The following is a 55,034-nucleotide window of genomic DNA, read 5'->3' on the forward strand; positions in this document are numbered from 1 at the left end:
TCCAACGTCGTTTCGCCATGGGCAGCCATCCGCTCGCGGATCCAATCACCATGAGCCAAAAGCTTTGTACCACCAGGCGGGTGTCCCTGCTTGGCGGCGGTCAGGGAACCGCATGACCGATGCAGGATCATCATGTTGTTGACGAACCGGGGCGAAACCCGGAAATGCCGAGCGGCTTCGCGGTTGCTGTGCCCCTCATTCACAAACGCAACGACACGCTCTCGCAACTCGATCGGATGCGGCTTGCCCATGGTGCATCTCCTTCCATGGGATAAGTGAATCATACTTTAAGCCAAACGGGAATCCTGAATCAGGTTGGCTGCGACATGCTTTAGTGCCCCGCATCCTCCGCGCCCTCGGCGAGCAGGCCGAAGACGAAATCCGCGAAGGACCGCCAGCATTCCACCCGGAACGTATCCTCCTCGGTGCGCAGGAGCACGATCTCGGCCTTGCCGAACAGCGTGCGCGAGCAGGCGCCGACGGGGAAGGCTTCGAGCGACAGGTCCTGCGGGCAGCCCGTGGAGATCGTGGTCCCGGCGCCGGGACCGGAGACGATGACCGCGACGTTGCGGTGCGAGACGTCGGTCGCGGAATGCGCGACGCCCACGTCCTTCAGCGCCGCCATCAGGTCGGCGCCGCTTTCGTCGATGACCAGCCATTCGTCGGGCCCGAGCCAGAGCGCGGCGCGGCCGCCCTTGCGGCCGGAGGTCTTCGGCGCGTCAGGAACGGTCACCCCGAGCGCCGACGACAGGGCCGAAAGCGATTCCGCCGGCGCGCGCAGCGCCACGCGCGTCGCGTTGGGCGCCGCCGTCAGCCTGACGCTGGCCGAGCCGCCCTGCTTATTTGCGAGAACGGATGTGCGAACTGCCGTATCAGCCATTGATGCGGCCTCCTTCCTTGTCAAAGAACACCATGTCCGTCACCTCGACAGCGATCGTCTTGTCCGGCATCGGCACGTAGAGCGTCTCGCCCATGCGGCTGCGACCACCGGCAACGAGCGCGAACGCGATCGACTTTCCGAGGTTTTCCGACCAGTAGGACGAGGTGACGTGGCCAAGCATCGTCATCGGCTTCGGCTCGTTCGGGTTGGCGACGATCTGCGCGCCTTCCTCGAGCACCAGCGTCGGATCCTTGGTGACGAGGCCGACCAACTGCTTGCGGCCTTCCTTGACGAGATCCAGGCGCTTCAGGCCGCGAATGCCGACGAAGTCGGTCTTCTTCTTCGATACCGCCCAGTTGAGGCCGGCATCATCGGGCGTCACGGTGCCATCCGTGTCCTGGCCGACGATGATGTAGCCCTTCTCGGCGCGCAGGACGTGCATCGTCTCGGTGCCGTAGACGCAGGCGCCGAGCGGCTCGGCGTTGGCCCAGACGGCTTCCAGAACCGACTGGCCGTAATCGGCCGGCACGTTGATTTCGAAGCCGGTTTCGCCGGTGAACGACACGCGGAAGAGGCGCGCCGGAACGCCCATGACCGTGCACTCGGCAACGCTCATATGCGGGAAGGCCTCGTTGGAGATATCGACGCCATCAACCAGCGGCGCGATGATCTCGCGCGCCTTCGGACCCTGCACGGCGATAACAGCCCACTGCTCGGTCACCGAGGTCAGCCACACCTTCAGATGCGGGAACTCGGTCTGCAGATAGTCTTCCATGTGGTTCAATACGCGCGGCGCGCCGCCCGTCGTCGTCGTCACGTGGAAGCGATCGGCGGCCAGACGCCCGACGACACCGTCGTCATAGACGAAGCCGTCGTCGCGGGTCATGATGCCGTAGCGGCACTTGCCGGGCTTCAGCGTATCCCAGGCGTTGGTGTACATCAGGTTCATGAACTCGGCGGCATCGGGGCCGACGACCTCGATCTTGCCGAGCGTCGAGGCATCGAACACGCCGGCCACATCGCGCGCCGTCTTGCATTCGCGCGAGACCGCCTGGTGCATGGTTTCGCCGGCGCGCGGGTAGAACCAAGCGCGCTTCCAGTTGCCGACATCCTCGAACACCGCGCCCTGGGCTTCTTCCCACTGGTGCAGCGGCGTCTTGCGCGTCGGGTCGAACAGCTCGCCACGCGAATGCGCGATCAGCGTGCCGTAGGTCACCGGCGTATAGGGCGCGCGGAAGGTGGTGAGCCCGACCTGCGGGATCTCCTTGCCCAGCATCTCGGCGGCGATCGCCAGACCGTGCATGTTGGAGAGCTTGCCCTGGTCCGACGCCATGCCGTTTGTCGTGAAGCGCTTGATATGCTCGATCGAGTGCATCCCCTCGCGCACGGCAAGGCGGATATCCTTGGCGCAGACGTCGTGCTGGAAATCGATGAACGCCTTGGCGCTGGTCTCCGGACCTGCCCCTTCGGCCGCACCGATCATGCCGCCGGTCCACTGATGCGCCTGCTCGGACGAAATGCTGATCTTGCCGGTGGGCGCCTTGCCGGCGGCCTGCGCCATCAGCTCGCCCGCTGCCAGCGATTCCTCGATCGTGCGCTGCAGGTCGTCGGTGCCGTTGCAGGCGCCGACGGAGAGGCAATCCTGGGCATAGGTGCCGGGCAGGAAGCGCTGCGTTTCCGGCTCGAACTTCACCTTCCCGCGCGACTGCGAGAACAGGTGCACCGAAGGCGTCCATCCGGCCGAGACCAGCAGCGCGTCGACCGCGATCTTGCGCGGCGAGCCACCGCCGTTGCGGGCGACGGTCATCGATGCGATGCGCAGCTTGCCCGAGGTGTTGACGACCGACTGGCCGGTGAGAACGTCGATACCCAGCGAACGGGCCTCGGCCAGAACATCGGCGCCCGGCGTCTGCCTGGTATCCACGATCGCCGCGATCTCGACGCCGGCGCGCTTCAGGTCGAAGGCTGCCTCGTAGGCCGAGTCGTGCGCCGTATAGACGCCGACCTTCTGGCCGACGGCAACGCCGTACTGGTTGAGATACATGCGCGCGGCCGATGCCAGCATGATGCCCGGACGGTCGTTGTTCGGGAACACCATGTGGCGTTCGATGGCGCCATTGGCGAGGATCACGCGCTTGGCGCGCAGCTGCCACAGACGCTCGCGCGGCAGATGGCGGCTCGGGTTGGCGATATGGTCGGTCACGCGCTCGGCGAGACCGACGAAATTGTGGTTGTAATAGCCGAAAGCGGTGGTGCGGGTCAGAACCTGCACATTGTCCATCGCCTTCAGGCTGGCGACCGTCTTCTGCGCCCACTCGTAGCCGGAAAGGCCATCGATCTTGACGCCGCTGTCATAGCGCAGCGCGCCGCCGACCTCGGCCTGCTCGTCGCAGAGGATGACCTTGGCGCCGGTCTGCGCCGCGGCGAGTGCCGCCGAAAGACCAGCCACGCCGGCGCCGACGACGAGCACGTCGCAATGCGCGTAACGGCCGGCATAGTGATCCGGATCGGCTTCCTTCGGCGCGACGCCGAGGCCGGCCGCGCGGCGAATGATCGGCTCGTAGAGGCTCTTCCAGGCAGCCTTCGGCCACATGAAGGTCTTGTAGTAGAAGCCGGCCGCGAAGAACGGCGACAGCAGGTTGTTGATGCCGCCGATATCGAATGAAAGCGACGGGAAGCGGTTCTGCGATTCGACGATCATGCCGTCGAACACTTCCTGCACCGTGGCGCGCACGTTCGGCTGCTTGCGGGCGGCATCGCGCGACACGTCGATCAGCGCGTTCGGCTCCTCGGCGCCGGCCGACAGAATCCCGCGCGGGCGGTGATACTTGAACGAGCGGCCGACCAGATGGATGTTGTTGGCAATGAGAGCCGAGGCGACGGTGTCACCCTCGAGCGCGGTATAGGTCTTGCCGTCGAAGGTGAAGCGCGCGGTCTTGGCGGGCGTCAGGCGGCCCTTGCCTGATATGCGGTTCGCAGCACTCATTTCGCTTCTCCTTCGAGCTGCTCATAGGTCTCGACGGGAGCATGGGGCGCGGCGGCGGCACCGATATCGGGCTTCGGCTCGCCGGCCTTGTACGTCATGATGAACTTGTCGCTGATCGTGTCGCGCGCCGCGTTGAAGAAGCGGCCGCATCCGTGCTGGTGGCGCCAGCGTTCGAAGATCAGCCCCTTCGGGTTGTCGCGCAGGAAGAAATACTCCTCGAACTGTTCGTCGGAGATTTCGGCGATATTGGTCGGGCGGGCGATATGCGCGTCGCCGGCGCCGCGGAATTCGAGCTCGGAGCGCTCTTCCTGACAGTATGGGCAATAGATAAGAAGCATGATGTCCTCGTGTCAGTGCGCGACGGCTGCGGCGGCGGCTTCGTCGATCAGACGGCCGGTGCGGAAGCGGTCCAGCGTCAGGCCGGCATTGAACTTGTGCGCCTCGTCGCGGGCGATGAGGTGCGCGAAGAGATTGGCCGAGCCCGGCGTCGCCTTGAAGCCGCCGGTGCCCCAGCCGCAGTTGACGTAGAGCCCCGGAACCGGCGTCTTCGACTGGATGGCCGAACGATCCGGCGTGTTGTCGACGATACCGCCCCACTGGCGCATCATCTTGACGCGGCGGAACATCGGGAAGAGCTCGCAGATGGCATCGAGCGTATGCGTGATGATCTGCAGGCCACCGGTCTGGCTGTAGGAATTGTACTGGTCGGTGCCGGCGCCGATGACGAGCTCACCCTTGTCGGACTGCGAGATATAGGCATGCACCGTGTTGGACATGACCACGCAGGGGAAGATCGGCTTCAAGGGCTCGGAGACAAGCGCCTGCAGCGGGCTCGATTGCAGCGGCACGCGCACATCGGCCATCTTCATGATCGTGGTCGTGTGGCCGGCGGCCGAAACGCCCACCTTCTTGGCGCCGATGAAGCCGCGCGATGTCTCGACACCGGTGACGCGCCCGTCGGGGCCGCGGCGGATGCCGGTCACTTCGCAGTTCTGGATGATGTGGACGCCGCGATCGGACGCCGCGCGCGCATAGCCCCAGGCAACCGCATCGTGACGCGCCGTGCCGCCGCGACGCTGGAGCGCGGCACCATTGATCGGATAGCGGGCGCTGGCGGAGATATCGAGCGGCGGACAATAAGCCTTGGCCTGCTCCGGCGTCAGCCATTCATTGTCGATGCCGTAGAGACGGTTGGCATGGATATGGCGCTTGAAGGACTGCTGGTCGTGCACATTGTGCGACAGCATCATCACGCCGCGCGGCGAATACATGACATTGTAGTTGAGATCCTGCGAGAGGTTCTCCCAGAGCTTCATCGAATGCTCGTAGATGTGCATGCTCTCTTCATAGAGATAGTTCGAGCGGATGATGGTGGTGTTGCGGCCGGTATTGCCGCCGCCGAGCCAGCCCTTTTCGAGCACCGCGACATTGGTGATGCCGTGCTCCTTGGCCAGATAATAGGCCGCGCCCAGGCCGTGCCCGCCGCCACCGATGATGATGACGTCGTATTCGGCGCGCGGTTCCGGCGAAGTCCACTGCTTGTCCCAGCCCTTGTGCCCTCTGAGAGCCTCACGTGCCACGGCAAAAACCGAATATCTGCGCATCCGCCTTGATCTCCTTGCGGGGAAAATCCCCTGTCGCTGGCCATACAAATCGCAAATCCAAAAGCGGCACAACGTTTCTTTTGCGACGCCGACACGCTTTTGTTTTGACACGGCGCAAGATTGCTTGGGATGCGGCGGAAAATAAGGCGAAGACCGCCCTTGCGATGCCCGCCGGACGTCATATATCGCCCAGACTGGCGATGTCGCAGATTGCAATCGCCGCCCCCTCGCCTAGCTTTCCCATGAAGTCACGCGCCGCCACCGTGCGGCAATGGCGAGAAAGGGAGGCAAGGCATGTGCCGGAATATCAAACCCCTGTTCAATTTCGACCCGCCGGCAACGGATGCGGAAATCCATGATGCGGCGCTGCAGTTCGTGCGCAAGCTGAGCGGCACAAACAAACCGTCGAAGCGCAACGAGCAAGCCTTCGAGGCCGCCGTCGCGTCGATCGCGGCCTGCTCCCGCGAACTGATCGACACGCTGGAGACCTCGCAGCCGCCCCGTGACCGCGAGGAGGTCGCCGCCAGGGCGCGCGCGAAATCGGCGCTTCGGTTCGCATCGTAAGGGAGTTCGCGCGCATGACCGTCAGACGCATGGACAATGTCGGCATCGTCGTCGACGACCTCGACGAGACGATCGATTTCTTTACGGAACTCGGCCTCGAACTCGAGGGCCGGACGACCGTCGAGGGAGAATGGGCCGGACGCATCACCGGGCTCGGCGACCAGCACGTCGAGATCGCCATGATGCGCACGCCCGATGGCCACAGCCGCCTCGAACTTTCCCGCTTCATCTCCCCTGAAATCGTCGCCGACCACCGCGACGCCCCGGTCAACGCGCTGGGCTATCTGCGCGTCATGTTCGCGGTGGAGGATATAGACGACACGCTCGAACGGCTCTTCAAACGCGGCGCCAGCCTCGAAGGCGAGCTGGTGCAATACAAGGATGCCTATCGGCTCTGCTATATCAGAGGCCCCGGAGGGCTGCTGATCGGCCTTGCGCAGGAACTGGATTAGGCGCGCCCATCGTCTCAATTCGTCAGCCGGCTCGTCGACTTGGTCGCGGCCTCGCCGATCGAGCTGAAGGCCGATGTCAGCGCGTCCATCGTATTCGGTTCGTAGTAGTTGCTGTCGGAAGAGGCGCAGAATTTCAGCAGCGCCTGACCCTTGTCCGGCGCCATGAAGGCCACCGTGTAGATCTTGATGCCGGCCGCCTTGGCGTTGGAGCATTCGTCGCGCACCGACTGGTCGAGCTTGCTCACCCAACTGCTGGTATCGCCCGTCATGTCGCCGTCGGTCATGAGCACGATGATGCGGTCCGAACTGGTGTTGAGCTTCTTCGCCTGCTCGACGCTTTCCGTGTCGGTGCCGTAGAGGTTCTTGGCGATGTTGGCATTCGCCGTTTTCATCGCGGCCGTCGCGTCGGTGCCGTTGTTTGCCGCGATGACGATGTTCTTCACGTGGTCGCGGGCGTTCGTCGTGCCCCAGGCCATCGGCGACTGCCCCTTGATGCTGCTGGTATAGGAAATCGCGCCGCTGCGGACATAGCGCGTGTTCGGATCATACTTGTCGAGCGAATCGAACAGCTTGGCCGCGGCGATCTTCAGCGCGTCGATCTTGCTGTAATAGGCCGGCTGCGTGCCGATGCAGATGCCGAGCAGATAGATCGCGCATTTCGTACCGTTCTGCGTGGTCGTATCTCCGGCCATGGAGCTGGACGCGTCGAGCACCAGCTCGATCGAGATGCCGTTCTTCGTCGTCCCCGAGCCGCTTGTGGTCTTGCTGGCGGCCGCGACCGTCATCGTATTGCCGGCGATCAGAGCGCTGAGCGGCGTCAGCGTCACCGGCATCGAGGAAACCACGTTCACCACGAAACTCTTGCCGGACGAGGTGGTCGTGGTCGTGATCGACACCGTGGCCGCCTTCTTCGCGGCGGCCGCGGCCGTGCTGCCCGCTATGCCCGCGATCTGGCCGGACAGGAAGTCGAGCCCCAGCGCCTTGCCGGATGTCTCGTCGGCCACCCCGTTGGCAAGCGCCGTCGAGACGGCAAGGGCCGACGCATCCGTCGCCTCCTGCAACTGGCGCTGCGACAAGGAGAGGTTTGCGGTATCGACCGCCAGCCCGGCGACGCCGACCAGGATAGGCAGCACCAGCGCGGTGGTGATGCCGAAGTTTCCATCCCGGCGCCCAAGAAGACGCTTTATGTCCTGAACGTACAGCATGCCTGAAAACGGGCAGGCGGCGCGAAAGTGCCATCGGACGTTGAATCGCGCTTAACCGGAGGTAAGCCGATCGAGGCGTCCGGGTCATTTTAGAACAATGGAATGGATTGCGGCGGCCGTGGACAGGCCGGATAGCGGCCCGCTCCCGATAGGCATGGCCTGGCGAATGCCGGGAGGAACGACGCGATCAGGCCCGCGACGCGGTCTTCGGCGTTGCCCGCTTCTTCTTGGCGGGCTCGACCTCAGGCGGGGCTTCGGCAGCGCGCTGCAGGCGGAGAGCCTTGAGCTTCTCCGTCTTCAATTCGCGAGCCTGGGCCTCGGCTGAAATGATCGCCCTGGCCGTCGTGTCGGTCACGACAGCCTTGTCGCGAGACGAGAGCTTGGCCTGATTGAAGATTTCATTGTCTGAAGTCATCTGCGCTCTCTATCTCTTCGTTGGGCCGGCTCTTAGCGAGCCGGACGCACGGCCTTCTTCGGCGCGGGCAGCAGGCCTTCGCGCTGAAGCTTCTTGCGGGTCAGCTTGCGCTGGCGGCGAACGGCTTCGGCCTTTTCGCGCACGCGCTTTTCCGACGGCTTTTCATAGGCGCTGCGCGCCTTGAATTCGCGGAAGAGACCTTCGCGCTGCATCTTCTTCTTCAGGACGCGGAGCGCCTGGTCGACATTGTTATCCCTGACGAGAACCTGCAAATTATATTCCTTTCCTGCGGCAACGGATTGCCGGTTGTTGACGAGCCGAAAGCTGTTTCCCGCCCTTGGCGCCATGGGTGAGGCCGGGATGACTTGAGCGGCAATCGTCGCGGTTTCGTGTCTGGCATCGAGGATGCCGGCTAAGTGGTGTCGAAAACGCCTGCGCGATTTCGCGATCGCCTGAGCGACCCTGATATCGAGACCCAGGGCCCCGAAACGGACTGAACTGCTACGCCCGGGATCGAGATCCCGAGGCGGCCGGCAAAAAGCCGATCCTCGCAGCGATACCGAAGATCACTTCCAATGCGAGGCATTTCCCGGCAGTTGCGTGCCGGATATGATCGATTTTGAGAGGAGATCTGACGGAGCCCGATAGGCTCTTTGACAAAGGTCACAAGCAATGGTCGATGGTTGGATTATAGTGCAAAAGGCGGCCGATGCAAGGAACGAACCCGAATTAGCCGCGACACCCTGGCTTTACGGGGCTTCAGGCTGCCTGACGGCGCGCCATGAGGGTGAAAATACCTTTTGCGCGGATACGAGCCTGGATTGCAGGGTTTTTTCGGCTGAAACCCGCTGATCCATATGGACTTCGCCCAAGCGATCTGCTATCCCGCACACCAATCGCGAGGCGCTGCCGCGCGGAATGAACATTTTTTGCCTCTGCCATCGGGATGATCAGGGGCATCAACCGAACCAAAGGAACGTGATTCTCGTGCAGGTACTCGTCCGCGACAACAATGTTGACCAGGCTCTCCGCGCTCTCAAGAAGAAGATGCAGCGCGAAGGTATTTTCCGCGAAATGAAGATGCGCGACTACTACGAGAAGCCTTCGGAAAAGCGCGCCCGCGAAAAGGCCGAAGCTGTTCGTCGCGTTCGCAAGCTGGCACGCAAGCGTCTTCAGCGCGAAAGCGGCGTTGCTCCTTCGCGCGGAGCTTCTTCCGCACGCTAAGGCGTTCCGTCGTTATTTCGACGTTTTCAGATGCATGTTGGCGGGGGCGATCTGGTCGCCACCGCCTTTTTTGTTTGCTGCTTCGCCCGCCCGTCTGAGATTGGCCGGCGGTAATGGGGAAAACGAGCCCGCATGGCTGATACGATGTTGAACACCCGACCCTTGCGTTCGTCGAAGAAAATGATCGCCCTGCCCGTGATGGCGGTGGTTTCGGTCCTTGCCCTCGCCGGCTGCAACACGAACAGCACCTCCGATGCCGTCATCCGCATCGACAAGGCTCAGGGCTCGCAGGAAAACATCGCATCGCTGACCTCCGTCATCAACGCAAATCCGCGTGACCCAGAGGGCTACAACGTTCGCGGCTCCGCCTATGGTCGCGGCGGCGATTTCCGCGCGGCGTTGAACGACTTCAACACCGCCTTGCAGATCAACCCGAAATTCTACCAGGCCTACGCCAACCGCGCCCTCGTCTACCGCAACATGGGCCAGCAGCAGCAGGCGATCCAGGATTACAATTCGGCGCTCCAGATCAACCCGAATTACGACGTGGCCCTGATCGGCCGCGGCAACGTCTACCGCACCGCCGGCCAGGACGACGCCGCCTTCAACGATTTCAACAAGGCGATCCAGAACGGCACCACCGACGGCCGCGCCTATCACAATCGCGGCCTGATCTTCCAGAAGCGCAACCAGCAGGACAAGGCGATCGAGGATTTCTCCAGGGCGATCTCGCTGTCGCCGAACTCGCCGGAGCCCTACAACGGTCGCGGCATCTCCTACATCGCCACCAATGACGACGACAACGCCTTCGCCGACTTCAACCACGCGATCGAGCTGAACGGCAATCTCGCCGAGAGCTGGGCCAACCAGGCGCTGGTCTACGAGCGCAAGGGCGACAAGCAGAAGGCGGCGCGATCCTATCGCCAAGCCATCAACCTCGACCCGAAATATCAGCCGGCCAAGGATGGTCTCGCCCGCGTCAGCGGCGCCTGATCCACCAAACGGCGGGAGCGATCCTATGCTCGCTCCCTTCCGGCCGCGCGGCGTCAGCTGACGTCGCAAAGGACGATTTCCGACAAATGGCCGCGGGCATGCTTTAGTGTGTTGCAAGCGATCCCCCCTGCCCCTAACATGCGACGGGTTCGATAGCAGGCTATCGGGAGCGTGATGGCGCGTTGAGGGCGGATGTCGTGGTTGAAGTCTGTGCTGTTACCTGTTGGAAACCCGCGCCCGCGGCTGCCGGCCTACCCTTCGAGCGGTGCCCGTGCCGATGAAGCGTAGCTTTCGTTTTTTCCCCAAGGCCTCGATCGGCACCTACCTGATCGCGATGGCGGTGGCCGTGGCGCTGCCGATCTTCGCGCTGGTGGCGCTGCTGCTCGGCCAGCTGGAAGACAGCCAGCGTTCGATCCTGAAGCGCGAGACCGCGCAGGACGCCACCGCCCTTGCCCGCACCGTCGATCGCCAGCTGCAGGACATGGCGACGACGCTGCGATTGCTGGCAACCTCGCCCGAGCTCGAGACCGGCGATTTCGAGGCCTTCCACAATCGTACCGAAACGGCGATGCGCGCCAATACCCTGTATGTGCTCGCAACCGACAAGACCGGCCAGCTCCTGTTGAACACCCGTGTCGACTACGGCACCCCGCTCGGCAAGGTGGCGAACCTGCCATCCGTAGAGGCGGTCATGCGATCCGGCCGCATCGAGGCCTCCGACGTCTTCATGGGCCGCACCAGCGGCGAATGGGTCTACAACGTCGCCATGCCTGTCGATGTCGGCAAGGTCGCGGCGCTGATCATCACCCAGAACGCCAGGGATCTCGCCAGGCTGGTCTCCACCGAGGGCCTGTCGGCCGATTGGTCGGCGGCGATCCTCGACCAGAGCGGCCAGGTGGTCGCCTCGGCCGGCGCCACCAGTCTCGATTTCGGCAAGCCTTTCGACCCCCGCATCCTTCCGTCGCTGATCAATTCCAGCGGCGTCTACGAGGACCGCGTCGTCATGCCGAACGCTCTCCTCGGTTATGCGCAGATCCCCGGCTGGTCGTGGAAGGCCGTGGTCTGGGGGCCGGTCGCCACCGCCCAGGCCTCGATCCTCACGACATGGCGCTTCCTGATCATCGGCGGCATCGCGCTGTTTCTGGTCGCCATCCTCGGCGCCTATGTCGTCGCCCGGCAGGTTCGCTCCACCATCCGCGCCATCGCCGACATGGCCAACCGCATGGGCGAAGGCCATATCGTCTCGCCGATCGAAACCAGCGTGATCGAGGCCAACCGCGTCGCCGTGGCGCTCTCCAACGCTTCCTTCGACCGCAGCCAGACGGAAGACCGGCTGCATTTCGTCATGAACGAACTCGTCCACCGCACCAAGAACCTGCTTGCGCTCGCCCAGGCGATGATGCGCCAGATCGCCCGGCAGGCTGGATCGGTGGAGGAATACCAGGCCGCTGTCGCCGATCGCCTGGAAGGACTGGCGCGTTCGATCCAGCTTCTGACCAGCGAGCAATGGGCAGGCGCGTCGCTACGCCGCGTCATCGACATCCACCTCGAAGCCTTCCCGCACGCCCTGCAGCAGATCGAGGTGACCGGTACCGATTTCATGCTGAAGCCGGAGGCCGTGCAGAACCTCGGCCTCACCTTGCATGAACTCGCCACCAATTCGATCAAGTACGGCGCGCTCTCGGTCCCTCAGGGCCGCGTCAGGCTCTACTGGCAGAGCATTCAGGAAAACGACCACACCGAGGAGATGCTGCGCGTCGTCTGGGACGAGCGAGACGGCCCGCCGGTGACCGCCCCGGAGCGCTCCGGCTTCGGCACGACCGTGATCAAGAACCACGCCGCCGCCGCCTTCAGCGGCAGCGTCCATGTCGACTTCCGGCCGGAAGGCCTGCGCTGGGAACTGACGGCGCCACGCCGCGTCCTTCAACGCGACTGAGGCCCTCGCCCGCCTGAGTAACAGGCACGAACGAAAACCGGGCGGCCATCCACCCGGCTCCATCATGTCGAACTATCGTGAAAAGTCGCCGGTCGCCGCTTAGCGCAGCAGCACGAGGCCGGCGATGAAGACGATCAGCATCACCACGATGCCGCCGAGCAGGCCCGCGCCGGCGAAGAAGCCGGCGGTCATGCCGAGCAGGAGCGCGACGAGGAACAGCGTGCCGAACTTCGCGGCCGCCAGGAACATGCTGTAGGTCTGCTCGTGCGCCGGATAGTCCATCGGCGCGCCGACTTCGGCGGGTCCGCTATTGTGCTCGGCCATGATTGTCATCTCCCTGAAACCCCGGCCGGCATCATGATGCGGCCACATGACTTTCTCGTTCGCGCGCTCCCATGCGCGAACGTCCCGTTAGAGAAATTGCACAAAGCCCACGAAAGCGCAATGCATGAGAATGCCGCGGGCGGGCGGCTTTCCCATGCATCGTGCTGGATTGTTCAGAGCGGCAGATCGGTACCGAACTGGCCCTCGGGCACGAAGCGCGCCGTCGGAATGATCGTCAGCGGCGGCAGCGTGTCGTTGGGGTTGCGCGAGAACATCATGCGCTGTTCGCTGGCGCTGGAGATGAAGAAGGGATAGCGCGTCAACAGCTTGCGCCCGACCTCGATGACATTGGTCGCCATCAGCGTCATGTCGATCCCGTAATTCTTCGCCAGCTGGCCGGGCACGATGGTGTCGGCGTAGAAGACGCGCTTGTAGAACGCGGCATGCGGCGGCCGGCAGAACTGCAGCACCCGGCTGGCGCGGAAATAGGCCGCGGCGACGATCGACGGACGCAGCGTGAGATAGGGGATCCAGGAGAGATCGGCGGTCATTTCCGGGTCGGCGGCGAAGCGTGCAGGATCGATCAGCGTCAGGCCGGCATCGAGCATCGCGTCCATTGCCCAGGGAAAGGCGCCGCCCGATTGGCTGAGCCGATGGTCGGGTGTCACATAATGGATCCGGACCGTGCTGACCATTTCCCCATAATAGTACAGGCCGAAAACATAGGCGTGGCTGTCGAAATCGCTGTCGTCGAGCAGCCCCTTGGGAGCCAGCGCCAGCACGTCGTGCGCCTTGTAGGCCTTGTAGCGCAGGCGTTCCACCTGTGCCAGGTCCTCGTTGCTTTCAACGCGGCGGTATTCGACATTATCGAGAACTTCAAGAATCTTGCGGCTGAAATCACTTGCGTTGGAATGTGATCCTGACATTGTGCCCGTCCGTTCGTTAACGGGTTATTAATCATCCGAACACGAGCCGAAACGCAAGATTTTAACGTAAATTTAATCGTATTTAAGTTGTTAAGGTTAATGCGCCGCAATCATCGCGCAACGGTGGAAGCCAGCGGTTGCGATGGCGGCGACATCAGCGATGATCAGAAGTGGAAAAGCTCAGGCGACGTTGTTGCGCCGGCGCGGCAACGGCGTGCGGCGGCCGATCGCCTCCTGCAGCAGCGCGACGTTCTGCGCTGGCACCGGCGGCGAGAAGACGTAGCCCTGGACGAGATCGGTCGCCCGGTACTTGTTGAGCAGCGCCAGCTGCTCGGCGGTTTCCACGCCTTCGGTGACGATCTTGAGCCCGAGCTCGCGGGCAAGATTGACCGTGCCGCGCAGAAGCTTCAGCCGGCGGCCGTCCTCCACGATGTTGCGCAGGAAGGAGCGGTCGATCTTGATGATGTCGAGCGGCAGCGTATCCAGATAGCTCAGGCTGGAGAAGCCGGTGCCGAAATCGTCGATGGCGATGGTGATGCCGCTGTTGCGCAGCTCCGCCAGGATGGCGCGCACCGCCGCCGGCTCGTCGATGAGGCAGCTTTCGGTGATTTCCAGATGCAGCCGCGCGGGGCTCAGCCCGGAGTTTTTCAGCGCTTCCGAAACCACGGCGAGAATGTCGTTGTCGCGCAGGTCGCGCGCCGAAAGGTTCACGGAGACCGCGATGTGATCCGGCCAGGTCATGCAGTCCACGCAGGCCTTCATCAGGATGAAGCGCGTGATGTCGGAGATGATGCCCATGTCCTCGGCAAGACGGATGAACACATCCGGCGGGATGGCCCCCTTCTCCGGGTGCACCCAGCGCGCCAGCGCCTCGGCGCATTCGATGCGCGATCCGTCCGCCTTGAACATCGGCTGATAGGCGATGTTGAGACCGTTGGAGGCCACCGCCTCACGCAGGTCGGCCTTCAGCTTCTGCTTTTCGATATAGCGTCCGTCCATCTCGCGTTCGAAGCCGGAAATGCCGCCGCGCTCCTTGGACTTGCTCTCGAACAGCGCGAGATCCGCCTTGATGCTCCATTCGTCCATCGCGAAGGCATCGCTTTCGAGGATGGCGAAGCCGGCCGAGAGCGACACCAGGAAGGTGACGTCGTCGGCCTCGTAATTGCCCTGGATTTCGGCGTGAACGCGGCGGATCTCGGCGTCCATCGCTTCCGCGTCCTTGGCGTGCGGGAAGAACAGGATGAACTGGTCGCCCATCAGGCGGCCGACGATCGCCTTGCGCGAGCGCTCCTCGATGCGGTTGGCGATGGCGCAGAGCAGCCGGTCACCGGTGATGTGGCCGCGCATGTCGTTGACATGCTTGAACTCGTCGATATCGAGCACCATGAAGCCGAGCGGGCCACGCTTGCGCGGATGGCGGTTCAGGTAATCCTGCACGAGGTGGCTGAAATATTCGCGGTTCGGCAGGCCCGTCAGCGCGTCGTAGCGCACCATGTGCAGGATCTTCTGCTCGGCCTTCACGCGGCTCGACACGTCCTCGAAGATCAGCACGGCGCCGCCATCGGCGCGGCGGCTGGCGGAGAATTCGAGCGACAGGTCCTCGGGGAAATGGATGAGCATGCGCGACAGCTTGCCCTCCGCGACATGTGTCATCTGCCGCAGGATGAGTTCCGGCTGCGAGGAATCCATGAAATTGTAGCGCGCCCCGTAGCGCAGGACGGCGCCGAGATCGCGGTCCTTCAACCGCTCCGGCGCCCCGATCTTCAGCAGTTCGCAGGCCTTGCGGTTCACCACCTGGATGCGGTTTTCCGCGTCCACCATGACAAGCCCGTGCGGCATGTTGTTCAGCGCCGTGTCGAACCGGTCGGCGATAGAGGTGATCTCGCGCCGCGCGATGACGTTCTCGTAGAGGAACTCGCGCACGCCGTTGGCCATCGCCCGGGTGGTCAGCCAGAAGGGAATGAGGAAGACGGACAGGATGCCGCGATAGAAATCCATCGCCATCAGGCTGCAGATGATCATCGGCAGGCAGCAGGAGAAGGTCTGCAGGTCGACGGCCATGCGCGAACCGTAGTTGCGCCCGACCACCGAAACCATGGTCGCCATCGTCACCGAGATGCTGGCGAGCTCGGAGAAGCTGTCGTGCAGCATGAAGATCGCATAGCCGCTGCAGATGCCGAGCAAAGTCGTCGTGCAGGCGGCGCCCGCCACCAGTATCCGCTCCCAGCGCTCGATGTCGGCACGCGACATCGTGTCCTTGTCGACACGGTCGAACTGGCGGAAGGTGATCATGCGGGCGCAGAAGACGAGGAAGAAGCCGCCGGCCAGCCAGAGGTAGACGCTGGAGCCGGTCTTGAATGCAATGGCCAGGCAGGTCGCCATGTGAACGATGACGCCGGCGAGCAACGTCATGCGGTTTCCCGAGAGGGAACTCACAAACGAGAGATATACATCCGTAGGGACCCTGCTCGGGCTATCTGGCTTCATCCAATATTTTCCCTGTACCGCAGCACCCTACCGCCAACCCTTTAAAAATTGATTTCTGGTCACCCGCACATTTGGTTGATTTTTCTACAATCCTGGGGAGAGTAGAGCTGAAAAATTGCTGTTTTTGCAGCCTTACGGGGATGTTTCACAATAAGGCGGTCCACCTAGAGGTTGTCGCGACCCGCACCGGCAAGCGCAGCTGGCGGTTCGCCGTCTATATAAGACTATAATCCAACATCGGGGCTTTCCGCTTTCAATTCCCATGCCCCTGATCTACGAATCGGGGCGGGAGAACATGGGATAAAACCCGTGAAATAGGAGGGGGAAGGCATGCCGGTTTTTCTAGCCGTCAGCCGGCTGATCGATGCTGTCAGCCAGTTCATGGGCAAGCTGTCCGAATACATGGTGCTGCTCTGCTGTCTCATCAGCGCCGCCAACGCGCTGATCCGCTACACCTTCAACTACAGCTCCAACGGCTGGCTCGAGATCCAGTGGTATCTCTTCGCCTTCGTCGTGGTTCTCGGCGCCGCCCACACGCTGCGCATGAACGAGCATGTCCGCGTCGACCTGATCTACGGCTCGGTGTCGGACCGGGCGCGTCTGTGGATCGATACGATCGGGCTGATCGTCTTCCTGCTCCCGGCCTGCATCTTCCTCACCTGGCTGTGCTGGCCCTTCTTCTGGCTCTCCTACATGCAGAACGAGGTCTCCTCCAACGCCGGCGGGCTGATCCGCTGGCCGGTCAAGCTCATCCTGGTGGCGGGCTTCGGCCTTCTGACGCTGCAGGGCTTCTCCGAGCTGATCAAGCGCATCGCCGCGCTGACGGGTCACCTCGTCGTCGAGACCAAGTACGAAAAGCCGCTGCAGTAACCGCGACCGGGAGGAAAGCCTTTGTTCGATTTCGGCATCATTCCGCCGGCCATGTTCGTGGGCATGGTCCTGTTCATGCTCTACGGTTTCCCGGTCGCCTTCTCGCTCGCCGCCGTCGGCCTGTTCTTCGGCATCATCGGCATCGCCACCGGGCATTTCAGCGAGGCCTTCCTGCAGGCGCTCCCCCTGCGCTTCTTCGGCATCGTCTCCAACGACCTCCTGCTCGCCATCCCCTTCTTCACCTTCATGGGCGCCATATTGGAGCGCTGCGGCCTGGCGGAGGATCTGCTCGAGGGCATGGGCAAGCTCTTCGGCCGCGTGCCCGGCGGCCTTGCCTACGCGGTCATCCTCGTCGGCGCGGTGCTTGGCGCCATCACGGGCACGGTCGCCGCCTCGGTCATCACCATGGGCGTCATCTCGCTGCCGATCATGCTGCGCTACGGCTATAGCCCGAGGCTCGCCACCGGCGTCATCGCCGCATCGGGCACCATCACGCAGGTCATCCCTCCCTCGCTCGTCCTCGTCGTTCTCGCCGACCAGCTCGGCAAGTCGGTGGGCGACATGTATCTCGGCGCCATCGGCCCCTCGATCCTGCAGGTTTCGATCTTCATGATCTACATCCTGATCCTGTCGATCGTGAAACCCGCCTCCGTGCCGCCTCTGCCACGGGAGGTGCGCGGCGATTTCACCTGGGCGCTGCTCTTCAAGGTGCTGTCGGGCATGGTGCCCTCGATCGTACTGATCTTCCTCGTCCTCGGCACCATCTTCATGGGGCTCGCGACCCCCACCGAGGCCGGCGCGCTCGGCGTCGTCGGCGCCATGGTGCTTGCCGCCATGCACCGCCGCCTGACCTGGCCGCTGATGCAGGAGGCGATGCGCTCCACCATGCACATCACGTCGATGGTGGTGATGATCCTGATCGGCTCGACCTGCTTCAGCCTCGTCTTCCAGGGCATGGATGGCTCGCGCTGGATCGAGCACATGCTGTCGGGCATCCCCGGAGGACCGGTGGGCTTCCTGATCTTCGTCAACATCTTCATCTTCGTGCTGGCCTTCTTCCTCGATTTCTTCGAGATCGCCTTTATCGTCATCCCGATGCTCGCCCCTGTCGCCTCCGCGCTCGGCATCGACCTGATCTGGTTCGGCGTGCTGATCTGCGTCAACATGCAGACCAGCTTCATGCACCCGCCCTTCGGCTTCGCGCTCTTCTATCTGCGCTCGATCGCCGACCGCGGCGTCAAGACCTCGGACATCTACATGGGCGCCCTGCCCTGGGTCGGCATGCAACTCATCCTCGTCGCCATCGTGATCTTCTGGCCGCAATCGGTGACCTATTGGCTGAAGAAGGGGCCGGAGGTGGATCTGAACACGATCAAGATCGAGGTCCCCGGCTTTGGCGGCAACGGGCTTGGCCTGCCGCCGATGGGCACCCCACCCGGAATGCCCGGCCTGTCGCTGCCGCCGATGAACGGCTTGCCCGGACAACCGCCGGCACAGGTGAAACCCGCGCAATAAAAGAAGTCCCCTCCCCAACCCCTCCCCACAAGGGGGAGGGGCTAACCCGGGCTCAACGTCTCAGTACGACAGGGCGAGAGGGCGCAACACGTTAAGCCCCTCCCCCTTGTGGGGAGGGGTTGGGGCGGGGTCTTTTCAGGAACTCGAGCTCAGATCTTCCCGGCCCGCTGCTGGATCATCATGAACGTGTCGAACGTATATTCCGACAGCTGCATCCACAGATACGCGTCGCGCTTGAACGCCGTCTGATCCTCGTAGATCTTCTTGAAGTAGGGATTGGACGCCGAAATCTCGCCGTAGATGCCGATCGAGGCCTGGAAGCAGGCTTCCATGATCTCCTGGCTGAAGGGCCGAAGCGTCGCGCCCTCGGAGACCAGCTGCTTGAGCGCCGGCGGGTTCTTCATGTCGTACTTCGCCATCATGTTGGTATTGGCGAAGGCGCAGGCATCGGTCAGCGCCGCCTGGTAGTGCTTGGGCAGGCTGTTCCACTTTTCCAGGTTGAAGAAGGCATGCACCGTCGGGCCACCCTCCCACCAGCCGGGATAGTAGTAATACTTCGCGACCTTGTGCAGGCCGAGCTTCAGGTCGTCATAGGGACCGACGAATTCCGAAGCGTCGATCGTGCCCTTTTCGAGAGCCGGATAGATGTCGCCGCCGGCAATCTGCTGCGGGATGACGCCGAGCTTGCTGATCACCTGGCCGGCGAGCCCGGCGATGCGCATCTTCACGCCCTTGAGATCGTCCAGCGTATTGATTTCCTTGCGGAACCAGCCGCCCATCTGGGCGCCGGTATTGCCCGCCGGCAGGCCGTAAATGCCCTGCGTGGCATAGAATTCGTTCATCAGCGTGTTGCCGTTGCCCTCGTAGAACCAGGCATTGGTCAGGCGCCCGTTGAGGCCGAAGGGAATGGCGGTGCCGATCGCGTAGGTCGGGTCCTTGCCGACGAAATAATAGGAGCAGGTATGCGCCGCTTCCACCGTTCCGGCGCTGACCGCATCGGCCGCCTGCAGGCCGGGAATGATCTCACCGGCGGCGAATGGCTGGATGGTGAAGTTGCCGTTGGTGGATGCTGCCAGATGCTTGGAAATATCGTCGGCAGCGCCATAGATCGTGTCCAGGCTCTTTGGAAACGACGAGGTCATGCGCCAGGCGATCTTGGGATTTTCCTGGGCGATCGCGGGCGCCGCCAGAGCCGAGGCGGCAACGGCGCCGACGCCCGCTGTTCCTGCCTTCTTGAAGAATGAACGACGATCCATCAAAAACCTCCCATGGTTGGTTCTGCGAGGCCAAACTCTCCCCACCCGCAGCACGACGGGAAGCTAAGCATGCGGACGCAGGCGATTCAAGCGCCGGCTCATTAGTCTTTGGGATCACGACACCAATATGGCGAGTGGCGCATTTCGATCGGAATCAGCGACTTAGTCGGACGATAGACGCCCACCCCGCCACCCTGCCGCAATTTCGCCGGACGTATCGCGCAATCCTGCTTTCCGGAAACCCTGCCTTTCTGGGAGCCCCGCCTTTTTAGGAAACGTTGACTTCCGCCCCGTTCTGGTTTCTCAAATGAGCGACACAGGATCGTCCTCAGGATAGACAATGACCAAGCCCATCGTCGCCGTTCCCGCCGATATCCGCAGCTTTGACGGCGCCACCTGGCATGCCGTGCAGCACCAATATGTCCGCGCCGCGCTGAACGCGTCAGGGGTGATGGCCTTCATCATCCCGGCCTTCGAGGAAGGCTACGACATCGACGCCATTCTCGATCGCGTCGACGGCGTCCTGGTCTCGGGCTCGGCGAGCAATGTCCACCCGGCGCGCTACGGCAAGGAGGCGACCGACGCCGACGGCCCCTTCGACCCTGCCCGCGACGCCACCTCGCTGCCGCTCATCCGCCGCGCCATCGACCGCGCCATTCCGCTGCTCGCCATCTGCCGCGGCATCCAGGAATTGAACGTCGCGCTCGGCGGCACGCTGGCGAGCGAAATCCAGGACCAGCCCGGCATCTGGGACCACCGCAAGCCCGCTGACGTCGACCGCGACGGCATGTACGCCATCCGCCAGAATGTCATGGTCCGCGAGGGCACCTGCATCGCAGGCATCGTCGGCTCCGGCGAGATCAAGGTGAACTCGCTGCACCGCCAGGCGATCGCCGAAACCGCCCCCCGCCTTGCCGTGGAAGCCGTGGCCGAGGACGGCACGGTCGAGGCCGTCTCCGTCATCGACGCCAGGGCTTTTGCCGTCGGCGTGCAATGGCATCCCGAATACTGGGCCGAAACCGACAAGCCCTCCAACCAGCTCTTCACCGCCTTCGGCGACGCCGTCCGCGACTACGCGGCGGCCAAGCTGCCTGTGACGGCCGCGAAGGTGGTGGCGTAAGGCGAGGAAAGCGCCGCCGCCGACCCATCATCCCTTGACGGGCGTCTCCGCCACCGGCGTCAACGGCTTGCGCGCGTCAAACCACCCAACCAGATTGTCGACCACCAGATCGGCCATGGCGTTGCGTGTTGGCACCGAGCCGGAGGCGAGATGTGGCAGGAGGACGGCGTTGGGCAGCGCCATCAGGGCGGACGGCACGTTCGGTTCGTCGTAGAAGACGTCGAGACCGGCGGCGCCCAGCGCGCCCGAGGACAGTGCCTCGACGAGCGCATCCTCGTCGACCGTCCAGCCACGCCCGACATTGACGAACACGCCATCCGGCCCGAGCGCCTTCAAGATACCGGCGTTGACGGTCTTGTGCGTCTGCGGCGTCTTCGGAACAATCGATATCATCGTGTCGACGGCGTCCGCCAGGCCCTCCAGCGTCGGATAGTAGTCATAGGGCAGCGCGTCGTTGCGCGTGCGGGTGTGATAGCTGATCTTCACCTTGAACGGCTCCAGCCGCTTGGCGATTTCCTGTCCGATGCGGCCAAGGCCGTAGAAGCCGACATGGCGGCCCTTCAGCGAAAACCGCGACAGCGGATAGTTCTGCCCCGGCTTCCAGTTGCCGGCCCGCAGCCAGTTTTCGGCGCGCGGAAACTCGCGGATGGTGTTGATGAGCAGCCCGATCGCCGTATCGGCCACTTCGTCGTTGAGGACATCGGGCGTGTTCGTGACGACAACGCCCCTGGTGGCGGCATGCCTGGCGTCGACATTGTCGTAGCCGACGCCGAAGCTCGAGATCAGTTCCAGATTGGGCAGCGCGTCGATATCGGCCGCCGCGAAGGTGCCGGAGACGGCGACGCCGCGAATGCGGCTGGCGGTCGCCGCATCGAGCGAGCCGGCGTCCGCCTCGATGACCTCGAAACCATCCTTCAGGCGCGCCAGAACGCGCTCGTGCATTTTCCCCGGAACGAGAACAGCGGTACGGGACATTGCTTTTCCTCTTCGATTGTCGCGCGCCCTTGATGAAGCGGGATAAAGGGCGGGGATTATGACCGGGGCCGGAAGGGGCTGGTCGATTGGCGGATGCGCATCTCGGGCTTGATGAGATGGATGCCGTCGGGTTCGTGGCTGCCGGAGAGGCGATCGAGCAGCGCGCGCGCGGCGAGCCTTCCGACTTCGGCCTGGCCGTTCCACACGGTGGTCAGCGCCGGCATCGAAATCGACGCCTCCTCGAGATCGTCGTAGCCGGTCACGGAAATATCGGCGCCTGGCACCAGGCCGGCGCGGGCGATGCCGTTCATCAGGCCGATGGCGACGAGGTCGTTCCAGCAGACGGCCGCCGTCGGCTTCTGCGGCAGCGACAGGAAGTGCACCGCCGCCTCGAAGCCGCCCTGCATCGAGCGGGGGCCGGGAATGCGCAGGCCGGGATCGACCTCGATCTCCGCCTTGCGCAGCGCGTTGACATAGCCCTGGTAGCGGTCGCGGCCGGTGGACGTCTGGTCGGTGCCGCCGATCATCGCGATCGAGCGGTGGCCGAGGCCGATCAGATGGTTGGTGGCAAGCGAAATACCGTAGCTGTCGTCGCCGCGATAGGTCGGCAGATCCGACCCCTCCATCGAGCGGGCGACCAGAATGGCCGGCATGCCGTTATCCTCGGCAAGCTGCATGTCCTCCGGCGGCGTGCCGATCGCCGGCGACATGATGACCCCATCGCCGCCGAGCTGCAGCAGCGTCTCGATGAAGGTGCGCTGCTTTTCGACCGAATCGTAGTGGTTGGACAGAATGAAGGTCTGTCGGCTGCGGTCGAGCTCGCTTTCGATCGCCTTCAGGATTTCCCCGTAGAACGGGTTCATGATGTCGTGCACGACGACGCCGATGATGCCCGAGCGCGAGGTGCGCAGGCTGGCCGCGCGGCGATTGTAGATATAGCCGAGCGCGCGCGCCTGTTCCTTGATCTTGTCGCGGGTGGCGCCGGCGACCAGGGGGCTGTCACGAAGTGCCAGCGATACGGTTGCGGTGGAAATGCCGAGCGTTTCGGCGATCGTCGAAAGCTTGATCTTCTGCGCCACTATGCCTCCCGGTTCGCGCGGAAAGACGAAGACGCGCGACGATTACATGCGCCCGACCGACGATGGGTCGAGCGTCCTTAAAATATTTAATTAAAAGATTAAACCGGATCGGGCAATTTCTAATTTCACGAAACCGTCAGATTTCATCGGGCTCGTCGAGGACGATGGCGTCCGCCTGCAGATTGCCGTCGATCGCTTTGAGAAGCCGCACCAGATTGCGGATTTCCTTCTCGGAGAAATCGAGCGTCGCCAGCCGATCGCAGGCCGACGAGGCCTGCTCGATGGCATCGACGCTGCCGCGGCCGAGATCGGTGAGGTAGACCTTGGTCAGGCGCGCGTCGTCGGCATCGGCCTTGCGCTCGAGAAAGCCCTGCGCCTCCATGCGGCCGATGGTGCGCGTCATGGTCGGCGCCTTGACGCCGAGCTTTTGCGCCAGCGCGCCCGCCGTCATGCCGTCGGTTTCGGCAAGCGACGTGATGACGCCATCCTGCCCGGCATAAAGCCCGCTCTCCAGAAGGTTGCGGGACAGAACGGTGCGCATCGACCGGGCGGCCTGCGTCAAAGCCGGCGAAAGATCGACCACCGTATACTCGGTCTGGTCCTTCTTCTTCGACTTCTGCTTCTTGCCGTCCTTGTGCTTCTTACCCATCGCCGTCCCTTTGATCTTGCCGCTCCCCGCGCCCGTTTGAGGTCGGAGGGGACGGCAACAGTTTCGTTTGGCGCCTAAGCCTTCCCCCAAATCCATTTTGATTTAAAGGCTTATGCATTAAGCATTGAGATCGTTGCGCTATGACATTGCGCATGATCTCGTCATAAACAAGAGGCCTTAGCCGGATGAACGCGCAAGCGACCGAGTTCGACGACAGCGATCCGCAATTTTCTCGCGCAGGACGCGATCGGCACATCGTCGTTCTGCCGCTTGGCGCCCACGAGCAGCACGGCCCCCACCTTCCATTCGAGACCGACACGCTGATCGCCGATGGCATCGTTAGCAGGCTCAAGGACGCGCTTCCCGAAAGTCTCGATGTCACCTTCCTGCCGACGGAATCAGTCGGCTACTCAATCGAGCATATGGATGTGACAGGAACGCAAACGCTCACCTACGGCGAAGCGATCGAACGCTGGCTCGCCATCGCGGCAAAACTGTCCGGGCAGGGCATCGGCAAGTTCGTCATGCTCAACGCCCATGGCGGCAATTCTCCGCTGATGACTGTTGTCGCGACAGAAGCCCGCGTGCGCTTCAACATGCTGGCCGTCGCCACCAGCTGGACCCGCTTCGGCCGTCCCGATGGCGTGATCTCTACGGAGGAGAAGGCGATCGACATCCACGGCGGCGACATCGAGACCTCGGTGATGCTGGCGCTGCATCCCGACAGGGTGGACATGGCCAAGGCCGAAAACTTCCCCTCCCGCCAGGCCGATTTCGCCGCCCGCTACAAGCACCTGCGCGCCTATGGCCCCCACGCCTTCGGCTGGAAGATGTCCGATCTCAACGATAAGGGCGTCGCCGGCAACGCCACCAAGGCGACCGCCGAAAAGGGCGAGGCGCTGATCGCCCATGCGGTGAAGGGCCTGGTGGAATTGCTGGAGGATGTGGATGCCTTCGACGTGGACACGCTGAGATAGCGGACCGCTTGTATCGGCCCGGTGTTTTCATCATATTGATTGTAATCGCAGTGGCTCACCAAGGAGGCCCGCATGCGCATTTCCGTGAAAGAGGCTGAAGGGCAGCTGACCGAACTGGTCCGCCTTGCCAATCAGGGCGAAGAGATCGTGCTGACGCAGGATGGTCGTCCTAGCGCGCGTATAACACCGTTGAAAAAGCCCCTGAGCGCAGAAGAGAAGTCACGAATCTTCAATGAGGTCAGGGAGCGCGTCAGAAAAATGGATCTTCCGCCGGGTCCCGACGCCGCTCATAGCCAGGACTTTTTGTATGACGAGTACGGTCTGCCAAAGTGATTGTGGTCGACACGTCCGCGCTCATGGCCTTCATCGCGAGTGAGCCCGCCGCAGAACAGTGCCAGGCTATCCTGGAGCGAGAGCGGGAAATACTGATGTCAGCGGCAACCGTGACGGAGGCGCTGATCGTGGCTGAAGGCCGAGGCATCTCAGCCGATATGCGCTATATCATCGAGACATCAGTCACTGAGATCGTGGAACTGACATCAAACCGCGCCGAACTTGCGGCGGACGCCTATCGCTTGTGGGGCAAAGGCTTTCACCCAGCCTATCTTAACTTCGGCGATTGTTTCTCCTATGCCACCGCCAAGGAATTCGACTGCCCGCTGCTCTACATCGGCAATGACTTCTCAAAGACCGACGTGAAATCGGCGATTCCGCGCTCCACGCCGTAATGTGATCTTATAACATACGAATCTCTTTGAACTGCCGCACGGCACCCCTTATATGAGACGACGAATTTGAAAGACCCGGGAGAAAACCCCGAGCAAGCCCCTACCTATCGAGGTTCTCATGACCGACGCCGTTCCGACGCAAGCAAAGCCCATCCCCGTCACCGTTCTCACCGGTTACCTCGGCGCGGGAAAGACGACGCTGTTGAACCGCATCCTGACGGAAGCGCATGGCAAGAAGTATGCCGTCATCGTCAACGAGTTCGGCGAGATCGGCATCGACAACGATCTGATCGTCGAGTCCGACGAAGAGATCTACGAGATGAACAACGGCTGCGTCTGCTGCACGGTGCGCGGCGACCTGATCCGCGTCGTCGAAGGCCTGATGCGCCGCCCCGGCCGCTTCGACGGCATCATCGTCGAGACCACGGGCCTTGCCGATCCGGTGCCGGTCGCCCAGACCTTCTTCATGGATGACGACGTCCGCGCCAAGACCGAACTCGATGCCGTCGTGGCGCTGGTCGATGCCAAGCACCTGCCGTTGCGCCTGAAGGACAGCCGCGAGGCCGAGGACCAGATCGCTTTCGCCGACGTCGTGCTGATCAACAAGACCGACCTCGTCACCCCGCAAGAGCTGGCGCAGATCGAGGATGTCGTGCGCGCCATCAACCCGTCGGCCCGCGTCTACAAGACCAGCCGCTCCGGCGTCGATCTCGCCCGCGTGCTCGACCAGGGCGCCTTCAACCTGGAACGCGCGCTGGAAAACGACCCGCACTTCCTCGACCACGATCATGATGACCATGTCTGCGGCCCGGATTGCGGCCACGACCATGGCCACCATCACCATGCGCACGACCATGATCACGATCATCATGACCATGATCATGACCACGGGCACGACCATCACCACCACGATCATGGGCATGACCACCATCACCATGGCGCCGTCTCCCCGATCCATGACGTGACGGTGCAGTCGGTTTCGCTGCGCGGCGGCGAGATGAACGCGGACCGCTTTTTCCCCTGGATCCAGAAGATCACCCAGACGCAGGGCCCGAACATCCTTCGCCTCAAGGGCATCATCGCCTTCAAGGGCGATCCGGAGCGTTATGTCGTTCAGGGCGTGCACATGATCATCGAGGGCGACCACCAGCGCCCCTGGAAGGACGGCGAGAAGCATGAGACCCGTCTCGTCTTCATCGGCCGCGAACTCGACCGCGAAAAGCTCGAAGCCTCCTTCAAGGCGTGCGAGGCCACTGCCTGATGCCGACTGTTGCTCCGTTTGATCTCGACGGCCATATCCTGGCCGTCGAATTTTTGGGTGATACCCCCTTCTTCGCCAGCGCCACCGGCACGTTTCACCGGCTGGATGGTTCTGAAAAGGTCACCGAAGCCCATCAGGGCATGCTGACCTGCATCCGCGATCCCTATAGCGAAAGCCTGATTTCAGGCGGCGAGGACGGCAAGGTGCTGCGGATCGCGGCCGATGGCGGCGTCACCGAGCTGGCGCATGCGCCGCGCAAGTGGATCGCGCAGCTTGCCGCCGGCCCGCAGGGCGCCATCGCCTATTCCCACGGCAAGAGCGCGATCGTGCGGCTCGCCGATGGCACCACCCGCGAATTCACCGAGGAACGCACCGTCGAAGGCCTCGCCTTCGCGCCCAAGGGGATGCGCGTCGCCGCCGCCCGCTATAATGGCGTCTCGCTGCATTGGGTGGCGGGCGATGCAAAGCCCGTCGATCTCGAATGGAAGGGCGCCCATACCGGCGTCACCTTCTCGCCGGATGGTAACTTCCTCGTGACGACAATGCAGGAAAACGCGCTGCACGGCTGGAAGCTCGACAGCAAGCCTGGCTCGGACGCCCGCCACATGCGCATGACCGGCTACCCCGCCAAGGTCAAGTCGCTCTCCTGGTCGGCCAAGGGCAAGTGGCTGGCATCTTCGGGCGCCCCCGCCGCCATCGTCTGGCCCTTCCAGGGCAAGGACGGCCCGATGGGCAAGGCGCCGCTCGAACTCGGCACCCGCGCCAACATCATGGCCACCTCGGTCAAGTTCCACCCCGCCGAGGATATACTCGCCATCGGCTTCATCGATGGCATGATCCTGGCCGTTCGCCTCAACGACAGCAAGGAAGCGCTGCTGCGCCGCCCCGGCAAGGGCGCCATCACGGCGATGAGCTGGAGCAAGAACGGCAAGCTGCTGGCCTTCGCTTCGGAAGCCGGCGATTGCGGCGTGGTCGATATCGCCGCGTGAGGCATAGCTCCCGGAACCGGTCGCCGGTTTCGGGAGAACAGACTTGGAGACAAAGGGCTTGAAACCGGACGGACCGCGCCGCCGCCGGCTATCTGAAGAGCTTGCTCAGACAGGGCGCGAGGCCGCGATGATCTCGGACAGAAAGCCGTGCAGGGCATCGCGGTAGCCTGTTCTCGCCGAGGGGCCGTTTTCGTCGGATATCATCACGACGGTCAGCTTCAGCGACGGCACGATGTAGAGCATCTGGCCGCCGTACCCCCAGCCGAAATGCACCTGCTCGCCGCCGATCTGCCGCGAGAACCAGCCATAGCCATAATCATCGCCCGAGAAATGCGAATTGGTTCGGCGCTGCCATGACTGGACCACCCAGTCGGCGGGAACGACCTGCGTGCCGTCCTTGGTCCTGCCTTCGTTGCGGTAGAGTTCGCCGAAGGCAAGCAGCGAGCGAGCCGTCATCGCCATCTGATTGCCGCCGAGATAGATCCCCTGCGGATCGCGCTCCCATGCGCCGATGCGAAAGCCATCGACGGGCGCCAGCCACTCCCGCGCCAGGGCGAGCGTCGATTTGCCCCCGACCTTGGTCAGGATCGCCGAGAGGAGATGTGTCGAGGCGGTGGAATAGAGCATCTGCCCGCCCGGCTCGTCGGCGAATGGCTGCGAAAGCGCGAACCGCACCCAGTTGCGTGACGACACGAAACGCCCGTAATCAGGGCCGGACAGCCGGCCGAGCCCGGCCTGCATCGACAGCAGGTTGCCGATCGTGATCTGCGCGAGCCTCGGATCGGCATTGTCAGGCAGATCGGCCTTCAGGATCGGCGCGATCTTCTGGTCCGGTCCTTCGAGCAGCCCCTTGCCGATGGCGATGCCGACAAGAGCCGAGACAATCGACTTTGAGGCCGACTTGATATTGACCGATTCCCCCGGCGAATGGTCGCGATAGCCGCGTTCCGCGATGATCTCGCCGTCCCTTGCGACGATCACGGCCTTTAGCGGCCGCAGATCCTCGCGCGACGAACCGGCATCGAGAAGCGTGGCAACCGGGTTCTGCTGCTGCGCGACGGCGACAACGGGCAAGAGCGACAGGATGGCGAGGAGTGCGCGGCGCTTGATCATGCGCCATTATCTATGACGGACGGGCGACCAAATCAGCGACCGTCCGATCCGTATCACGTGGATGTGAAGCCATATGATCGCCTCGAGCCACGATCACGGCTTCACGCACTCGCGCTTCAGCTGGTTTCGCCGCTGCGGCTTCGAGTATTTGGCGATCATGCCGGCCCCGCATTTCTTGTCGTCGAAATAGACGGATGTGCCGGGTGGCAGGTTCTCCAGCGTCGGCTTCGTCGTCACGGTCTGCGTTGCAGCCATGGAGCCGGAAGCGCTTGAAAGCACAAGCAGGCAGGCGCCGGAAAGGCAAAGGAATAGAGACCGCATCATATGTTCGCCCTCACATTTTAGTTATGACTAAAATACAATTCCACGGAATCGTTTCCCCGGCAAGTCATCCGATCGGCGGGCAGCACGAAGGGCCGCGCGCGGTTTGTCCGCGACGGTGAAAAAGGGGAGAAGGCAGGCGGTCGAGGTATGGATAGTGAGTGTCAGGCTGGTCCGCCTGCCCGATCGCTTGAGGCTTTCCGGCTTCATCAGACCGACAGGAGCGTCTCTCGATCTGGCGTCCCCGGACGAATCATCTGCCCTGACGGCATCTGATCCAACCCTTCGCGACCGTCACCGAGCGCCGAATTATGAACGGAGACCGAACCGGTTCATGAACCCGGCTCCCTGCTCGATGACGCGTTCATGATGCGCCGACCCTACGCCATGGGGATGATTCTCGCCTATATTTTCATCCATATGATTGTTTTTTCTGCGTTTTATTAGAACGAAAAGTGAATTTCTTCCCCACAAAGGCGAAGCTGCGGTGTTGCTAAAATATCGTTAAAATTTACCGTCACAGATTTTTGTTCATCTGGCGTTCAGAAAACTCTTGGGAAAGGCGACTTTTGCGCTCACATTACACCTCTAGGAACTAGGAGTGCATGAATGATTCTTAAGGCCACAGCCGCAGCGACCATATTCGCGGTCTATGCTTTCACGATGTTTTTCATCGCCGCCATACCGGATAATATCGTTCAGACTGCCGGGACACAGTTGGTCGACGCCAGCGTCGTGAAGTAAGCGTCGTCAAGCAATCGCCGTTAGAAACGGGCGAAGCGAATACAGAGGGACAACAGTCCGCCGGCTCTTCCGGCGCCCCTTCAAACTGATTTCCTGAAACTGGAAATGAAAAAGCCCCTCCCCTGACCCATGGGGAGAGGCTCTGCCGGACAAGGCCCCGGACATGGCTTGAGTCAAGCCGCCCTGCGGACCGGCGCGCTGGTCAGCATCCGCCCCGTGGGCACGATCATGCCGGCCGCGCCGTCAAGCCAGCCTTCGACAAGCTCGAGCGCCAGAAAGCGCGAGCGTTCGAACGGACCGGGCATGACGAGATGCTGAGCCTTCGCGGCGAAGAAGCCGAAACGCTCGTAATAAGGGGCATCGCCCACAAGCAGGATCGCGCCGTGACCGCGGGTCTTGGCTTCCAGCATGGCGGCGCGCATCAGCGCCGAGCCGACACCCTTGCCCTCGAAGCTGGCATCGACCGCCAGCGGTCCGAGCAGCAGCGCGTCGATGGCCGTGCCATCGGCATTGACGCCGGCTTCGATGTTCCACAGGCGCACGGTGCCGATCACGTGACCGTCGCGATCACGCGCGACCAGCGCCAGGCCTTCGGCCGGCACGCGGCCACGGCGGATCTTTTCCGACGACTTGCGGCGGCGGTTCGGGCCCATGGCGCGATCGAGCAGGGTCTCGCGCGCAACGACATCGCCGGCATTTTCGGCGTCGATGGTGAAAATGGAATGCGCAAAGAATGCGCGGACAGAATCAAGAACAGCGGCCATCTTGGCCTCCCGTACCCAAAACCGTTATCAGCGGCGGTGAATATGAATTGTGAAGGTGCCGCCCCGGCTGGCTACGGGGCAAGCGTCGTCTTTACTGGCACATAAGCCTTTCTCGGATCTGCGATCCGAGGGTCATGTGCTAGATAATGTAGGCCTTCAGCGGCTCGAAGCCGTTGAACGCGACCGCCGAGTAGGTGGTCGTGTAGGCGCCGGTGCCTTCGATCAGGATCTCGTCGCCGATCGAGAGAGTGAGCGGCAGCGGGTAGAGATTCTTCTCATAGAGCACGTCGGCCGAATCGCAGGTCGGGCCGGCGATGACGCAGGGCTCCATTTCGTCGCCGTCGCGCTCGGTGCGGATCGGGTAACGAATGGCTTCGTCCATCGTTTCGGCCAGACCGCCGAACTTGCCGATGTCGAGGAACACCCAGCGAGCGGCGTCGTTGTCGGACTTCTTCGAGATCAGCACGACTTCCGTCTTGATGACGCCGGCGTTGCCGACCATGCCGCGGCCCGGCTCGATGATCGTCTTCGGCAGGTTGTTGCCGAAGTGGTCGCGAAGGCTCTGGTAGATCGCACGACCGTAAGCTTCAGCCGACGGAACGTCGCGCAGGTACTTGGTCGGGAAACCGCCGCCCATGTTGACCATCTGCAGGTGGATGCCCTGCTTGGCCAGCTGGACGAAGACGCGCTTGGCATCGGCAAGAGCCGAATCCCAGGCATCGACCTTGGTCATCTGCGAACCGACGTGGAACGACACGCCGTAGGATTCGAGGCCGAGCTGATGCGCGTAGACGAGAACGTCGACGGCCATCTGCGGCACGCAGCCGAACTTGCGCGACAGCGGCCATTCGGCACCTTCGCCATCGGTCAGAACGCGGCAGAACACGCGGGCGCCGGGAGCGGCACGCGCGATCTTCTCGACTTCCTCGTGGCTGTCGACCGCGAACAGGCTGACGCCGAGCGCATGCGCGCGGGCAACGTCGCGTTCCTTCTTGATCGTGTTACCGTAGGAGATACGGGCAGCGGTCGCACCGGCGTTGAGCGCCATTTCGATTTCGGCGACGGACGCGCAATCGAAGTTGGAGCCCATGTCGGCGAGCAGCTTCAGGACCTCAGGAGCCGGGTTCGCCTTGACGGCGTAATAGATGGCGCTGTCAGGCATGGCGTGACGGAACGCGGAGAAATTGTCGCGCACGACGTCGAGGTCGACCACGAGGCAGGGACCGTCGGGACGTCGGGTTGCGAGAAAGTCGCGGATGCGCTGAGTGGTCATATCGATTCCCTTTTCAATTCCAGAGCTCCGGAAAAACCGAAGGACAAAGGGCAGCCGATCACTCGCATAGGAACCAGCCGGTGGAGACCCCGGAACCTTAGCAAGCGCTCGAATGCGCGAATGATGAATCAACGCCGCGAAAGCGACATGGATCCGGCTTTGTCTGCCATGGATTGGAGGGAGTTCCCTACCGCACTTCCGGCAATGAAGGTGTGCCTCTTCAGTAACCCCCGCTGATGGAAAGCAGGGAGAGAACAAAAAGGCCCGCACCGTCGTTGCTTCAGGCGTCCTCGCATTTTCCGGTTGGCCGGAATAGCGACTGGAGGGGTTAATTCCAGGTACCTTACCGATTTCCTCACCAATTCGAGGGCTCGGCGGACACCCATGGGCACGTGCGACTTTGGGCTGAGGTCGAGATAAGAATATTCGCCGTCATAATCAAGAGTTTTTTTGACCCCGGGCAAAAAACTTGGTCCACCGGGAAAGTCAGCGAATCTTGCGGGTAGAGCCGTAACGCGTTACACTTCCGTGGTCATCAAGGAGGATGCCGTGACGGCCGCCGCAGAACGAATGAGGGCATTGAGGGAACGCAGGAAGGCGAACCACTTGCGCGAGGTACGCATCGTGGCCCTCGACGCGCGCTCGCCGGAAGTTCGCAAGCAAATCGCCGAACAGGTGGCGGCTCTCAACAAGGACGAGGAACGCGAAATCCTCGAATGGATGGAAAAGGTTGCCGATCTGAGCGGCTGGACCTGGCCGGAATGAGGCGTGGCGACGTTGTTGTCGTTGCCATTCAGGGCGACTATGGAAAGCCGAGACCGGCGGTCGTTGTGCAGACCGATGCCCTAGCACAAGACTACCCCTCCGCCGTCGTCTGTCCGATCACTTCATCAATCGTGGATCTCAAATTCCGACCAGTTCTCGAAGCAAGCCAGGGAACCGGCCTGCGCATTCGCTCCCAAATCATGACAGACAAAATCATTGGAGTGCCTCGCGAGAAAGTCGGCAAGATTATCGGACGACTCTCCGAGAGCGAAATGCGGGAACTGGACGCCGCGCTTTCATTCGTTCTCGGCCTAGTGGATTGACCCCTTACAATTGGATTCTTTTATCTCATGGACACCCTCACCCGCATCCGCGCCTTCATCGACGTCGTCGAAGCCGAGGGCTTTTCCGCCGCCGCCCGCAAGACCGGCCGGTCCAAGGCGCTGTTGTCCAAATATGTCCGCGAGCTCGAGGATGAGCTCGGCGCGCTGCTGTTGAACCGCACCACCCGCCAGTTCTCGATGACCGAGGCCGGCCACACCTATTATCGCACAGCTTCCGACATCCTGAAGGAGATCGACAACCTCGCCGATCTCGTGCGCGAGAACAACGCGCAGCTGAAGGGCAAGTTGAAGATCTCGGTGCCGCGCACCTATGTCGATGCCGATGTCGGCCAGTCACTGATCGATTTCGCCCGCGAGAACCCGGATCTGCAGCTGGAGATCGCCGCCGACGACCGCTTCGTCGACCTGATCGAGGAGGGCTTCGACGTCGCGATCCGCGTCACCAAGCTCGAGGATTCAGGCATGATCGCCCGCAAGATCTCGGATTTCCGCATCCATCTCTGCGCCACGCCGGAGTTCCTGGAGCGTCACCCGCAGTTGCAGAACCCGGCCGATCTCTCCAACGTGCCCTTCATCATCGATACCAATTCGCGAACCCAGGGCAGCATCCGCTTCCAGAACCCGGACGGCACCTCGTTCGCCGTCGCGGTCTCCGGCCCGATCGAGGTCAACAGCCCGCATGCGACGCTGCGCGCGGCGCTGTCGGGCATCGGCATCGCCTTCATTCCCGATTTCATCGCCCGCAAGCCGATCGAGAGCGGCGAGCTGGTGACGCTCTTCAACGATTATATCGCCACCGATCGCGGTATCTACGCGGTCTATCCGCATCGCCGCTATCTGCCGGCCAAGGTGCGCATTTTCGTCGACTATCTCTATAATTGGTTCAAGAAGCACCCGTGAGCCGGCGCCGGGGGAGTTGAGGTCCCAATTCGGTCCCATTTGCCGGCAAGATCGCATCATCTGATTTGGGCCGCCCTATCAGGATTTATCGCCTCCCGAGACTGGAATTCTGGCCCGAACCCTGGACACGAAGTTAGCGCCCCATGAAGATATCGATGTTCCTGGCATCAGGCTTTCTGACGCTCGTCCCCGCCACGGCCTTCGCGCATCCGCACATCTTCGTCGAGGCTCGCCTCGAGGTCGTCGCCGGCGATGACGGCAATGTCGCCGAATTCCGCAACGTCTGGCGCTTCGACGAGGTCTTCACCTCCTCGGTCGTCATGGATTTCGACAAGAACACCGACCTGAAGCTCGATCCGAACGAGCTCGCCGAAGTCGGCAAGACGGTCCGCGATTCACTCGTCGACTATGACTACTACATGAACCTGACGATGAACGGGAAGAACGTGACGGTTCAGAAGCCCGACATCATCCATGTCGATTACCGCAACGGCCAGTTGCTGATGTTCTTCGCCGTCAAGCCCGCCGAGACGATGCCGCTCAAGGGCGATCTTGCCTTCGGCGTCTACGATCCGACGCTCTACACCTCTATCGATTTTCCGACCGACGACGAGCTGGTCCTCGTCGGCGACGCGTTCAAGACCTGCAAGCACCATGTGGTCAGGCCCGATGCCGACCAGGTGATCTCGCAGAACAAGCAGTCGCTGACCGCCGCCTTCTTCAATGATCCGACCGGCACCAACATGGCGAAGCTCTTCGCCACCAAGCTGGAGGTCACATGCTGAGGCGCAAGCCGGCGCGCGTCCTTTGGCCGGCCGGCCTGCTCTTCGTGACCGGCCTCGCCGCCGCCCATGCGCAGTCTCCGCTCGGCATCGGCACCGCCGAGCCGAGCTTCCAGCCCTCCGGCGGCCCGCTGGCGCCGCTGTTTCTCTACGTCAACCAGGAGCAGCAGGGCTTCTACCGCGCACTCACCGGCGCGCTGAAGGCGATGCGCGAGGACCCCTGGCAGCTGACGACGCTGATCGGCCTGTCCTTTGCTTACGGTGTGTTCCACGCCGCCGGCCCCGGCCACGGCAAGGCCGTCATCTCCTCCTACATGATCGCCAACGAAATCGAGCTGAAGCGCGGCGTCGCCATCTCCTTCATCTCGGCCTTCGTTCAGGGGCTGGTGGCGATCCTGCTGGTCGGCTGCGCCTTCCTGCTGCTGCGCGGCTCGGGCATCACGCTCACCATGGCCACGCAGGCGATGGAGATCGCAAGCTTCGTCATGGTCATCCTCTTCGGCCTGTGGCTGCTGCTGCGCAAGCTGCGCGCCATCGTGCCGGCCTTCCGGCCGCGGCGGGAAGCGCTGGCCTCCGGCCCCGTCGGCATGATGCTCGACTGGCAGGACGCGGGAGCGAGAGGCGAGAACACCTCCTACGCCTTTGGCGAGGCCCAGGCTGCGAAGGCCGGGCACAAGTTCATCTCGGGCATGGCCTGCGAGACCTGCGGCCAGTCGCACATGCCCGATCCGGCGATGCTCGGCGCGGAAACCTTCAGCATCCGCGAGGCATGGTCGGCGATCGTGGCCGTCGGCCTGCGCCCCTGCTCCGGCGCGCTGCTGGTCCTGACCTTCTCGCTGCTGAACGGCCTCTATCTCGGCGGCGTGCTCTCGGTCTTCGCCATGTCGCTCGGCACCGCCATCACCGTCGCCATCCTCGCCACCCTTGCCGTCACCGCCAAGGGTACCGCCATGCGCCTTGCCGGCCCTGGCTCGCGCCTCGCGAACCGGGTGGGCAACGGCATCGAACTCCTGGGCGCGCTGCTTGTCATCGTGATGGGAGCGCTGTTGCTCGGCGCATCGCTGCAGGGCGTGGGGTTTGGTGGGTAGGTTTGATTGATGAGGGGGCCACGCGGCACAACCTAAATGAAGGCTACCCTAACCCTCACCCACCCCGTCGCCGCTGATACCGCGCCCGGAGCCAAAACACCGCGAAGAACGCCATCACCAGGCACCCGCCGACAGCGGTCGCCAGGACCGGCGAGTAGTTGCCGATCCACAGCACGATCGACGGCAGGAAATAGATGACGAGGCCGGCGCAGACAAGGATGATCGCGGCGGCGATCGCCGGAGAGCGGTGCGAGGGTTGCGGATCGGCCATGCGTCTGTCTCCTGCGGGTCAGGACAAACGGCTTAGGCCAGCCGCCCGCGAAAGGCAACTGGCCGCGATACGGCAGGCTTGATGCCGTCGGATGGCGATCACCGCCGGCGTCAGGCCGTGACCTTGGCCGACGACACGGTGGCGTCGATGTGATCGAGCAGCGCGTCCGGAAGGCCGAGACGACCGGCCAGCAGGTCGAGGTAGCCGCGTTCGGCGCGGGTATCGGGATTGATCGTCAGGCGTGTCGCGGTATAGAGCTCGACCTTCTGCTCCTCGGTGCGCGCGGCGGCCACGAGATCATCGATATCGACAGGGTTGGCGAGTTCGTTGCGCAGGAATGCCTCGGCTTCCGAGCCGAGATCGACTTCCTTCACCTTTTCCATGATGTTGGCGCGCTCGGCATCGTCGATATGGCCATCGGCCTTGGCGGCGGCGATCATCGCGCGGATCAGCGTCAGGGCGAAATCGTTGGAGAGCTGCGGCCCTTCCAGGCTGAAGGCCGAATCCGGCGGCGGAAGCGCGATGGGCTGGCCCATGGCGGCGCCGGGCTGCGGCGCGACATCGAGCGATTTGCCCGACTGATAATTCTTGTAGGCGAGATAGCCGAGCCCGGCGATGGCGGCGAGCCCGCCGATCGTCGCGACGTTGCCGGCAAGCTTGCGTCCGGTCTTGGTGCCAAGGACCGCCGTCGCCAGCGCTCCGGCCTTCCATGGATTGTTCCTGGCCATCTCGATCGCGCCACCCGCCCGGCCGCGAACGCTGCCGCCCATGCCCGGGATCTGCGATCCCAGAAACTGCTCGAGAAGTTTCTTCGCGTCGAACATGCCTGATCGTCTCCTTTTTCCGTTCCTGGGGAGATAGGGGCGACCAAGCCTGAATTCAAATAACGGTTGCGTTAGGGCAGCCCCTACCGGCCTGCGACACCGCGTGCGGCAAAGCCCCTTCCGGCCTGCCGGCCACCTTCCCCACAAGGGGGAAGGAGACTCGTGGCCGCCCCGCAGCTAAGCCCCTCCCCCTTGTGGGGAGGGGTTGGGGAGGGGTCTTAGCCAAGAAGCGAGAACCCTCGAGGCCGCCTCAGCCCTTCAGCGCGAAGGCCTCGGCGGCGAGCCTGGTGATGCCGGCCCAGTCGCCTGAAGCGATCAGTTCCTTCGGCGCGACCCAGGAGCCGCCGACGCAGATGACGTTGGGCAGCGACAGGTAATCGCGGGCGTTCTTCAGCGAGATGCCACCGGTCGGGCAAAACAGCGTGCCAGCGAGCGGCGAGGAGAACGCCTTGAGCATGGCCGCACCGCCGGCCTGCTCGGCCGGGAAGAACTTCAGCACCTGGTAGCCCTCTTCGCGCAGCGCCATGACTTCGCTGGCGGTCGCGGCACCCGGCAATAGCGGCACGGCGGAATCGCGCGCCGCGTCGAGCAGCTCCTGCGTGGTGCCGGGGCTGACGATGAACTTGGAGCCGGCGGCAACCGCCGCTTCCCAATGCTTGGCGTTGAGAATGGTGCCGGCGCCGACCTCGGCACCCTCGACCTCGTCGGCCACGGCGCGAACCGTGTCCAGCGCTGCCGGCGTCCGCATGGTGATTTCGATCGCCTTCAGACCGCCCGCGACGAGCGCCCGCGCCAGCGAAACGCCCGACTTGACGTCGTCGACGATCAGAACAGGCACGACGGGCTGCAGTTTCAGGATGGAAAGGAGTTTCTCTGTCTTTTCGCCCATGGCCGTGGTTCCTTTGAAACGATTTAATTCCGGCCACCGGAATAGACCTACCGCTAAAGTTTGTCGAGACCGCAACCATCTTTGGAACGGAATGGGTATCAACCTCAGCCAATTTGCGCTAGCCTACCCGCCGTCGTCAAAGAGGTTCATCGGTCATGGCAAAAGAGATCGAGCGGAAATTCCTGGTACGCAGCGATGGCTGGCGCTCGGGCGCCACGGCGAAGTCTGTCCTCAGACAGGGCTACATCGCGTCCATGGATGATCGCTCGGTGCGGGTGCGCATCATCGACAGGAAGAGCGCCCGGCTGACCACCAAGATCGGCCGCAGCAAGATGACCCGCGACGAATTCGAATACGAGATCCCGGTCAGCGACGCCGAAGAACTGCTCGATGCGGCGATCGGCATCGTCATCGAAAAGACCCGCTACCGCGTACCCTATGAGGGCTACGTCTGGGAGGTCGACGTTTTCGCCGGCCGGCATCGCGGCCTCGTCATCGCCGAGGTCGAGATGGGGTCGGAAGCCGAACGGCCGGCGCTTCCCGCCTGGCTCGGCCGCGAGGTCACCGGCGATTTCAGATACTCAAATCAGGCATTGGCAACCGAATTTGAGCACGACCGGCATGCCCTTCAGCATACGGCCTGACCGGTCCTTCAAATCACAGTTCCGCAAGCTCGCCCGGCGCCAACTGCGCCATGCGATCGACGTGCTCGAAACGCGCCCCGAGGGCACCGACCACGCGATCCATGAAGCACGCAAGCGGCTGAAGCGAGTGCGCTCGCTCTACCGCCTGGTCGCGAGCGCCGTGCCGAAATTTTCCGCCCGCGAGAACATCCGGCTGCGCGGCATCGCGCGATCCTTGTCATCCCTGCGGGATGCGGCGGCCCTGGTCGAGACGGCCACCTATCTCCACGAGCGCGCCCGCGACAGCGACGAGGCCGAGGCGCTCGGCCGCATCGTCACGGCGCTCAGCGCCCGGCGCGATCGATTGATCGCCGCAAGGCGGGATCCCGAAAAGGTCGTCTCGGACACCATCTCGGCGCTGAAACGGGCGATCGCGGCACTCGACGACGTCAGCCTCAAGGGCGGGCACCGCAGGCATGGCCGGCTTCTGGCGCATGGGTGGGACACCACGGTACGCAAGGCGCGCAAGGCGCTGGCCGCCTGCGAAGGACATGTCTCGGCCGAGGCCTTTCATACACTGCGCAAGCGCACGCAGGATTACCGCGCCTATCACAAGCTGCTCAATCCGCTCTGGCCGACCGCCATGAACGCCAAATACGAGGCGGCGAGCGCGCTGGTGGACATGCTCGGCCGCATCAACGATCTCGAACTCTTGTGCGAGCTGGTCGAGACCGAGCATCACCATTTCGAGAATGCCGACGACCTCGCGCATCTGCTCTACGCCATCATCTTCCACCAGCAGCAGGGCCGCCACGATGCGCTGGATCGCGCCGAGCGCATCTTTGGCGACGATGCGGATGACGAGGCGATGCGTATCGAGATGCTCTGGATCGCCTTCGGCGGCTGAATATTGGCCGCACCCGCGGGCGATTGCGCTTGAGCACCGAAAGCTGTATTTCCAGCCGCATGACCGACACATCGACCCATCAGGCGACGAGCCCTTTCCTCGTCGCGGCCCTTTATCATTTCGTTTCCGTGCCGCACTTCGAAAGCCTGCGCGCGCCGCTGCAACAGCTATGCGAGGATAATGGCGTCAAGGGTACGCTGCTGCTCGCCCATGAAGGCATCAACGGCACCATCGCCGGGCCGGATGCGGGCATTGTCGCGGTGCTGGCCCATCTGCACGCCATGCCGGAATTCGCCCGCCTCGAGCACAAGGAAAGCCGCGCGTCGAAAATGCCCTTCGTGCGCATGAAGGTGAAGCTGAAGAAAGAGATCGTGACGATGGGCGTCGACAACATCGACCCCAACAAGATCGTCGGCACCTATGTCGCGCCGAAGGATTGGAACGCGCTGATCTCCGATCCCGATACGATCGTCATCGACACCCGCAACGATTACGAGACGGCGATCGGCATCTTCAAGGGCGCCGTCGACCCGAACACCAAGACCTTCCGCGAATTTCCTGATTGGGTGAAGAACAACACCGGCCTGCACAACAAGCCGAAGATCGCCATGTACTGCACCGGCGGCATACGCTGCGAGAAGGCCACCGCCTTCATGAAGGAGCAGGGCTTCGAGGAGGTCTACCACCTCAAGGGCGGCATCCTGAAATATCTGGAGGAAGTGCCGCAGGAAGAAAGCCTCTGGGAAGGCGCCTGCTTCGTGTTCGACGAGCGCGTTTCGGTCGAGCATGGCTTGAAGGAGGGCGGCCACAAGCTCTGCCATGCCTGCCGCAATCCGATCACCGCGGAAGAGATCACCTCGGACAAGTACGAGGAAGGCGTGTCCTGCAGCCAGTGCTACGACAGCCGCACCGAGGAGGACCGACTGCGCTTCCGCCAGCGCCAGCTGCAGGTCGCGCTCGCGAGGAAACGCGGCCAGAAGCACATCGGCACCTGACAGGGTCGGCTTAGTTTCTGGATAACGGCCCGATCAGGCGGCGTTGACGCGCCGCCCGCCGGCCTTGCGCGCACGCGCTTCCATCAACCGCTCGGTGATGTCGTCGGCGGAGACCGGCTTGCTGAAGAAGAAGCCCTGCAGCGTATCGCAACCGAACTGCGATGCGATATCGGCCTGCTCCGGCGTCTCGATGCCCTCGGCGGTGACGGGAATATCGAGCGAGCTGGCGAGCGCCACGGTCGCCTTCAGCATTTCGCGCTGGCTCTCGCTGTGCTCGATATCCATGATCAGCGAGCGGTCGATCTTGATGCGGTCGAAACCGAACTGCCGGAGATAGCCGATCGACGAAAAGCCCGAGCCGAAGTCGTCGAGCGCGATCTTGACGCCAAGCGTTTTCAGCTGCTCGATGGATTGGCGCGTCCGCTTCGGATTCTGGATCATGTAACCCTCGGTCACCTCGAGCGTCACCCGCTTGGCCTCGATCTCCGTCTGCCGCAGCACGTAACGCACGTAATCGGTGAAGGCCGGATTGCGGAACTGGCCGGGCGAGACGTTGACGGCGATCTTCAGTTCCGGCCATTGCTTGGCGGTCTCGCAGGCCTTGCGCAGCACGAACAGTCCGAGCGCCTCGATCAACCCGCTGGTCTCGGCGACCGGAATGAACACATCGGGCGACACCGGCCCGTGACCGGGGCGGTTCCAGCGCACCAGGGCCTCGACGCCGACCATCTCGTTGCTGTCGGCGCCGATCAGCGGCTGGTAGGCAAGCGTCAGATCCCCGCCCTCGATCGCCTGGCGCAGGTCGAGTTCCAGCGCGTTGCGTTCCTCGCGATCGGCATCCATGGCGGGATCGTAGAGCGTCATGCGGGCGCGGCCGGCTTCCTTGGCCTTGTACATGGCGAGATCGGCGCGCCGCACCAGCTCCTCGCGATCGACCTTGCCACCGGGCGAAACCGCGATCCCGATGCTGGCGCCAATGACGACCACCCGGCGACCGATTTCCAGCGGCTCGGCCAGGAAATCGAGAATATGCTCGGAAAGCTGCAACGCCGCCGCATCGGCGCGCGGCGAGGCGAAGACGATGGCGAATTCGTCGCCGCCGATGCGGGCGAGCACGGCGCCCTCGGGGATCAGCACTTTCAGGCCCGCCGCCACCGCCCGGATCAGCTGATCGCCGGTGCCGTGGCCGTAGGAATCGTTGACCTCCTTGAAGCCGTCGAGATCGAGATAGAGAAGCTGGACATTGTCCTCGGTCTGCCGGGCCGATGCCACCATCGCATCGACGGAGACGCGCAGGCCGTCGCGGTTCAAGAGCCCGCTCAGCCGGTCGCGAAGCGCTTCCTCGCGGGCGACGATCTCCTCGCTCTTAAGCCGGCGCCCGGCAAGCCAGCCGATGATCAGCAGCACGACGAAGAACAGGCCGACGAGGCAGAGCGCCTGCACCACCTGCCGGCGCACGTCGGCGTAACCGACATCGCCGGGGGCGCGCGAGGTCCAGATCAGCTTGCCGAGCGACACGCCGAGCGTATCCTCGATCGGCACGGAATAGGCGGCCTCGCGATCGGCGGCGACCAGCTGCAGTCCGCCTATGACATAGGTCTTGCCGATCTCGTCGATCTTGGCGGCATCGAGATGGCGGATGAAGATGAGATAGCGCTTCTTGCCGGCGCCGGCGGCCGGCGCGCCGGACTTCTGCCGCACCAGCGCCACGCCGCCGACGGCGATGCCGGATTGCGTGCGGATGAAACCGGATGCCTCGGGGACATCCCGAGGCCCGGCGGCCTTCACCTTGTCGAACAGCGCCCAGAGAGCCGGCGAGAAAAACTCCTCCAACGCGCCGTCCATCGGCTTGCCGTCGCGGTAGACCATGATCGGCGTCTTGTCCTCGTCGATGACGACAGCCATGTCGAACAGCGCGCTGTTGACGGACATCTCGCCGTAGTTCGACACCGTCCAGTCCATGCCATCGGTGGCGTAGACATTGGTGGCGGCATCGTCCCATGCCGCGTAATCGTTGAGCGTGGCGCCGAGTTGCGAGACGAAATTGTGCAGCGCGCCGGAAATGGTCTCGCGCGAGCGCTCGTCATCCAGCACGTTGGACTTCTGCGCCACGTGACCGAGCGCGTTGAGTACCATCATCGTCACGACCGCGACGACGACGGCGAACGAAAACAGCACCCCCGCCACGGTGGTGTGGCGACCGGCACCCAGAATCGCGCTGCGTGTGCTGAAGATCGATGGCATGCATTCTCCCTGGCCGGAATACTGCCCACAAGCCTTCAAAAAACGGTTAAAACAACGCTTGAACGATTAAGCAAACCCTTATGGACAAGATCGTGCAAAACACCGAGAAAGCATTTAAATTTCAGATACATGGACATATTAAGCCATGCTTGTGAAAACGTCCGCCGCGAATATGCGCGCGTAATTTTGCAAGCGCGTTCAAAATATCGCCGCCATGAACGGCTGAATCTCGAAGAGCCGGCTTACGTCCATGGCGCCAGCTTGCGTCATCCCACGGGTCGCCACAACGAAAAAGCGGCCCGGCAGGACCGGACCGCTTCATCTCGGATCACGATAATTCAGGTCTTACCAGGACGGGATCAGCGCGCCCTTGAACTGTTCGTTGATGAACTTGCGGATGCTTTCGTCGTGGTAGGATTCGACCAGCGTCTTCGCCCACGGTGCGTCCTTGTCGGCGGTACGGACAACGATCACGTTGGCGTAAGGCGACTTTTCGCTCTCGATGGCGATGGCATCGGTCTTCGGGTGCAGGCCGGCTTCCATGGCATAGTTGGTGTTGATGACGGCGGCGTCGACGTCATCGAGCGAGCGCGGCAGCTGCGCGGCGTCGATTTCGGCGAAGTCGATCTTCTTCGGGTTCTCTATGATGTCGGCGACGGTGACCTTGACGCCAGGATTGTCCTTGAACTTGATCAGGCCCTTGGAGGCGAGAACGAGCAGCGCGCGGCCGCCATTGGTCGGGTCGTTCGGGATGGCGACGGTTGCGCCTTCCTTCAGCTCGTCGAGGCTCTTCACCTTCTTGGAATAGACGCCCATCGGGGTGGTGATCGTCGTGCCGATGCTGACGAGATCGAACTTGCGGTCGGCGATCTGGTTGTCGAGGTAGGGCTGGTGCTGGAACGAGTTGGCCTGGATATCGCCATCGTTGAGCGCCTGGTTCGGCACGACATAGTCGGAGAACTCGACGATCTCGATGTTGAGACCCTTGGTCTTGGCGATCTCGGCGACCTTTTCCATGATCTGCGCGTGCTCGCCGGGCGTGACGCCGACCTTGATGTTTTCGGCGAATGCCGAGCCGGCCGCGAAGGCGGCGATCGCGGCTGCGATGATGAACTTCTTCATGGGTGTCTCCTGTGTTGAATTATGGTTTGTTGTTAATGGATCAGTTTTTCCGGTTGCGCTTGTCGAAGCGCCGGGCAAGGCCGTCGCCGGCGCTTTGCACCACCTGCACCAGCACGATCAGCACCACGACGACGATCACCATCATCTCCGGGTTGAAGCGCTGGTAGCCGAAGCGGATGCCGAGGTCTCCAAGGCCGCCGCCGCCGACGGCGCCGACCATGGCGGAGTAGCCGATCAGGCTGACGATGGTCATGGTCAATGCCATCAGGATGCTCGGCCGCGCCTCGGGCAGCAGCACCTTGAGCACGATCTGGAACGGCGTGGCGCCCATGGCGCGGGCGGCCTCGATCAGCCCCTTGTCGATCTCGCGGATGGCGGATTCGACTAGGCGCGCGAAGAACGGGATGGTTGCGATCGTAAGCGGCACGATCGCGGCCCAGGTGCCGATCGACGTTCCCGTCAAAAGCCGCGTCAGCGGCACGATGGCGACCACGAGGATGATGAACGGCGTCGAGCGCGCGGCGTTGACGACCAGGCCGAGCACGCGGTTGGTCTTCGGCGCCGGAAAAAGCTCGCCCTTGCCCGAGGTGGCGAGGAACACGCCGATCGGCAGGCCAATGATCGAGCCGACGATGCCGGCGACGAACACCATCTGCAGCGTCTGCATCAGCGCCTTGGAGAGGAGGTTGAAGATCATATCAGGCGACATAACCGAGCACCTCCGTCTTGAGACCGGTTTCCGAATAGAAGCGATCGGCGCGAGCGATCACATCAGGATCGGCGGAATAGGACACGACGAGCGACCCGAAGGGCTCGCCCCCGATCTCCTCGATCGCGCCGGCAAGGATATTGACGTCGGAGCCGAGCTCGGCGACCAGCCGCCCGGTCAGGGGCTTGAAGGCGGTCTCGCCGAAGAACACCAGCCGCACCAGCGCCCGGTCGCCCACTGATGGCTGCGCCTTGATGCCTGAACGCAGCCATTCCGGCAGCTTCAGCGCCGAGGCGAGCAGCGTGCGCGTCGTCTGGTGCTTGGGATTCGTATAGACGTCGAAAGTCCGGCCGGCCTCGACGATGCGGCCGGCATCGATCACCGCGACGTGGCTGGCGATCGTCTTCACCACCTCCATCTCATGGGTGATGAGGAGAACGGTGAGGCCGAGTTCGGCATTGATGCGCTTCAGGAGCTCGAGGATCGACTGCGTCGTCTCCGGATCGAGCGCCGAGGTCGCCTCGTCGGAGAGCAGCAGCTTCGGATCGGTCGCCAGAGCGCGGGCGATGCCGACGCGCTGCTTCTGCCCGCCCGACAGCTCCGAGGGATAGTTGCCCTGCTTGTCGCCGAGACCGACGAGGTCGAGCAGCGGCCCGACCTTGGCGCGGATCGTCTTCTTGTCGACACCCGCGATCTCCAGCGGCAGCGCCACATTGTCGAAGGCGGTGCGCGAGGAAAGCAAGTTGAAGTGCTGGAAGATCATGCCGACCTGGCGGCGCAGGCCGCGAAGCCCCTCTTCGCTGAGCGCCCCAACATCCACGCCATCGACGAGCACCCTGCCCGAGGTTGCGCTCTCCAGCCCGTTGACCATGCGGATCAGCGTCGACTTTCCCGCGCCGGAGCGGCCGATGATGCCGGTGATGGCACCGCGCGCCACGGTGAGATCGACATTCTCGACCGCGGTGAACCCGCCCTCGCCATGAGGTCCGTAGCGCTTGCCGGCGCGCTCGAAGGCCACCATCGGGATAGCTCCCGCGGCGCCCTCCGGGCCCTGCCCGGAATGGCCGCCGGACGCGCCTGGGGCAGCGTCTTGTTTGGCCTGATGTTGGAGTGTCATGTCATGCTCGCAAGTGTTGGTCTTCAAAAACTGGCGGTTCTATAACCGCTATCGCACCGATTAGCCAATCGGGCGGCACATTCGAAGACAATCACGGATGCGGGACATGGATGCGGCTTTCGTGGCGGGCGTTCGGGAAAGGCGCTTTGCCTTTCCTGTTGCTGCAACTTATGCCGTCATCGGTTGAAACCGGACAGGGATGTTTTTTTGTTTGTGCGGTGCAGCAGGAAATAATCTACCTGCCGCATAGACAATTCGGCCGAATACGATCACGCGCTCTTGTGATTACCCTTGGGAAACTGCGCGGCGAGCTCCGAATACCACTTGCCGCTCTTCTTTACCGTGCGGACCTGGGTGTCGTAATCGACATGCACGAGGCCGAAGCGCATGCGATAACCCTCCGCCCATTCGAAATTGTCCATCAGGCTCCAGGCGAAATAGCCGCGCATCGGATAGCCGTCCTTGATGAGGTCGGCGACGACATCGAGGTGCTGGATATAATAATCGAGCCGCATCTTGTCCTCGACCGCGCCCGCGTCCATGCCGGTATTGTCGCAGGCGCCGTTCTCGGTGATGTAGCACTCCGGCAGGTCGTAGCGGCGGTAGAGATCCTCCAACACATGCTTCAGCGCCGGCGCATAGACCTCCCAGCCGATATCGGTCTTGACGTCGCTGACACGGGGCGCCTCGACCGTCCAGGGGAAATCGCCGCTCTTCTTGGGATCGTCGGCCACGCGCAGCGGCGTGTAATAGTTGAGCCCCCACCAGTCGAGCTTCTGGCTGATAACAGTAAGATCACCCTCCTCGACCACGGGCATGCGATCGCCGAGCGCCTCCAGGAACTCCTTCGGATATTCGCCCTTGAAGACGGGATCGAAGAAGGCGCCGTTGTGGAACTGGTGCGCCCGCTCGCCGGCGGCCCGGTCGGCGGCGCTCTCGGAACCCGGGATGACCGACATGGCGTTGAGCACCAGGCCGACAGGCACGTTCGGCGCTTGCGAGCGGATCGCCTCGACGCCGAGACCATGGGCGAGGTTCATATGGTGCATGGCGTGCAGTGCCGCCTGCATGTTGCGCTCGCCCGGCGCGTGGATGCCGTAGAGATGGCTGAGCCAGACGATGCACCACGGCTCGTTGAAGGTCGCGACGCTATCGAGACGATCGCCGAGACGCGCCATCACGGTCTTGGCGTAGCGCTGATAGGCATAGGCCGTCGACCGCGCCGTCCAGCCGCCGTCGCCGGCAAGCAATAGCGGCAGGTCCCAGTGGTAGAGCGTCGCGAAGGTCTTGATACCGCGTGCCTTGCAGCCATCGACGAGGCGATCGTAGAAATCGAGCCCCCTCTCGTTCACCGGCCCAGTACCATCAGGGATGATGCGCGGCCAGGCGATGGAGAAGCGGTAGGCCTCGACACCGAGCGACTGGATCAGATCGAGATCCTCGTCGAGACGGTTATAGTGATCGCAGGCGACGTCGCCATTGTCGCGATTGAAGACCCGGCCCGGCATGTTGCAGAAGGCATCCCAGATCGACGGCTTGCGCCCATCGGCCTTCGAAGCGCCCTCGATCTGGAAGGCGGCCGTCGCCACGCCAAAGGTGAAATCGCCGGGAAAGCGGGCGGCCAGGGCCTTGGCATCAATGGTTTTCGCGTCAATCGTCAAACTGAAATCCTCCAAACTCGGCCGGTTGGCTGCGTCGCGCTTCCGGCTGCTTTCTACTCTACGTATAGGTTTGAAATGTCAAATCTGTAACGTTACAGCTGAATACGACCGCGCACCCTCAAAGGACATCCTCGCCCGATGGCAGCAACAGCCGCCGCGTGATCCCGATCCGCTCGAGAAACACCGCATCGTGGCTGACGACGAGAAGCGCTCCGTCATAGGCGGCAAGGCCCGCCTCCACGGCGGCGATGGAATCGATATCGAGATGGTTGGTCGGCTCGTCGAGCACCAGCAGCGGCGGCGGCTCCGCTCCGCCCAGCACGCAGGCCAAGCCGGCGCGCAGCAATTGCCCGCCGCTCAGCGTCGAAACCTGCTGAAGGGCGGCATCGGCGCGGAACATGAACCGCGCCAGCGCCGCGCGGCAGGCATTCTCGTTCGCACCGGGATTGAGCCTGCGGAAATTCTCGGCGATCGACAGCGACCGGTCGAGCAGACTGACGCTCTGGTCGAAGACGGCAAGGTCCACGGGCACCGCGACCGTTCCCGCCCATGGCGCGATCCGCCCGGTGACGAGCGACAGCAGCGTCGTCTTGCCCGAACCGTTCGGCCCCTCGACCGCCACCCGCTCCGGCCCTGTGATCGCAAAGGAGAGATTGGTAATCACGGGCATATCCGCCTCATATCCGGCCGTCACGCCATCGAGCCGCAGCACTACCCGCGACGACGGCAGATGCGGTGACGCCAGCTTCGCGGAAAACGGCTGCAGGATCTCGATGCGCTCGCGCGCCGCACTGGCATCCTCCATCGCCTCCTCGCGCCGCTTCTCGCCGAGCCGGACCTTGTCTCCTTTCGTGTTTTCCGCTGCCCGCTTCAGGCCTCCGGCTGCGATGCGTGGCATATCGCCCCGCGCCGCCTTCTTGGCGCCGACTTTGTCGCTGCGCGCCTGCCGCTCGGCCGAAAGCTGCGCGCCGCGGGCGACATCCGCCACCCGCTTTTCGGCATCCGCGAGGTCGTGTTCGGCCGCCGCAAGCTCGACCGCCTTGCGTGCCTGAAACGCGCTCCAATTGCCGCCATAGCGCCTGGCGCCCAGCGTCGTCATCTCGACGATCGCATCCATCCGCTCCAGAAGCGCGCGATCGTGGCTGACGACAAGCGCGCCGCCCCGCCAGCTCTGAAGCAGTGCGATCACCGCCTCGCGGCCGTCGCGGTCGAGATTGTTCGTCGGCTCATCGAGGATGAGGAAATCCGGTTCGCCGAAGATCAGCGCCGCCAGCCCGACCCGCGTGCGCTGGCCGCCCGACAGCGAGGTGAGCGGCGTATCGGGTTCAGCCGCGAACCCCATACGATCAAGCGCATCGGCAAGCCGGGTCTCGAGCGTCCAGTCGGCGGCGGCGACCTCATCGGCCGAGGCCTCGCCGACAACCGCGCGCGCGACGATGTCGAGCGCCGTGCGGACGCCGAAGAGATCGGCCACCGTCTGTTCGGCTTCGACCTGCACCGCCTGGCGCAGCACGCCGAGACGCCCGCTGACCGCGACGCTGCCGGATTGCGGAGCGAGCTCACCCGTGATCAGCCTCAGAAGCGTCGTCTTGCCGACACCATTGCGACCGACCAGCCCGGCGCGCTCGGCCCCGAAGCTCAGATCGAGATTGGAAAAAAGCGGTCGCCCGTCAGGCGTGGACCACGAGAGATTGGAAAGGGTAATGGATGGCATGGACATGATTTCCCCGGATGGCAAGGCAAAGCGGCATTGCGATCGGGTTGAAATCCATGGTGCACCGTCCTGTTGGTATTGCGGATGGCTGCAATCTAGACAGGCGGTGGGGTGAAATCAAGGCGGGCGGGTGCAAAGGCCCCGCTACCGCTCATGGCAAGTCCCCTCCCAAGCCCATAACAAGTCCCCTCCCCAACCCCTCCCCACAAGGGGGAGGGGCTTGCCGGGCGCACGCTCTTCGCCAAACAGGAGCCTCTCAACAGCCGCTGATGGCATGACGTGGCACAGAGGGCGCAACGAGTTAGCCCCTCCCCCTTGTGGGGAGGGGTTGGGGAGGGGTCTTTGGGCAGGATGCGGAGGGGATTTTTCCACCAAGACAATAACGCACCCCGCCTTGCAATGCCCCCATTTCCACGAAACAACTTGCCCATGAGCATCCCCAAGACCCACCCCTTCCCCTTCGACCCCACCTACGGCATGACGCTCGACACGCTGCGCGCCATCGCTCCGCCCGAAGCCCCACCGGGCTTCGACGCCTTCTGGCGGAAGCGCTACGAACGGGCGATCGCCACCGATCCGCGGCCGCGCGTGCAAAGGAGCGCGCTGACCCATCCCGCCTGGCGCATTCTCGACATCACCTATGTCTCGACCGGTGATGTCGCGATCGGCGGCTGGCTGCTGTTGCCGCGCGGCGGGACGGTCAGGCGCGGCGTCATCGTCGGCCACGGCTATGGCGGCCGCGAGGCGCCGGATTTCGACCAGCCGGTGGAAGAGACGGCACTGCTCTTTCCCTGCTTTCGCGGCATGTCGCAGAGCCGGCACCCCTCTATTCCGCCGGATGCGCCGGGCCATGTGCTCCACGGCATCGACAGGCCCGACGACTATGTCATCGGCGGCTGCGTCGAGGATCTCTGGCTCGGCGTATCGACGCTGCTTGCGCTCTATCCCTGGCTGGATGGCCATATCGGCTATGTCGGCGCCAGCTTCGGCGGCGGCATCGGCGCGCTCGGCATTCCCTTCGATCCCCGAATAGCGAGGGGCCATCTCGTCGTCCCGACGTTCGGCGACCGCGCCAGCTGGCTGACGCTTCCCACCGTCGGCAGCGCCGATTCCGCCCAGGCTTACGCGAAAACACATGAAGGCGTGCTCGATCACCTCCGCCTCTTCGACGCCGCGACCGCCGCCATCCGCATCACCGTGCCGATGCTGGTCGCTCCCGCCCTCTTCGACCCCGCCGTCGCCCCGCCCTGCCAGTTCGCCGTCGCCAATGCCGTGCCGACATCCAGGGACAATGAAATCTTCGTCCTCGACGCCGGCCATTTCGACTATCCCGGCATGCTGGAACAGAACTACGCATTGCGCGAAAAGCTGCGGCGTTTCCTGCAGGCGTTGTAACGAGACGGCCAGCCCGTCGATAACGCCGATGTCAAAACTCGTGAATTGTTATTGTCCGGATCGTGGCGGAAGGCTTCGAGCAGTGTCCCCTGATGAAAGGTCAGCCATGTTCGCTTCGATCCACGCCCTGCAGCCGGCCTTGCTGAGCCTGCTGCGCATCGTTTCCTCGCTCGTGCTCTTCAGCTATGGCACACAGAAGATCCTGTATTTCCCGGCCGCCGAGCGCGTACCCGACGTCGGCTCGCTGCCGTGGATCGCCGGCGTGTTCGAGCTGGTCCTTGGCTTTCTCGTGCTGATCGGCTTTCAGACCCGCATCGCCGCCTTCGTTCTCTCCGGCGTCATGGCATCCGCCTATTTCATCGGCCATGCCTCGAAGAGCTTCTACCCCGCCCAGAACGGCGGCGTCGCCGCCATCCTCTTCTGCTTCATCTTCCTCTATATCTTCGCTGCTGGCGCCGGTCCTTACAGCCTCGATGCGATGCTGAAGCGCAAGCAGGGCGTTGCTGCGGCTTGATTAAAAGTAGGTGACGGAGCAAGTAGCCCCCTCACCCTACCCTCTCCCCGAGGGGAGAGGGGGAGCGAGCCGCTTGCCCCGAGGGGACCACTGGCTCTGAGAGAACTTACACCTTGACCCAGGCCCCATTGCGCTTCGACGACGCCACGCAGGCATCCACGAAGGCGACGCCCTTCACGCCGTCGTCGACCGTCGGGTAGACCACGGCCTTGTCGACCGCCTTGCCCTTCTTGTGCGCGTTGATGGCGTGCGCGGCTTCCGTGTAGATCGTCGCGAAGGCTTCGAGATAGCCTTCCGGATGACCGGATGGAATGCGCGAGACGCGGGCGGCGGCAGGACCGGAGCCGGCGCCGTTGCGGGTGATCAGGCGCTTCGGCTCGCCGAACGGCGTGAACCAGAGATAGTTCGGATCGGCCTGCACCCATTCCAGGCCACCCTTGGTGCCGTAGACGCGGACCTTCAGCCCGTTTTCGTGACCCGGCGCCACCTGGCTGCACCAGAGCATGCCCTTGGCCGGCTTTTCCGAGCCCTTGGCCTTGAAGCGCAGCATCACATGCGCGTTGTCGTCGAGACGGCGGCCTTCGACGAAGCTGTCGAGATCGGCGGCAAGACTGTCGAGCTCGAGGCCGGAAACGAAGGTGGCGAGGTTATAGGCATGCGTGCCGATATCGCCGGTGGAACCGCCGGCACCCGACTGCGCCGGGTCGGTGCGCCACACGGCCTGCTTGGCGCCCTGCTGCTCGACGGCCTCGGTCAGCCAGTCCTGCGGATATTCGGCCTGCACCAGGCGGATATCGCCGAGTTCGCCATTGGCGATCATCTCGCGCGCCTGGCGCACCATCGGATAGCCGGTGTAATTATGCGTGAGGATGAACAGCGCGCCGCTTTCGTCGGCGATTTTCTTCAGCTTCTTGGCATCGGCCAGGTTCGAGGTCAGCGGCTTGTCGCAGATGACATGGATGCCGCGACGCAGGAACTCCTTGGCGGCGTCGTAATGCACGTGGTTTGGCGTGACGATCGACACCGCCTCGATGCCGTTCTTCAGCTTCGCCTCGCGGATCGCCATCTCGCGATAGCTGGAATAGGTGCGGCTCGGATCGAGCCCGAGATCGGCGCCCGATGCCATCGCCTTTTCCGGCGTCGACGACAGCGCGCCCGCGATCAGCTCATATTGATCGTCGATGCGGGCAGCGATGCGGTGCACCGCTCCAATGAAAGCCCCGGCGCCACCGCCGACCATGCCGAGACGGATGCGCGGCTCGCGCGTGTGTTCCGTTGATGCTTCGATTGCCATGTGTTCCTCCAAGTTTGTGCTGTATTTGCGTGAAGTGGATTTAACGCTGTGCCGTGTGGCCCCCTCATCCGCCTGCCGGCACCTTCTCCCCGTTGGGGAGAAGAGACTCGGGGCGGGCCGCTCGCTCGACCTTCCCTTCTCTCCAACGGGGAGAAGGTGGCCCGAAGGGTCGGATGAGGGGGCCACACGGCACCACCTCTCCTACCAGACGAAACCCAGCTTAAATCCCCAGCATCCGCCGGTTGGCCGCCTGGTCCGTGCCGCTGCCGGCGAAGTCGTCGAAGGCCTTCTCCGTCACGCGGATGATGTGCGACTTGACGAACTCGGCACCCTCGCGCGCGCCGTCTTCCGGATGCTTCAGCGCGCATTCCCATTCGACCACGGCCCAGCCATCGAAATTGTTGGCCGTCATCTTCGAGAACACCGCCCCGAAATCGACCTGGCCGTCGCCGAGCGAGCGGAAGCGGCCGGCGCGTTCGACCCAGCCCTGGTAGCCGCCATAGACGCCCTGGCGGCCCGTCGGGTTGAACTCCGCATCCTTGACGTGGAACATCTTGATCCGGTCTTTGTAGATGTCGATGTTGTCGAGGTAATCCAGGCACTGCAGCACGTAGTGCGAGGGATCGTAGAGCATGTTGGCGCGCGGATGGTTCTTCACGCGCTCGAGAAACATCTCGAAGGTGACGCCGTCATGCAGGTCTTCGCCGGGATGGATCTCGTAGGCGATGTCGACACCGTTTTCGTCGGCGTGATCGAGGATCGGCGTCCAGCGCTTGGCGAGCTCGTCGAAGGCGGTCTCGACGAGGCCGGCCGGGCGCTGCGGCCAGGGGTAGATGAACGGCCAGGCGAGCGCGCCGGAGAAGGTCGCATGCGCCTTGATGCCGAGGTGCTTCGACGCCGTCAGCGCCATCTTCACCTGCTCGACAGCCCATTCCTGACGCGCTTTAGGATTGCCGCGCACCTCGGGTGCGGCGAAGCCATCGAAGGCTTCGTCATAGGCCGGATGCACGGCGACCAGCTGGCCCTGCAGGTGGGTGGAAAGCTCGGTGATCTCGACGCCGTTCTGGCGCGCCACGCCGGCAAGCTCGTCGCAATAATCCTTGGAAGACGCGGCCTTCTTCAAGTCGATCAGCTGGCCCGCCCAGGTCGGAACCTGCACGCCCTTGTAGCCGGTGTCGGCGGCCCACTTGGTGATTGCATCCCACGAGTTGAAAGGCGCGGCATCGCCCGCGAACTGCCCGAGGAACAAGCCTGGGCCCTTGATCGTTTTCATGTCAATTCCTCCCTAAAAGATGACCGTAAACGTTTCTGGATCAGTTTTAACACGCGATTCACACTCTGCAAGCCGATTTTGGCGAGAATGCAAATCTGCCCCGACGGACATCAATTCGAGGTGGCGACTAAACCATGTCGGGCACCCACCCGCAAGACGTACGTACCGCATTTCTTGGCGCCCGCGCCCCGCGCGGCCCCTTCCCGGCGCATCTTTGTGGACTTCCCGCCACCGCGTGCTACTCTGGGTCGACCAGGAGGGTGGTCGATGACGCGGCGGCTGGCGGCAATCTTGGATGCGGATGTTGTCGGCTTCTCCCGGCTGATGGGCCACGATGAAGCGGGAACCTTTGCCGCGCTGAAACACCACAACACCGAGATCGTCGTTCCCGCCATAAACAGGTATCGCGGACATGTCGTGAAATTCGTCGGAGACGGCACGCTGGCGGAATTTTCCAGCGTGATCGATGCGTTGCGTTGCGCGATGGAGATCCAGGAGGCCATTCTGGCGCTCAACCGGGAGGTGAAGCCCGACCGCCGGATGATCTGGCGTATCGGCATCCATGTCGGCGACGTCCTGACCGAGGATGGCGACATCTTCGGCGAGAGCGTCAACATCGCCGCGCGGCTGCAGGCATTGGCGCCGGCCGGCGGCATCTGCCTGTCGCAGCAGGTGCGCGACCAGATCGGCGCGGCGCTCGACTTCGAGGCCACCGACTTCGGCAACCGCAAACTGAAGAACATCGAGCATCCGGTGCGGGTGTGGCGCTGGTTTCCGCCCGGAAGGGAAACGGACGGCCCCGACGACGAGGGCCAGGACCAGGCGATGCCAACGCGGCCGCCGCAGCGCAGGCGTCCTTCCATCGCGGTGCTTCCGTTTGCCAACATGTCCAATATCGAGGGGCAGGAGCATTTTTCCGACGGCTTCACCGACGAGCTGATCGCGACCCTGGCGCGCTGTCGCTGGCTGCTCGTCGCCGCCCGCAATTCCTCCTTCAGCTTCAAGGGTCGCGCCGTCGATGCCCGCCGCGTCGCCGAGAATCTCGGCGTCAAATATGTACTCGAAGGCAGCGTCCGGCGCTCCGACACCCGCATCCGCATCACCGCGCAACTGCTGGATGGAAACGAGGGCACGCTGCTCTGGGCCGAACGCTACGACCGCATGCTCGCCGATATCTTCGACCTCCAGGACGAGATCGCCTCCGAGATCACGGGGACGATCGAGCCCGAATTGAGCGTCATCGAATTCGCGGCGCTTCGCGGCCGCTCGATCGTCGACATGACGGCCTGGGAGATCTACCTGAAGGGCCTCTGGCATCTCTACCGCTTCACGGTCGACGATTTGAACACGGCCAAGCATCTGTTCGAGCAGGCGATCTCCATCGATCCGAGCTTCGCGCAGGCGCAGGCGCGGCTGGCCTATGTCCATATCCAGCTCGGCTGGTACGGCTCTCTCGAGGAGCGCTCGGGTCGCATATGCGAGGCGATCGAGCTTGCCGAACGGGCGATCACGCTCGACGAGAAGGAGCCGGCCGCGCATCTGGCGCTCGGTCGCGCCCTGGCCCTCGATGGCGCGACACAGGCCGGCATCGCGCATCTGCGCCACGCCGCGAAACTCGATCACAGCTTTGCCCAGGCGCATTTCGCGCTCGGCCAGGCGCTCTGTTATGCCGACCGCCCCGAGGAAGGGATGGTCGAGATCCGGGAAGCCTTTCGGCTCAGTCCGCGCGATCCGCATCTCTGGACCTTTCACAGCATGATGGCCTTCGCCAACTACCAGATGGACAGGCTCGACGAGGCGGCCGACGCCGCGCGCGCATCGATGCGCTCGCCGAACGTCACCTTCTGGCCGGCGATGGCCCTGGCGGCGATCCTCGGACGGCAGGGCAAGATCAGGGAGGCGCGCCAGGCGATCGCCGATCTCTACGGCTTCCGCCCCGGCATGACCCTTGAGGATGCGAGGCGTGAATTCTA

54 protein-coding genes and 1 pseudogene (1 of these 55 running past the window's edge) are annotated in these 55,034 nt (G+C 63.3%); 25 read left to right on the forward strand and 30 right to left on the reverse strand.

Annotation, left to right across the window (positions count from 1 at the left end; translation table 11 throughout):
* From GGQ67_RS20320 to GGQ67_RS20340, 5 genes and pseudogenes are all read right to left on the reverse strand, one after another.
* Nucleotides 1-251 (reverse strand): annotated as a pseudogene (locus tag GGQ67_RS20320) (IS630 family transposase); the annotation flags it as partial.
* A gap of 80 nt (nucleotides 252-331) precedes the next feature.
* The gene (locus GGQ67_RS20325; RefSeq protein WP_183901953.1) at nucleotides 332-880 is read right to left on the reverse strand and encodes a sarcosine oxidase subunit gamma; all 549 of its coding nucleotides are present in this window, start codon (nucleotides 878-880) and stop codon (nucleotides 332-334) included.
* Nucleotides 873-3,866, reverse strand: a complete 2,994-nt coding sequence (locus GGQ67_RS20330; RefSeq protein ID WP_183901954.1) for a sarcosine oxidase subunit alpha — start codon at nucleotides 3,864-3,866, stop codon at nucleotides 873-875. Before GGQ67_RS20330 ends, GGQ67_RS20325 begins: the two co-directional genes overlap by 8 nt.
* Entirely contained in the window at nucleotides 3,863-4,204 is a 342-nt protein-coding gene (locus GGQ67_RS20335; protein ID WP_183901955.1) for a sarcosine oxidase subunit delta, read from the reverse strand. The genes GGQ67_RS20330 and GGQ67_RS20335 overlap by 4 nt, the downstream gene beginning before the upstream one ends.
* Before the next feature lie 12 nt (nucleotides 4,205-4,216).
* Nucleotides 4,217-5,470 (reverse strand): sarcosine oxidase subunit beta family protein, encoded by a 1,254-nt coding sequence (locus GGQ67_RS20340; protein WP_183901956.1) that lies wholly within the window; start codon nucleotides 5,468-5,470, stop codon nucleotides 4,217-4,219.
* Nucleotides 5,471-5,764: 294 nt separating this feature from the next.
* Here GGQ67_RS20340 and GGQ67_RS20345 point away from each other — a divergent pair, with 294 nt between their 5' ends.
* On the forward strand, nucleotides 5,765-6,034 hold the full coding sequence (locus GGQ67_RS20345; protein ID WP_183901957.1) for a DUF2277 domain-containing protein: 270 nt from the start codon (nucleotides 5,765-5,767) through the stop codon (nucleotides 6,032-6,034).
* Between the two features lie 14 nt (nucleotides 6,035-6,048).
* The gene (locus GGQ67_RS20350; protein ID WP_183901958.1) at nucleotides 6,049-6,486 is read left to right on the forward strand and encodes a VOC family protein; all 438 of its coding nucleotides are present in this window, start codon (nucleotides 6,049-6,051) and stop codon (nucleotides 6,484-6,486) included.
* A gap of 14 nt (nucleotides 6,487-6,500) precedes the next feature.
* Here the strand turns inward: GGQ67_RS20350 and GGQ67_RS20355 are convergent, their stop codons facing one another.
* The 3 genes from GGQ67_RS20355 to rpsU (GGQ67_RS20365) all read right to left on the reverse strand — a co-directional run bounded on the left by GGQ67_RS20355 (nucleotide 6,501) and on the right by rpsU (GGQ67_RS20365) (nucleotide 8,378).
* On the reverse strand, nucleotides 6,501-7,691 hold the full coding sequence (locus GGQ67_RS20355) for a vWA domain-containing protein (RefSeq protein ID WP_183901959.1): 1,191 nt from the start codon (nucleotides 7,689-7,691) through the stop codon (nucleotides 6,501-6,503).
* 187 nt (nucleotides 7,692-7,878) lie between these two features.
* Nucleotides 7,879-8,106, reverse strand: coding sequence for a hypothetical protein (locus GGQ67_RS20360; RefSeq protein WP_183901960.1), 228 nt, complete (start codon nucleotides 8,104-8,106; stop codon nucleotides 7,879-7,881).
* Between the two features lie 32 nt (nucleotides 8,107-8,138).
* Complete coding sequence (gene rpsU, locus GGQ67_RS20365) at nucleotides 8,139-8,378, reverse strand: 30S ribosomal protein S21 (RefSeq protein WP_018899825.1); 240 nt, start codon at nucleotides 8,376-8,378, stop codon at nucleotides 8,139-8,141.
* 706 nt (nucleotides 8,379-9,084) lie between these two features.
* Here rpsU (GGQ67_RS20365) and rpsU (GGQ67_RS20370) point away from each other — a divergent pair.
* The 3 genes from rpsU (GGQ67_RS20370) to GGQ67_RS20380 all read left to right on the forward strand — a co-directional run bounded on the left by rpsU (GGQ67_RS20370) (nucleotide 9,085) and on the right by GGQ67_RS20380 (nucleotide 12,259).
* Nucleotides 9,085-9,330, forward strand: coding sequence for a 30S ribosomal protein S21 (rpsU, locus tag GGQ67_RS20370; RefSeq protein ID WP_113197884.1), 246 nt, complete (start codon nucleotides 9,085-9,087; stop codon nucleotides 9,328-9,330).
* A gap of 180 nt (nucleotides 9,331-9,510) precedes the next feature.
* On the forward strand, nucleotides 9,511-10,323 hold the full coding sequence (locus tag GGQ67_RS20375; RefSeq protein ID WP_425503819.1) for a tetratricopeptide repeat protein: 813 nt from the start codon (nucleotides 9,511-9,513) through the stop codon (nucleotides 10,321-10,323).
* A gap of 277 nt (nucleotides 10,324-10,600) precedes the next feature.
* Nucleotides 10,601-12,259 (forward strand): sensor histidine kinase, encoded by a 1,659-nt coding sequence (locus GGQ67_RS20380; protein ID WP_183901962.1) that lies wholly within the window; start codon nucleotides 10,601-10,603, stop codon nucleotides 12,257-12,259.
* A gap of 99 nt (nucleotides 12,260-12,358) precedes the next feature.
* Here the strand turns inward: GGQ67_RS20380 and GGQ67_RS20385 are convergent, their stop codons facing one another.
* From GGQ67_RS20385 to GGQ67_RS20395, 3 genes are all read right to left on the reverse strand, one after another.
* On the reverse strand, nucleotides 12,359-12,583 hold the full coding sequence (locus tag GGQ67_RS20385; protein WP_183901963.1) for an aa3-type cytochrome c oxidase subunit IV: 225 nt from the start codon (nucleotides 12,581-12,583) through the stop codon (nucleotides 12,359-12,361).
* A 173-nt stretch (nucleotides 12,584-12,756) separates the two neighbouring features.
* On the reverse strand, nucleotides 12,757-13,509 hold the full coding sequence (locus tag GGQ67_RS20390; protein WP_183901964.1) for an N-acyl amino acid synthase FeeM domain-containing protein: 753 nt from the start codon (nucleotides 13,507-13,509) through the stop codon (nucleotides 12,757-12,759).
* Between the two features lie 180 nt (nucleotides 13,510-13,689).
* A complete protein-coding gene (locus GGQ67_RS20395; protein ID WP_183901965.1) occupies nucleotides 13,690-15,996 on the reverse strand; it encodes a putative bifunctional diguanylate cyclase/phosphodiesterase in 2,307 nt (768 codons plus the stop codon).
* Nucleotides 15,997-16,326: 330 nt separating this feature from the next.
* Between GGQ67_RS20395 and GGQ67_RS20400 the strand changes: the two genes are divergently transcribed.
* Both GGQ67_RS20400 and GGQ67_RS20405 read left to right on the forward strand, forming a co-directional pair.
* On the forward strand, nucleotides 16,327-16,866 hold the full coding sequence (locus GGQ67_RS20400) for a TRAP transporter small permease subunit (RefSeq protein ID WP_183901966.1): 540 nt from the start codon (nucleotides 16,327-16,329) through the stop codon (nucleotides 16,864-16,866).
* Nucleotides 16,867-16,887: 21 nt separating this feature from the next.
* The gene (locus GGQ67_RS20405) at nucleotides 16,888-18,381 is read left to right on the forward strand and encodes a TRAP transporter large permease (RefSeq protein ID WP_183901967.1); all 1,494 of its coding nucleotides are present in this window, start codon (nucleotides 16,888-16,890) and stop codon (nucleotides 18,379-18,381) included.
* Nucleotides 18,382-18,530: 149 nt separating this feature from the next.
* Here GGQ67_RS20405 and GGQ67_RS20410 read toward each other — a convergent pair whose 3' ends face one another.
* A complete protein-coding gene (locus GGQ67_RS20410; protein ID WP_183901968.1) occupies nucleotides 18,531-19,637 on the reverse strand; it encodes a TRAP transporter substrate-binding protein in 1,107 nt (368 codons plus the stop codon).
* Between the two features lie 340 nt (nucleotides 19,638-19,977).
* On the opposite strand from GGQ67_RS20410, the gene GGQ67_RS20415 reads away from it, so the two are divergent.
* The gene (locus GGQ67_RS20415; RefSeq protein ID WP_183901969.1) at nucleotides 19,978-20,757 is read left to right on the forward strand and encodes a gamma-glutamyl-gamma-aminobutyrate hydrolase family protein; all 780 of its coding nucleotides are present in this window, start codon (nucleotides 19,978-19,980) and stop codon (nucleotides 20,755-20,757) included.
* Between the two features lie 27 nt (nucleotides 20,758-20,784).
* Here GGQ67_RS20415 and GGQ67_RS20420 read toward each other — a convergent pair whose 3' ends face one another.
* The 3 genes from GGQ67_RS20420 to GGQ67_RS20430 form a co-directional block, all read right to left on the reverse strand.
* Nucleotides 20,785-21,732, reverse strand: coding sequence for a 2-hydroxyacid dehydrogenase (locus GGQ67_RS20420; protein WP_183901970.1), 948 nt, complete (start codon nucleotides 21,730-21,732; stop codon nucleotides 20,785-20,787).
* A gap of 56 nt (nucleotides 21,733-21,788) precedes the next feature.
* On the reverse strand, nucleotides 21,789-22,811 hold the full coding sequence (locus GGQ67_RS20425; RefSeq protein WP_183901971.1) for a LacI family DNA-binding transcriptional regulator: 1,023 nt from the start codon (nucleotides 22,809-22,811) through the stop codon (nucleotides 21,789-21,791).
* Between the two features lie 136 nt (nucleotides 22,812-22,947).
* Nucleotides 22,948-23,460: a MarR family winged helix-turn-helix transcriptional regulator gene (locus GGQ67_RS20430; protein ID WP_183901972.1), complete on the reverse strand. Its 513-nt coding sequence runs from the start codon at nucleotides 23,458-23,460 to the stop codon at nucleotides 22,948-22,950.
* A 185-nt stretch (nucleotides 23,461-23,645) separates the two neighbouring features.
* On the opposite strand from GGQ67_RS20430, the gene GGQ67_RS20435 reads away from it, so the two are divergent.
* The 5 genes from GGQ67_RS20435 (at nucleotide 23,646) to GGQ67_RS20455 (ending at nucleotide 27,415) form a co-directional block, all read left to right on the forward strand.
* Nucleotides 23,646-24,437: a creatininase family protein gene (locus GGQ67_RS20435; RefSeq protein ID WP_183901973.1), complete on the forward strand. Its 792-nt coding sequence runs from the start codon at nucleotides 23,646-23,648 to the stop codon at nucleotides 24,435-24,437.
* 72 nt (nucleotides 24,438-24,509) lie between these two features.
* Nucleotides 24,510-24,770 (forward strand): type II toxin-antitoxin system Phd/YefM family antitoxin, encoded by a 261-nt coding sequence (locus GGQ67_RS20440; protein WP_018901933.1) that lies wholly within the window; start codon nucleotides 24,510-24,512, stop codon nucleotides 24,768-24,770.
* A gap of 2 nt (nucleotides 24,771-24,772) precedes the next feature.
* Nucleotides 24,773-25,165, forward strand: coding sequence for a type II toxin-antitoxin system VapC family toxin (locus tag GGQ67_RS20445; protein WP_343056532.1), 393 nt, complete (start codon nucleotides 24,773-24,775; stop codon nucleotides 25,163-25,165).
* Between the two features lie 118 nt (nucleotides 25,166-25,283).
* Nucleotides 25,284-26,426 (forward strand): CobW family GTP-binding protein, encoded by a 1,143-nt coding sequence (locus tag GGQ67_RS20450; protein ID WP_183901975.1) that lies wholly within the window; start codon nucleotides 25,284-25,286, stop codon nucleotides 26,424-26,426.
* Entirely contained in the window at nucleotides 26,426-27,415 is a 990-nt protein-coding gene (locus GGQ67_RS20455; protein WP_183901976.1) for a WD40 repeat domain-containing protein, read from the forward strand. Before GGQ67_RS20450 ends, GGQ67_RS20455 begins: the two co-directional genes overlap by 1 nt.
* A 105-nt stretch (nucleotides 27,416-27,520) precedes the next feature.
* Here GGQ67_RS20455 and GGQ67_RS20460 read toward each other — a convergent pair whose 3' ends face one another.
* Together GGQ67_RS20460 and GGQ67_RS20465 are read right to left on the reverse strand one after the other, a co-directional pair.
* Entirely contained in the window at nucleotides 27,521-28,528 is a 1,008-nt protein-coding gene (locus GGQ67_RS20460; protein WP_183901977.1) for a serine hydrolase domain-containing protein, read from the reverse strand.
* Nucleotides 28,529-28,621: 93 nt separating this feature from the next.
* Nucleotides 28,622-28,849 carry a DUF6719 family protein gene (locus GGQ67_RS20465; protein ID WP_246400250.1) on the reverse strand — a complete coding sequence of 76 codons (228 nt, stop codon included), beginning with the start codon at nucleotides 28,847-28,849 and terminating at the stop codon, nucleotides 28,622-28,624.
* A 609-nt stretch (nucleotides 28,850-29,458) separates the two neighbouring features.
* On the opposite strand from GGQ67_RS20465, the gene GGQ67_RS25535 reads away from it, so the two are divergent.
* The gene (locus GGQ67_RS25535) at nucleotides 29,459-29,593 is read left to right on the forward strand and encodes a hypothetical protein (RefSeq protein WP_018901941.1); all 135 of its coding nucleotides are present in this window, start codon (nucleotides 29,459-29,461) and stop codon (nucleotides 29,591-29,593) included.
* A gap of 173 nt (nucleotides 29,594-29,766) precedes the next feature.
* Here GGQ67_RS25535 and GGQ67_RS20470 read toward each other — a convergent pair whose 3' ends face one another.
* Nucleotides 29,767-30,357 (reverse strand): GNAT family N-acetyltransferase, encoded by a 591-nt coding sequence (locus tag GGQ67_RS20470; protein WP_183901979.1) that lies wholly within the window; start codon nucleotides 30,355-30,357, stop codon nucleotides 29,767-29,769.
* Between the two features lie 139 nt (nucleotides 30,358-30,496).
* Nucleotides 30,497-31,630: an ornithine/lysine decarboxylase gene (odc2, locus tag GGQ67_RS20475; RefSeq protein WP_018901943.1), complete on the reverse strand. Its 1,134-nt coding sequence runs from the start codon at nucleotides 31,628-31,630 to the stop codon at nucleotides 30,497-30,499.
* 570 nt (nucleotides 31,631-32,200) lie between these two features.
* Here odc2 and GGQ67_RS20480 point away from each other — a divergent pair.
* The 5 genes from GGQ67_RS20480 (at nucleotide 32,201) to GGQ67_RS20500 (ending at nucleotide 35,509) form a co-directional block, all read left to right on the forward strand.
* Complete coding sequence (locus tag GGQ67_RS20480) at nucleotides 32,201-32,395, forward strand: antitoxin MazE-like protein (RefSeq protein ID WP_210279728.1); 195 nt, start codon at nucleotides 32,201-32,203, stop codon at nucleotides 32,393-32,395.
* Nucleotides 32,392-32,718 carry a type II toxin-antitoxin system PemK/MazF family toxin gene (locus tag GGQ67_RS20485; protein ID WP_183901980.1) on the forward strand — a complete coding sequence of 109 codons (327 nt, stop codon included), beginning with the start codon at nucleotides 32,392-32,394 and terminating at the stop codon, nucleotides 32,716-32,718. The genes GGQ67_RS20480 and GGQ67_RS20485 overlap by 4 nt, the downstream gene beginning before the upstream one ends.
* A 27-nt stretch (nucleotides 32,719-32,745) precedes the next feature.
* Nucleotides 32,746-33,639: a LysR family transcriptional regulator gene (locus tag GGQ67_RS20490; RefSeq protein WP_183901981.1), complete on the forward strand. Its 894-nt coding sequence runs from the start codon at nucleotides 32,746-32,748 to the stop codon at nucleotides 33,637-33,639.
* Nucleotides 33,640-33,782: 143 nt separating this feature from the next.
* The gene (locus tag GGQ67_RS20495) at nucleotides 33,783-34,424 is read left to right on the forward strand and encodes a DUF1007 family protein (protein ID WP_183901982.1); all 642 of its coding nucleotides are present in this window, start codon (nucleotides 33,783-33,785) and stop codon (nucleotides 34,422-34,424) included.
* Nucleotides 34,418-35,509, forward strand: coding sequence for a nickel/cobalt transporter (locus GGQ67_RS20500; RefSeq protein WP_183901983.1), 1,092 nt, complete (start codon nucleotides 34,418-34,420; stop codon nucleotides 35,507-35,509). Before GGQ67_RS20495 ends, GGQ67_RS20500 begins: the two co-directional genes overlap by 7 nt.
* Nucleotides 35,510-35,564: 55 nt before the next feature.
* On the opposite strand, the gene GGQ67_RS20505 is transcribed toward GGQ67_RS20500, so the two are convergent.
* The 3 genes from GGQ67_RS20505 to GGQ67_RS20515 form a co-directional block, all read right to left on the reverse strand.
* On the reverse strand, nucleotides 35,565-35,780 hold the full coding sequence (locus tag GGQ67_RS20505) for a hypothetical protein (protein WP_183901984.1): 216 nt from the start codon (nucleotides 35,778-35,780) through the stop codon (nucleotides 35,565-35,567).
* Nucleotides 35,781-35,890: 110 nt separating this feature from the next.
* Nucleotides 35,891-36,604, reverse strand: a complete 714-nt coding sequence (locus tag GGQ67_RS20510) for a tellurite resistance TerB family protein (RefSeq protein ID WP_183901985.1) — start codon at nucleotides 36,602-36,604, stop codon at nucleotides 35,891-35,893.
* Nucleotides 36,605-36,854: 250 nt separating this feature from the next.
* Complete coding sequence (locus GGQ67_RS20515; RefSeq protein ID WP_183901986.1) at nucleotides 36,855-37,493, reverse strand: 2-dehydro-3-deoxy-phosphogluconate aldolase; 639 nt, start codon at nucleotides 37,491-37,493, stop codon at nucleotides 36,855-36,857.
* A gap of 155 nt (nucleotides 37,494-37,648) precedes the next feature.
* On the opposite strand from GGQ67_RS20515, the gene GGQ67_RS20520 reads away from it, so the two are divergent.
* The 3 genes from GGQ67_RS20520 to trhO are packed head-to-tail and all read left to right on the forward strand — an operon-like array spanning nucleotide 37,649 to nucleotide 40,018.
* Complete coding sequence (locus tag GGQ67_RS20520) at nucleotides 37,649-38,137, forward strand: CYTH domain-containing protein (protein WP_183901987.1); 489 nt, start codon at nucleotides 37,649-37,651, stop codon at nucleotides 38,135-38,137.
* On the forward strand, nucleotides 38,115-39,023 hold the full coding sequence (locus GGQ67_RS20525; RefSeq protein ID WP_183901988.1) for a CHAD domain-containing protein: 909 nt from the start codon (nucleotides 38,115-38,117) through the stop codon (nucleotides 39,021-39,023). The genes GGQ67_RS20520 and GGQ67_RS20525 overlap by 23 nt, the downstream gene beginning before the upstream one ends.
* Nucleotides 39,024-39,082: 59 nt before the next feature.
* Nucleotides 39,083-40,018, forward strand: a complete 936-nt coding sequence (trhO, locus tag GGQ67_RS20530; protein ID WP_183902034.1) for an oxygen-dependent tRNA uridine(34) hydroxylase TrhO — start codon at nucleotides 39,083-39,085, stop codon at nucleotides 40,016-40,018.
* Between the two features lie 33 nt (nucleotides 40,019-40,051).
* Here the strand turns inward: trhO and GGQ67_RS20535 are convergent, their stop codons facing one another.
* The 6 genes from GGQ67_RS20535 to GGQ67_RS20560 form a co-directional block, all read right to left on the reverse strand.
* Nucleotides 40,052-42,262: a bifunctional diguanylate cyclase/phosphodiesterase gene (locus GGQ67_RS20535; RefSeq protein ID WP_183901989.1), complete on the reverse strand. Its 2,211-nt coding sequence runs from the start codon at nucleotides 42,260-42,262 to the stop codon at nucleotides 40,052-40,054.
* 345 nt (nucleotides 42,263-42,607) lie between these two features.
* Nucleotides 42,608-43,384 (reverse strand): MetQ/NlpA family ABC transporter substrate-binding protein, encoded by a 777-nt coding sequence (locus GGQ67_RS20540; RefSeq protein ID WP_183901990.1) that lies wholly within the window; start codon nucleotides 43,382-43,384, stop codon nucleotides 42,608-42,610.
* A gap of 40 nt (nucleotides 43,385-43,424) precedes the next feature.
* Nucleotides 43,425-44,093: a methionine ABC transporter permease gene (locus GGQ67_RS20545; protein WP_183901991.1), complete on the reverse strand. Its 669-nt coding sequence runs from the start codon at nucleotides 44,091-44,093 to the stop codon at nucleotides 43,425-43,427.
* A complete protein-coding gene (locus tag GGQ67_RS20550) occupies nucleotides 44,083-45,114 on the reverse strand; it encodes a methionine ABC transporter ATP-binding protein (protein WP_183901992.1) in 1,032 nt (343 codons plus the stop codon). Before GGQ67_RS20550 ends, GGQ67_RS20545 begins: the two co-directional genes overlap by 11 nt.
* Nucleotides 45,115-45,479: 365 nt before the next feature.
* A complete protein-coding gene (locus tag GGQ67_RS20555; RefSeq protein WP_183901993.1) occupies nucleotides 45,480-46,871 on the reverse strand; it encodes a GH1 family beta-glucosidase in 1,392 nt (463 codons plus the stop codon).
* Between the two features lie 118 nt (nucleotides 46,872-46,989).
* On the reverse strand, nucleotides 46,990-48,591 hold the full coding sequence (locus GGQ67_RS20560) for an ABC-F family ATP-binding cassette domain-containing protein (protein WP_425503817.1): 1,602 nt from the start codon (nucleotides 48,589-48,591) through the stop codon (nucleotides 46,990-46,992).
* A 423-nt stretch (nucleotides 48,592-49,014) separates the two neighbouring features.
* Between GGQ67_RS20560 and GGQ67_RS20565 the strand changes: the two genes are divergently transcribed.
* Together GGQ67_RS20565 and GGQ67_RS20570 are read left to right on the forward strand one after the other, a co-directional pair.
* Nucleotides 49,015-49,980 (forward strand): acetylxylan esterase, encoded by a 966-nt coding sequence (locus tag GGQ67_RS20565; protein WP_183901995.1) that lies wholly within the window; start codon nucleotides 49,015-49,017, stop codon nucleotides 49,978-49,980.
* Nucleotides 49,981-50,086: 106 nt separating this feature from the next.
* Entirely contained in the window at nucleotides 50,087-50,494 is a 408-nt protein-coding gene (locus tag GGQ67_RS20570; RefSeq protein ID WP_183901996.1) for a DoxX family protein, read from the forward strand.
* A gap of 106 nt (nucleotides 50,495-50,600) precedes the next feature.
* On the opposite strand, the gene GGQ67_RS20575 is transcribed toward GGQ67_RS20570, so the two are convergent.
* Both GGQ67_RS20575 and GGQ67_RS20580 read right to left on the reverse strand, forming a co-directional pair.
* On the reverse strand, nucleotides 50,601-51,788 hold the full coding sequence (locus GGQ67_RS20575) for a Gfo/Idh/MocA family protein (RefSeq protein WP_183901997.1): 1,188 nt from the start codon (nucleotides 51,786-51,788) through the stop codon (nucleotides 50,601-50,603).
* A gap of 220 nt (nucleotides 51,789-52,008) precedes the next feature.
* A complete protein-coding gene (locus GGQ67_RS20580; protein ID WP_183901998.1) occupies nucleotides 52,009-53,061 on the reverse strand; it encodes a sugar phosphate isomerase/epimerase family protein in 1,053 nt (350 codons plus the stop codon).
* Nucleotides 53,062-53,328: 267 nt separating this feature from the next.
* Between GGQ67_RS20580 and GGQ67_RS20585 the strand changes: the two genes are divergently transcribed.
* Nucleotides 53,329-55,034, forward strand: the 5' portion of a protein-coding gene (locus GGQ67_RS20585; protein ID WP_183901999.1) for an adenylate/guanylate cyclase domain-containing protein. The gene runs 85 nt beyond the window's last position; the window shows 1,706 of its 1,791 coding nt (coding positions 1-1,706); the start codon lies at nucleotides 53,329-53,331; its stop codon lies off the right edge, out of view.

Origin of the sequence: Rhizobium metallidurans (assembly GCF_014196505.1) — a bacterium.
Lineage (GTDB): Bacteria > Pseudomonadota > Alphaproteobacteria > Rhizobiales > Rhizobiaceae > Rhizobium > Rhizobium metallidurans.

Bases quoted from the DNA above. Each gene is read 5' to 3' on its own strand.
- GGQ67_RS20325 (WP_183901953.1), bottom strand. From the start codon at position 880: ATGGCTGATACGGCAGTTCGCACATCCGTTCTCGCAAATAAGCAGGGC.
- GGQ67_RS20330 (WP_183901954.1), bottom strand. From the start codon at position 3,866: ATGAGTGCTGCGAACCGCATATCAGGCAAGGGCCGCCTGACGCCCGCC.
- GGQ67_RS20335 (WP_183901955.1), bottom strand. From the start codon at position 4,204: ATGCTTCTTATCTATTGCCCATACTGTCAGGAAGAGCGCTCCGAGCTC.
- GGQ67_RS20340 (WP_183901956.1), bottom strand. From the start codon at position 5,470: ATGCGCAGATATTCGGTTTTTGCCGTGGCACGTGAGGCTCTCAGAGGG.
- GGQ67_RS20345 (WP_183901957.1), top strand. From the start codon at position 5,765: ATGTGCCGGAATATCAAACCCCTGTTCAATTTCGACCCGCCGGCAACG.
- GGQ67_RS20350 (WP_183901958.1), top strand. From the start codon at position 6,049: ATGACCGTCAGACGCATGGACAATGTCGGCATCGTCGTCGACGACCTC.
- GGQ67_RS20355 (WP_183901959.1), bottom strand. From the start codon at position 7,691: ATGCTGTACGTTCAGGACATAAAGCGTCTTCTTGGGCGCCGGGATGGA.
- GGQ67_RS20360 (WP_183901960.1), bottom strand. From the start codon at position 8,106: ATGACTTCAGACAATGAAATCTTCAATCAGGCCAAGCTCTCGTCTCGC.
- GGQ67_RS20375 (WP_425503819.1), top strand. From the start codon at position 9,511: ATGATCGCCCTGCCCGTGATGGCGGTGGTTTCGGTCCTTGCCCTCGCC.
- GGQ67_RS20380 (WP_183901962.1), top strand. From the start codon at position 10,601: ATGAAGCGTAGCTTTCGTTTTTTCCCCAAGGCCTCGATCGGCACCTAC.
- GGQ67_RS20385 (WP_183901963.1), bottom strand. From the start codon at position 12,583: ATGGCCGAGCACAATAGCGGACCCGCCGAAGTCGGCGCGCCGATGGAC.
- GGQ67_RS20390 (WP_183901964.1), bottom strand. From the start codon at position 13,509: ATGTCAGGATCACATTCCAACGCAAGTGATTTCAGCCGCAAGATTCTT.
- GGQ67_RS20395 (WP_183901965.1), bottom strand. From the start codon at position 15,996: ATGAAGCCAGATAGCCCGAGCAGGGTCCCTACGGATGTATATCTCTCG.
- GGQ67_RS20400 (WP_183901966.1), top strand. From the start codon at position 16,327: ATGCCGGTTTTTCTAGCCGTCAGCCGGCTGATCGATGCTGTCAGCCAG.
- GGQ67_RS20410 (WP_183901968.1), bottom strand. From the start codon at position 19,637: ATGGATCGTCGTTCATTCTTCAAGAAGGCAGGAACAGCGGGCGTCGGC.
- GGQ67_RS20415 (WP_183901969.1), top strand. From the start codon at position 19,978: ATGACCAAGCCCATCGTCGCCGTTCCCGCCGATATCCGCAGCTTTGAC.
- GGQ67_RS20420 (WP_183901970.1), bottom strand. From the start codon at position 21,732: ATGTCCCGTACCGCTGTTCTCGTTCCGGGGAAAATGCACGAGCGCGTT.
- GGQ67_RS20430 (WP_183901972.1), bottom strand. From the start codon at position 23,460: ATGGGTAAGAAGCACAAGGACGGCAAGAAGCAGAAGTCGAAGAAGAAG.
- GGQ67_RS20435 (WP_183901973.1), top strand. From the start codon at position 23,646: ATGAACGCGCAAGCGACCGAGTTCGACGACAGCGATCCGCAATTTTCT.
- GGQ67_RS20440 (WP_018901933.1), top strand. From the start codon at position 24,510: ATGCGCATTTCCGTGAAAGAGGCTGAAGGGCAGCTGACCGAACTGGTC.
- GGQ67_RS20450 (WP_183901975.1), top strand. From the start codon at position 25,284: ATGACCGACGCCGTTCCGACGCAAGCAAAGCCCATCCCCGTCACCGTT.
- GGQ67_RS20455 (WP_183901976.1), top strand. From the start codon at position 26,426: ATGCCGACTGTTGCTCCGTTTGATCTCGACGGCCATATCCTGGCCGTC.
- GGQ67_RS20460 (WP_183901977.1), bottom strand. From the start codon at position 28,528: ATGATCAAGCGCCGCGCACTCCTCGCCATCCTGTCGCTCTTGCCCGTT.
- GGQ67_RS20465 (WP_246400250.1), bottom strand. From the start codon at position 28,849: ATGCGGTCTCTATTCCTTTGCCTTTCCGGCGCCTGCCTGCTTGTGCTT.
- GGQ67_RS25535 (WP_018901941.1), top strand. From the start codon at position 29,459: ATGATTCTTAAGGCCACAGCCGCAGCGACCATATTCGCGGTCTATGCT.
- GGQ67_RS20470 (WP_183901979.1), bottom strand. From the start codon at position 30,357: ATGGCCGCTGTTCTTGATTCTGTCCGCGCATTCTTTGCGCATTCCATT.
- odc2 (WP_018901943.1), bottom strand. From the start codon at position 31,630: ATGACCACTCAGCGCATCCGCGACTTTCTCGCAACCCGACGTCCCGAC.
- GGQ67_RS20480 (WP_210279728.1), top strand. From the start codon at position 32,201: ATGAGGGCATTGAGGGAACGCAGGAAGGCGAACCACTTGCGCGAGGTA.
- GGQ67_RS20485 (WP_183901980.1), top strand. From the start codon at position 32,392: ATGAGGCGTGGCGACGTTGTTGTCGTTGCCATTCAGGGCGACTATGGA.
- GGQ67_RS20490 (WP_183901981.1), top strand. From the start codon at position 32,746: ATGGACACCCTCACCCGCATCCGCGCCTTCATCGACGTCGTCGAAGCC.
- GGQ67_RS20495 (WP_183901982.1), top strand. From the start codon at position 33,783: ATGAAGATATCGATGTTCCTGGCATCAGGCTTTCTGACGCTCGTCCCC.
- GGQ67_RS20500 (WP_183901983.1), top strand. From the start codon at position 34,418: ATGCTGAGGCGCAAGCCGGCGCGCGTCCTTTGGCCGGCCGGCCTGCTC.
- GGQ67_RS20505 (WP_183901984.1), bottom strand. From the start codon at position 35,780: ATGGCCGATCCGCAACCCTCGCACCGCTCTCCGGCGATCGCCGCCGCG.
- GGQ67_RS20510 (WP_183901985.1), bottom strand. From the start codon at position 36,604: ATGTTCGACGCGAAGAAACTTCTCGAGCAGTTTCTGGGATCGCAGATC.
- GGQ67_RS20515 (WP_183901986.1), bottom strand. From the start codon at position 37,493: ATGGGCGAAAAGACAGAGAAACTCCTTTCCATCCTGAAACTGCAGCCC.
- GGQ67_RS20520 (WP_183901987.1), top strand. From the start codon at position 37,649: ATGGCAAAAGAGATCGAGCGGAAATTCCTGGTACGCAGCGATGGCTGG.
- GGQ67_RS20525 (WP_183901988.1), top strand. From the start codon at position 38,115: ATGCCCTTCAGCATACGGCCTGACCGGTCCTTCAAATCACAGTTCCGC.
- trhO (WP_183902034.1), top strand. From the start codon at position 39,083: ATGACCGACACATCGACCCATCAGGCGACGAGCCCTTTCCTCGTCGCG.
- GGQ67_RS20535 (WP_183901989.1), bottom strand. From the start codon at position 42,262: ATGCCATCGATCTTCAGCACACGCAGCGCGATTCTGGGTGCCGGTCGC.
- GGQ67_RS20540 (WP_183901990.1), bottom strand. From the start codon at position 43,384: ATGAAGAAGTTCATCATCGCAGCCGCGATCGCCGCCTTCGCGGCCGGC.
- GGQ67_RS20545 (WP_183901991.1), bottom strand. From the start codon at position 44,093: ATGTCGCCTGATATGATCTTCAACCTCCTCTCCAAGGCGCTGATGCAG.
- GGQ67_RS20550 (WP_183901992.1), bottom strand. From the start codon at position 45,114: ATGGTGGCCTTCGAGCGCGCCGGCAAGCGCTACGGACCTCATGGCGAG.
- GGQ67_RS20560 (WP_425503817.1), bottom strand. From the start codon at position 48,591: ATGTCCATGCCATCCATTACCCTTTCCAATCTCTCGTGGTCCACGCCT.
- GGQ67_RS20565 (WP_183901995.1), top strand. From the start codon at position 49,015: ATGAGCATCCCCAAGACCCACCCCTTCCCCTTCGACCCCACCTACGGC.
- GGQ67_RS20570 (WP_183901996.1), top strand. From the start codon at position 50,087: ATGTTCGCTTCGATCCACGCCCTGCAGCCGGCCTTGCTGAGCCTGCTG.
- GGQ67_RS20575 (WP_183901997.1), bottom strand. From the start codon at position 51,788: ATGGCAATCGAAGCATCAACGGAACACACGCGCGAGCCGCGCATCCGT.
- GGQ67_RS20580 (WP_183901998.1), bottom strand. From the start codon at position 53,061: ATGAAAACGATCAAGGGCCCAGGCTTGTTCCTCGGGCAGTTCGCGGGC.